We start from the raw sequence: 55,245 nt of genomic DNA, 5'->3' as shown, positions 1-55,245 counted from the left end.
CATATCCTTCGGCGGCAGGTCCTTCTTCGCCACCAGGGTCATCGGCACGTCGGTGATCAGGCCGATCGGCTCGAAGTCGGTGATGGTGTCGTAGGGCAGCTTGCGATACAGCGAGGCGCTGGTCGCGTGGCCGATATGATGCAGCAGCAGCGTGTAGCCATCGGGTGCGGCGCGGGCAACGCGACCGGCGCCCAGCGTGCCGCCGGCGCCGCCAACGTTCTCGATGATGACCTGCTGCTTCAGCGTCGTGCCCATCGACTGGGCCACAAGACGGGCGACCGTATCAGTCGGGCCACCGGCAGCGAACGGCACCACGATGGTGATCGGCTTGGACGGATAGTCCTGCGCCTGAGCAGCGGTGCCCAGAAGCAGCAGGCTGCCAGCGAGCAGCGAAAGAGCCTTTTTCATATCGTCTCCCTGTTTAACAATTCCACGGAACCTGTACGGGACCGGTCGAATAGCCGTTGTATAAAGCATAACTTGGCCGCGCCCTCCAAGCAAAACCCATGGAGGAATTTCGCTTGTGCAGTGCAGCAATGCCGCCGTTTAAGGCAGATCAGTCCTCGGTGATGAGGTTGAGGCCGAGCAGCAGGGCCCGCACCTCCTGACGCGCCGCCGCCTGCGCCATATTGATGCCGCCGGCGCCGCCCGAAAGGCTGGTGCGATCGAGGTCCATCAGTGTCAGGCCGCTGAGGAAAAGTTCGCGGAAAATCACGCGTTCCGACAGGCCCGGCAAAAACCGGAAGCCGATGCGCTTTTCCAGCGCTTCCAGCACATGACCGACATTGCGCTTGTTGCGCGCGTCCAGATGCGAGAGGCGATTGCGGATCACAACCCAGTCAACACTCTGGCGGTCGCGCGCCAGCCGCTGCTTGCGCTGCTCCCAAACCATGACGGCATAACGACTGGGCTTTATCACCTTCAGCGTGTCCGGATCGATTGTGGCCAGCAGATCGATGTCGATGAAGCTGTCATTCACCGGCGTGATCAGCAGATCGGCATGGGAATGACCGATACGGGCCAGGTTGGTATCGCTGCCGGGACAGTCGACCAGGATGAAATCGTGACGGGTGGAAAGACCGGCGACGGCCTCGGCGAAACGCGCCGCTTCCTCGGCCTCGGCTGCCGGACGATGCGGCTGGTCGCTTTCGGTGATCACCACATGCTCGGGCATCGCCAGGCGCAGGTTATGTTTGGCGATAAAAGCCTGCCGGTTTTCCAGATAGCGGGTCAGCGTGCGCTGCTTGCCGTCCAGATCGATGGCGGCGACACGGCCGCCCTCGGTCAGCAGCGCGATCAGGATATGCATCGAGGTGGTCGACTTGCCCGAGCCGCCCTTCTCGTTGCCGACGACAATGATGCGTGCCCGCTGTTGAGCGGTCATGGCGAACTCCGGATACAGATCCTGTTGAAACTATAGCAGCCCGAGCGCGCGCAACTCGGCCAGAAGCTCGGGGGGCATTTCGGCAGCGCCCTTGCCAGCCTTGGAGACGTCCGGCGGTGCGTCTTCGTCTTCCAGATAGCGCCAGCCCTGGTGCGGGCGGCGCGGCTGCGGCAGCACCGGGATCAGCTCGGTCTTCATCACGATGCCGCAATGAGGCCCCTTGTTTTCCAGCACCGCCTCTTCCAGCCGCACGATGGGGCAGCGCACGGCGATATAGCCCTTGACGATCCAGTAGAGCGAGCCGCCGGCCAGCACCTCTTCGGCGCGCTTGGGCATATGCCGCGTGTAATGGGTGAAGGTCTTGCCGGCCTTCCTGCGCATTTTCATGCGTTCCTGGAAGTGATCCATGCTGTCGATGCCGACGGCAATCTTCAGCAGATGAACCGGAACGATGGACGTCTTCGGAGCAGGCTTCTTCACAGGCATTTGGATTTCAGCGCCCTTGCCACGCTGGAGACCGGCGGACGGCCAAGACGGTCGGAAATCCACCAGGCCGTCTGCACCAGTTTCTTCAGGTCGACGCCGGTCTCGATCCCCATGCCGTCCAGCATATAGACCACATCCTCGGTGGCGACATTGCCGGTGGCGCCCGGCGCATAGGGGCAACCGCCCAGGCCGGCGACAGAAGCATCATGCCGTGCGATGCCGCATTCGAGCGCGGCGAGCGTATTAGCCAGGGCCTGGCCATAGGTATCGTGAAAATGCGCGCCGATGGTTTCGAGCGGCACCAGCTTCGCGCAGGCCTCGATCATCGCCTTGACCTTGCCCGGCGTGCCAACACCGATGGTATCGCCCAGGGCAATATCGTCGCAGCCGAGATCGTAGAGCTGCTTGGTTACTTTCGCCGTCTGCTCGGGCGCGATGGCGCCTTCAAAGGGGCAGCCGACCACGACCGAAACAAAGCCGCGCAGCTTCACGCCATCGCGCCGGGCCGCTTCCGCCACCGGGCGCAGGCGTTCGATGCTCTCGTCGATGGTGCAGTTGATATTCTTCTTGGAGAAACTCTCGCTGGCGGCAACGAAAATGCCCACGGCTTCGGCGCCGGCGGCGCGCGCACCTTCGTAGCCCTTCATATTCGGCGTCAGAACCTGATAGGTCACGCCGGCCCGGCGCTTCAGCTGCGCCATCACCGCTTCATGGTCACCCATCTGCGGCACCCATTTCGGCGAGACGAAGCTGGTGGCTTCCACGTGTTTCAGGCCGCAATCGACCAGACGGTCGATCAGCTCCACTTTCACGTCGGTGGATACCACGCCGGGTTCGTTCTGCAGGCCGTCGCGCGGTCCGGCTTCCCACAGGGTGATCCTGGACGGCATGCCCATGATCAGGCCTCGGCTTCCAGATTGAGCAACACAGCGCCCTCGCTGACCTGGTCGCCAGCGCGGAAGTTCACCTTGGCGACAATGCCGCGCGCCGGCGCGCTGATGGTGTGTTCCATCTTCATGGCCTCCAGGATCATCAGCGGCTGGCCCTTCTCGACCTTCGCGCCCTCTTCCACCAGCACCGTCACCACCTTGCCCGGCATCGGTGCGGTGAGATGGCCGCTGCCGCCCTCGTCCAGATCGCTGACCGCCCGCGGATCGACCACCGTCAGACGATGGGTCTCGCCCGGCAGCATCACCACCAGCTCGTCACCCTGGGCATCCTTGCGGCGCACGATGCCCGCACGCAGGCGGCGACCATCGACCACGGCATCCAGGCCGCCATCGCCATCCAAGCTGCCCTGCACGGTCACATGGCCGCCCGGACCGTTCACCCGCAGGGCGCCGCCATCGAGATATTCAATCCGGCAACTGACATCGGTATCGCGTTCGCGGATCACCAGTTCATCCCAGCCCTGGTCGTTCAGGCGCCAGCCGCTGACCTGCGCCCAGGGCGACCAGCGGTCGCCGCTCGACAGGGCCTGCCGCTCGACGGACGCACGCCGCTCCAGGGTGACAGCCAATGCGGCCAGCGCCAGCACCGTGAGCGAGGCCGGCTCCGGCGTCGGGATCAGGTCGGCGCGGAATCGCTCGATGAAGCCGGTGTCCAGGTCGCCGGCAATGAAAGCCTCATGACCAGCCAGCGCGATCAGAAAGGCGGTGTTGGTCCGCACGCCGGCGATCTGGTATTCGGCCAGCGCCTGCTTCATGCGGCGCAAGGCCGACTTGCGGTCCGTGTCCCAGACGATCAGCTTGGCGATCATCGGATCGTAATAGGGCGTGACCGCATCGCCCTCGCGCACGCCGGTATCGACACGCACATGGGCATTCTCGGCTGGCGCCCGCAGGCGATGCAGCGTGCCGACCGAGGGCAGGAAATTCTTCTGCGGGTCTTCCGCGTAGATACGCGCTTCCACGGCGTGGCCGTTGATCGAGAGCTGGTCCTGCGCCAACGGCAGGGTGCCGCCGGCCGCGACATCGAGCTGCCAGGCCACCAGATCCTGCCCGGTGATCATCTCGGTCACCGGATGCTCGACCTGAAGCCGCGTGTTCATCTCCATGAAATAGAAGCGGTCAGGCCGAAGTCCATCGGAGACATCGGCGATGAACTCCACCGTGCCGGCGCCGACATAGCCGATGGCCTTGGCGGCAGCCACCGCAGCATCGCCCATCGCCTTGCGCATGGCCGGCGGCATGTCGGGCGCCGGCGCTTCCTCCAGCACCTTCTGGTGGCGACGCTGCACCGAACAGTCGCGCTCGAACAGATGCACGGCATTGCCATGGCTGTCGGCAAAGACCTGGATTTCGATATGGCGCGGCTTCACCAGATACTTTTCCAGCAGCACCTTGTCGTCGCCGAAGGCATTGGCGCCCTCGCGCTGCGCACCGGCCAGAGCAGTCGCGAACTCCTTGGCGGAATCGACACGACGCATGCCCTTGCCGCCGCCGCCGGCTACGGCTTTGATCAGCACCGGATAGCCGATGCGATCCGCTTCTTTCGCCAGAAGATCGGGGGCTTGGTCGTCGCCGTGATAACCCGGCACCACCGGAACCTTGGCCTTTTCCATCAGCGCTTTTGCCGCGCCCTTCAGGCCCATGGCCTCGATGGCGGAAGCCGGCGGCCCGATGAAGACGATATCGGCGGCCTTGCAGGCCTTGGCGAAGGCGGCATTCTCGGACAGGAAACCGTAGCCCGGATGGATCGCCTGCGCGCCGGTCAGTTTGGCGGCGGCAATGATCCGCTCGGGCAGCAGGTAGCTTTCGCGTACTGCCGCACCGCCGATATGCACGGCCTCATCAGCCATGGCGACATGGCGCGCCTGCGCATCGGCGTCGGAATAGACAGCCACCGTGGCAATGCCGAGCTTTTTTGCCGTGCGGATGACACGGCAGGCGATTTCACCGCGATTGGCGATCAGGATCTTGCGGAACACGGTCTGACGCTCCCCTTACTTCGCCCAGTTCGGCTTGCGCTTGTCGAAGAAGGCTGTCAGGCCCTCCTGCCCTTCCGGACTGGCGCGGCGGTCAGCGATATTCTGCGCCGTGAACTGCATCAGTTCATCATCGACACGTACATGAGCAACACGACCGATCAGCAGCTTGCTGTCACGGATCGCGCCCGGCGCACCCTGCAGCAGGGCCGCAATATAGTCTTCGCCACGCGCAGCCAGCGCTGCCTCGTCAGCAACAACCTCATGCACCAGGCCGATGCGGCAGGCATCCTCGGCGCTGAACCGTTCGGCGGTCAGGAAATAGCGGCGCGCCTGGCGCGGGCCGATGGCGGCCACCACATAGGGCGAGATCGTCGCCGGCGTGAGGCCGAGCCGCACTTCGGTCAGCGCGAATTTCGCATCCGCCGTCGAGACCACCATATCGGCAGCCGAGGCAAGGCCTGTGCCGCCGGCCATGCAGTTTCCGTGTACGAGGGCGAGCGTTGCCTGCGGCAGGTCGTTCAGCTTTTTCAGCATGCGCGCCATGTTCATGGTGCTGGCGCGGTTCTGTTCCGGCGTCGCCTGACCCGACTTGCGCATCCAGTCGAGGTCGCCACCGGCCGAGAAACTCTTGCCCGCGCCTTTCAGCACCACCACGCGCACATCGGTATGGCCGGCGACCTGGTCCCAGATCGCGGTCAGGCGCAGCACCACATCGTCATTGAAGGCGTTGTGGATCTGCGGCCGGTTCAGGGTCACCGTGGCGACGCCGCGGCTGTCGATATCAAGCAGGACGAGTTCGTCAGACATGGTGCATCTCACATCCGGAACACGCCGAACTTCGTCGGCTCGGGCGGCGCGTTATGGGCCGTGCTGAGGCCGAGTGCCAGAACCGTGCGGGTATCGGCCGGATCGATGATGCCATCGTCCCACAGGCGGGCCGAGGCGTAATACGGATGACCCTGGCGGTCATATTGGGCGCGGATCGGGTTCTTGAAGGCCTCTTCCTCGTCCTTCGACCAGGTGCCGCCGCCGGCCTCGATGCCGTCGCGCTTCACGGTGGCCAGCACGCTGGCCGCCTGCTCGCCGCCCATCACCGAGATACGGGCATTCGGCCACATGAACAGCAGCCGCGGACTGTAGGCGCGGCCGCACATGCCGTAATTGCCGGCGCCGTAGGAGCCGCCGATGATGACGGTGAATTTCGGCACGCTGGCGCAGGACACGGCCGTGACCAGCTTGGCGCCATCCTTGGCGATACCGCCGGATTCGTATTTCTTGCCGACCATGAAGCCGGTGATGTTCTGCAGAAACACCAGCGGGATGTTGCGCTGGCAGCACAGCTCGATGAAATGCGCGCCTTTCAGCGAGCTTTCCGAGAACAGGATGCCGTTGTTGGCGATGATGCCGACCGGATAGCCATGGATGCGGGCGAAACCGCAGACCAGCGTGGCGCCGTACAGCTTCTTGAACTCGTCGAATTCGGAATCATCCACGATCCGCGCGATGATCTCGCGCACATCGAAGGGAATACGGCCGTCTTTCGGAATCACGCCGTATAGCTCGGAGACGTCATAGCGTGGCGGCAAAGGTGCACGCACATCGCCGGATACCTGCTTCACGCTGTTGAGATTGCCGACGATGCGACGCGCCAGCCCCAGCGCATGATTGTCGTTCATGGCGTAATGGTCGCTGACGCCCGAGGTGCGCGCATGGACATCGGCGCCGCCGAGGTCTTCGGCCGACACCACCTCGCCGGTCGCCGCCTTCACCAGCGGCGGGCCGGCCAGGAAGATGGTGCCCTGGTTCTTCACGATGATCGATTCATCCGACATGGCCGGCATATAGGCGCCGCCCGCGGTGCAGGAGCCCATGACCACGGCGATCTGCGGAATGCCGGCCGCCGACATATTGGCCTGATTGTAGAAGATGCGGCCGAAATGCTCCTTGTCGGGAAACACCTCGTCCCAGGTCGGCAGGTTGGCACCACCGGAATCAACCATGTAGATGCAGGGCAAACGATTCTGCATGGCGATTTCCTGCGCCCGCAGATGCTTCTTCACCGTCATCGGGAAGTATGTGCCGCCCTTCACGGTGGCATCGTTGCAGATGATGACGCATTCGCGCCCGGCCACCCGGCCGATGCCGGTGATCACGCCGGCCGCATGGATATCACCACCATACATGTCATAGGCGGCGAACTGGCTGAGTTCGAGGAAGGGCGTGCCGGGATCGAGCAGCGTGCGCACGCGGTCGCGCGGCAGCAGCTTTCCGCGTGACAGATGCTTCTCGCGGGCCTTGTCGCCGCCGCCCTGCTTGATCAGGCGGACCTTGGCTTTCAGATCGTCGACCAGCGCCTGCATCTGCGCCGCGTTGTCGCGGAAGGCCGCCGAACGGGTATCGAGTTGGCTGGTAAGAGCGCTCATGGCAGGGCTTCTGCTTCTCGTTCTCGGGCTGTGGTTGTTCCGACCATGCCAGCGCCCCCGATAGCCTGCAAGGGGTGCGGCGGGAAAAGGATGCAGCCCGTGCGGCAAGCTGCTAATTTCGCCTTATCTATTGGCAACATCGATAAAAACTATGGAGGAACCATGGCCGGCAAAGGCTTCGATCTCAGCGGCAAGGTGGCACTGGTCACCGGTGGCAACGGCGGCATCGGCCTGGGCATGGCCGAGGGTCTGGCGCAGGCCGGCTGCGACCTGGTGATCTGGGGCGGCAACCCGTCCAAGAATGCCGCGGCCGAAACCAAACTGAAGGCCCATGGCCATCGCGTGCTGGTGCAGAAGGTGGATGTGTCGGATGAGGCGCAGGTCGAGGCCGCTTTCACCGAAGCCCTGAAGCAGATGGGTCGCGTGGATGGCTGTTTCGCCAATGCCGGTGTCAGCCAGGCGCGCGCCGCCTTCCATGAACTGGCGACGGCGGAATGGCGCCGGGTGCTCTCGGTCAATCTCGATGGCGCCTTCTTCACGCTGCGCGCCGCCGCAAAACATATGGTCGAGCGCAGCAAGGCCGGCGACAAGGCCGGTGGTCGCCTCGTCGGCATGGCCAGCACGGCCGGCGTGCATGGCGCGGCGCGGAATCAATCCTATGCCGCCAGCAAGGGCGCCATGCTGTCGATGATTCGCGCCCTGGCTGTCGAGATGGCGCGCTACGGCATCACCGCCAATTCCATCCTGCCCGGCTGGATCGAGACCGAGATGACGGCGGCCGGCGTCGCCGATCCAAAATTCAGCGGCAACGTGCTGCCGCGCATCCCGGTGCGGCGCTGGGGACAGGGTTCGGATTTCAGCGGCATCGCCACCTACCTGATGAGCGATACCAGCAGCTATCACACCGGCGACAGCTTCGTGATCGACGGCGCCTACACCATCTTCTGACGGGCGGCTTCCCGGGCCGCCTTCATGCCCAGCCACTGCATGCGGACCACGCCGGCGAGGATCAGTATCCCGCCGGCGATCTGCTGCAGGGTGATGGCGCTGCCGAAAAACAGCGCCGAGACCAGCACGGCAAAGACCGGCGCCAGACTGGTATAGAGTGTCGCCACCGGTACGCCGACATGGCTGACGCCGTAATTCCAGAACAGGATCGCCAGGCCGGCGCCGCCAATGCCGACCCAGGCCAGCATGCCGAGTGCTGCAGCAGACGGCACCTCCGACGGCAACCGCGCCGGCGTGATCATCGCCAATACCACGAACAGGCCGCAGATCAGCAGGCCGCCGGCCAGCGAGGTCAGGCAGGTGATGCGCATGTTGCTCCAGCCCAGCGGCGCGAGCCAGGCCTGCACCTTCAGGGAATACAGGCTCCAGCTCGCCATGGCGCCCACCAGCATGATTTCGCCCAGCAGGCTGAACTCGCCGGGGCCGCCGGCCTTTGGGCGCACGGCATCCAGCGCCACCAGCGCCGCGCCGATCACGGCACAGATCGCCGCCGGCCAGAACCCGCGCGCCAGCGGGGCGCGCAGCATCAGCTTGGTCATCAGCGCTGCCACCAGCGGGCCGCAGCTCATGGCAATGGCCGCCCGCACCGGCTCGGACAGCATGATGCCCACCGTGTAGAAGATGGAGAAACAGGCCATGATGACGCCCAGCTTCGCCACCACCGGCCAGGGCACCGGCGCACGGAAGGGCGAGGCCCGATCGAATACCAGCACCATGCCGATCAGCAACGGCGCCGGAATCAGGTAGCGGATCGCCGACATGAAAAACGGATCGATATGCCGGGTCGCCAGCACATGCGTCATCGGGATCATGGCGCCCCAGAGCAGCGCCGTAACGATGAGACCGGTGACGGCCAGCGCGCCGCCGGCAGGTTTGACGCTCATTTGCGCTTGCTGAGCCAGCGGTCGATATGATCGATGCGGTCGGCCCCCCAGAACATCTCGTCATCGACAATGAAGGTGGGCGTGCCGAAGGCCTTGGCCTCGCTGGCCTCGGCGGTGGCATCCAGCACCGCCTGCCGGGCTGCGGCATCTTCGGCCGCCGCGGCGATCTCGGATTCCGGAACGCCCGCCACATGCACCACGGTCTTGAGATGCTCCGGCCGCGCGATGTCCTTGCCCTCGCCCCAGTATTGCCGGAACGCCGCCTTGGCCACCGCCACCGCCTTGGCCGGATTGCGCTCCTTCAGCCGGTAGAACAGCAGGCGCGGCAGCTTGACGTCGGTGGGAAACGGATCGGGCGTGGAGACGATGGGCAGGCCGGCGAGTTTGGCCGAGCGCGTCCAGTCGTGCATCATATGCTCCATCTTCACCTGCGGGATCGGCGCGCGATCCGGGATCGCCTTCCACAGATGGCCGATGGAGACGGCGCGCCAGTCGACGCTGCGGTTGTGCTTCTTCGCCACCGCCTCGATCTGGTTGGCGCCGATATAGGCGTAGGGCGAGGTGAAGTCCCAGTAGAAGATGATCGGGTTGGCCATGGCAGCGTTCCTCTCGGTTTTTATGTTTTATGTTACCAACCGCCGCGCTGCAGCCAGCGGTCGACCTGGTCCAGGCGGTCGGCGCCCCAGAAGGGCTCGCCGTCGACAATGGTGAAAGGCGAACCGAAGACGCCGCGATGCTGGATCGCATCCTCGGTCACGGCGCGCAGCTTGTCCTTGATCGGCTGGCTTTCGATGCCGGCCATGAAGGCCTTGCGGTCGACGCCAAGCCCGGCGGCGATATCGCCCACCGCGTCCGGCGCGGAAATGTCGACGCCATCGACGAAATAGGCCTTGTAGGCCGCCTTGATGAAGGCGACCGCCTTGTCGGGCTGTTCCTGCTGCAGCCAGTAGACGCCGCGTCCGGCGGCCTGGGTCGCCACCGGGAATTTCGGCGGCATGTTGAACTGGATGCCATGTTCGCGCGCGCTGCGCTTGAAGTCATGGGTCGAGTATTTGCCCTTCATCGGATACTGCGTCAGCGGCTGCGTGCCTTCGGACTTGAACACGGCGCCGAGCAGCATCGGATGCCAGTTGACGCTGCGGCCATGCTTCGCCGCGATCTCATCGATACGCTGGGCGCCGATATAGCCGTAGGGCGAGCCGAAATCGAAATAGAAATCCAGTGCAGCCGCCATGCTGCATCCTCCGTCTTTTTTTGTTTAGTCGAAACCAAAAGCACGGCGGAAGCCGCGCAGGATCGGATGCTCCTCGGGTTCCAGCTCAATGCCGATCGAGGTGATGCGGTCGTTGCGGATCTCGCGCACCACCAGCTCCACCGGGCCGAGACGGATACGGTCGCCGACCACGGGACGATGGCGCAGACGACGGCGGACAAAGGCGCCGGCCGGCTCCTTACGGTCCTTCTCGTCGACGGCAATGCCATAGATCACCGACAGCTCGCCCATCAGCGTATCACCGGCCAGCACGAATTCGCCGAACACCTCTTCGCCGCGTTCGCGCTTGCGCTTGGCCTTGTCCTGCTTGCGCGCGGTGAACAGCCGGTCGAGCGCGAAGAACTGCTCCGGCGGCGCCAGCATCAGCAGGTAGTCGCCGGGCTCGATATTTTCCAGCTTGGTACGGTCCATCACCGTGCCATCGCGGATCACCGAGATGATACGGCAGCGTCGCGGCAGCGGCAGCTCGGGGAAACGGTAGCCCAGCGCCGGCGCATCGGCCTCGATGCGATAGCTGGCGATATCGCGATCCAGGGTCGAGCCGAGGTCGATATCGGCAGTACGGGCCGCGGCTTCGGGCTTCGGCGGCAGTTCCAGACCGAACAGCCGGGCAACCGGTGCAATCGTCCAGCCCTGCAGGGTCAGCGAGGCGAGCACACAGACAAAGGCGGCGGTGACATAAAGTTCGGAATTGGGCAGCTTGGCCAGTACCGGGATGGTGGCCAGAAAAATCGGCACCGCGCCGCGCAGGCCGACCCAGGAGATGAAGCCGATTTCACGCATGGTGTAGCGGAACGGCAGCAGGCAGAGCATGACCGCCACGGGACGCGCCACCAGCATCAGCACACCGGCGATGATGCCGCCGCCCACGGCATAGGGCGTCATCTCCTCGGGCGTCATCAGCAGCCCGAGCAGCAGGAACATCACGATCTGTCCAAGCCAGCTCAAGCCGTCATAGAAGCGCAGGATCACCTGCGCGCCGCGATGGCGCCGGTTGCCCAGCACCAGGCCGGCGACATAGACGGCGACGTAACCCGAGGCCTGCACGTAATGCGCGCCCGAGAAGATCAGCAGCGCGCCGGCCATGGCCACGATGGGATAGAGGCCGCCAGCCACCGCCACGCGGTTGAACAGGCCGACCAGCAAAAAGCCGCCGAGGATACCGACCACCAGGCCGCCCGCCATCTGTACCGTGAACAGGCCGAGCAGATTCAGCGTGTCGGGCACCTTGCCCAGCCGCAGCATCTCGACCATCACCAGCGTCAGGAAGATCGCCATCGGATCGTTGATGCCGGATTCGACTTCCAGGGTGCCGCTGACGCGTTTTTGCAGCGCCAGCCCCTTCATGTTGAGCAGGAAGAACACGGCGGCCGCATCGGTGGAGCCGACGATGGCGCCGACCAGGCAGGCTTCCAGCGGCTTCAGGCCGAAGGCGAAATGCGCCGCCACGCCGACCAGCGCCGCCGTCACCAGCACCCCGATGGTGGCGAGCACGAAGGCCGGGCCGATCACCAGCCGCACCGTGGAGAAATGCGTGCGCAGCCCGCCGTCGAACAGGATGATGCCGAGCGCCGCCGAGCCGACGGCATAGGTGAGCTGGTAGTCGCGGAAGACGATGCCGCCCGGCCCGCTTTCGCCGGCAAACAGGCCAAGCCCGAGGAAGACCAGCAGGAAGGGCACGCCGAAGCGGCTGGAGGCCGAGCCGGCAAAGATGCTGACCAGGACCAACAGAGATGCGATGAAAAGGATCTCGTTGGCCTGGTTCAATACCGCTCCTTACAGGGCCCTTGCGGGCGTTTGAGTCTAGCTTCCGGTGAGAGCGCGGCTGATCACCAGCCGCTGCACATCGCTGGTGCCTTCGTAGATCTGACAGACGCGCACGTCCCGGTAGATGCGCTCGACCGGGAAATCGGCGAGATAGCCGTAGCCGCCGTGAATCTGGATGGCATCCGAGCATACGCGCTCGGCCATTTCAGAAGCAAACAGTTTGGCCATGCTGGCTTCTTTCAGGCAGGGCGCGCCGGCATCCTTCAGCCGCGCCGCATTCAGCACCAGCTGCCGCGCCGCCTCGATGCGGGTCGCCATATCGGCCAGCCGGAAGGCCACGGCCTGATGGTTGATGATCGCGGTTCCGAAGGCCTGGCGCTGGCCGGCATAGTCGCGCGCCGCCTCGAAAGCCGCCCGGGCCATGCCGGTGGCCTGGGCGGCAATGCCGATCCGGCCTGATTCGAGGTTGGCGAGTGCAATGCGGTAGCCCTCGCCCTCGGCGCCCAGCAGGGCGTCAGCCCCCACTTTCAGGTCCTCGAAGACAATCTGGCAGGTATCCGAGCATTTCTGGCCCAGCTTCTGTTCCACACTCGCTACGGTGTAGCCCGGCGTGTCGGTGGGCACGACGAAGCAGGACATACCGCGCTTGCCCTGGTCCGGATCGGTGACGGCAAAGACCAGGGCCACCCTGGCGATCGAGCCCGAGGTGATGAACTGCTTCACGCCATTGATCACCCAGCCGTCACCATCGCGCCGCGCCCGGGTCTTGAGCGCAGAAGCGTCCGAACCGGCCTGCGGCTCGGTCAGGCAGAAGGCGCCGATCCACTCGCCGCGCGCCAGCGGCTTGAGGAAGCGTTCCTTCTGCTCAGGGCTGCCATAGCGCAACAGTGCCGCACAAACCGGCGAATTGTTGACAGACATGATGGTGCTGATCGCGCCATCGGCGGCGGCAATCTCTTCCAGTGCCAGCACATAGGATACGAAATCGGCGCCGGCGCCATCCCACTGCTCGGGAACACCCATGCCCAGCAGGCCAAGCCCGCCCATCTCGAGCAGCAGATCCACCGGCGGTTCGGCGCTGCGGTCGCGCGCAGCGGCCCCGGGCAGCAGCTTGTCGCGGGCGAAATCCTGCGCCATGGCGCGGATCATCTGCTGGTCTTGCGTCAGCATCGGCTTGGTCCTCGGCGTCAGATGCGCTTGCGGGCGGTAACCTCGATCTCAAGCTTCATCTTGGGATCGATCAACTGGCAGACCAGGGCGGTGGCCGCCGGCCGCGCTTTGGCGAAGTATTTGCCGCAGACGGGTGCGATCAGTGGAAAATAGCTGGCGTCGGTCAGGTAGTAATGCACCCGCACCACGTCATCCAGCGTGGCATCGGCCTGTTTCAGGGCGGCGATGATGTTCTGGAAAATCTGTTCGGCCTGCGCGGTCACATCGTCGCTGATGGTCATGGCGCTGTAATCGTAGCCGGTGGTGCCCGAGACATGGACCCAGTCGCCATCCACCACAGCCCGGGAATAGCCCATGGCCTTCTCGAAGGGAGACCCGGTGGAGATCAGGCGGCGGTCGTTCATCAGGTCGGTTCCTAGTTTTTCCGTGGGGTGAGCGAGAGACCGCCGGCATAGGCCAGCACCTGTTGCGGCGTCAGCGGCTGGCCGGCAGCGGCGCAGTAGACGCCATCGAGCCGCAGACTGCCCTCGGCCAGCGGCTCTTCCTTCGCGGCTGCTGTCTTGCCTGACGCTGCGGCCTGGGCCTGCGGCTGGGCGTAGAAGCCAAGCGCCACACATTGCCGCGTGCCCAGATCGAAACGCCGGGTCAGCAACGGGCGGGTCGGGGTCGCCATTTTCACATCCTTCGGTTCGCTGGCCTGCGGCTTCGGCGCCTCCAGCCCCTTCAGAACCGTGGTGGCGAATTTTATCAGGTCGACCGGGCCGCTCAGGTAATGGTCTTCCTCACTGAGGTCGCGCAGCACCGCGATGGCGAAACTGCCGGCCGGCTTCTGCGCCTTCCACAGATAGCGGTCGATGCGATAACCCAGCGGCGAGGTGAAGGCTTCGGCCATCTGCGGCGCGGCCGTCAGGCCCTCGGCCTCCCAGCGCACCCGCTGGTCAGCCGCCTTCACATGCTCCCAGCGCGCACCAGAATCTCCAGCCGCCGCCGAGGCGGCAGACAGCAGGATAACGGCGGCAAGGCTGCGGGATACGACCTTCACTTGGTCTCCTCGAAGATTTCACGCCCGATCAGCATGCGCCGGATTTCCGAGGTGCCGGCGCCGATCTCGTAGAGCTTGGCGTCGCGCAGCAGGCGGCCGGTGGCATAATCGTTGATATAGCCGTTGCCGCCGAGAATCTGGATGGCATCCAGCGCCAGCTTGGTCGCCTTCTCGGCCGCGAACAGGATCGCGCCGGCGGCATCCTTGCGCGTGGTCTGGCCACGATCGCAGGCTTTCGCCACCGTGTAGACATAGGCGCGCGAGGCATTCATCTCGGTATACATATCGGCGACCTTGCCCTGAATGAGCTGGAAGGTGCCGATCGACTGGCCGAACTGCTTGCGCTCATGGATATAGGGCAGCACCACGTCCATTGCCGCCTGCATGATCCCCAGCGGACCGGCGGCCAGCACGGCGCGCTCGTAATCCAGGCCACTCATCAGCACGTTGACGCCCTTGCCGACCTGATTGAGCACGTTCTCTTCCGGCACTTCGCAATCCTGGAAGACCAACTCGCCGGTATCCGAGCCGCGCATGCCCAGCTTGTCGAGCTTCTGCGCCGTCGAGAATCCCTTGAAGCCCTTCTCCACCAGAAACGCCGTGATGCCGCGCGGACCGGCGGCGGGATCGGTCTTGGCATAGACCACCAGCACATCGGCGGTCGGGCCATTGGTGATCCACATCTTGTTGCCGTTGAGGATATAACGGTCGCCCTTCTTGTCGGCGCGCAGCTTCATCGACACGACATCGGAGCCGGCATTGGGCTCGCTCATGGCAAGCGCGCCCAGGTGTTCGCCGGAAATCAGCTTGGGCAGGTAGCGCTTCTTCTGCTCCGGGCTGCCGTTGCGACTGATCTGGTTGACGCAGAGATTGGAATGGGCGCCATAGGATAGGCCCACCGAGGCCGAGCCGCGGCTGACCTCTTCCATCGCCACGCAATGCTCCAGATAGCCGAGGCCGGCGCCGCCGTATTCTTCCTCGGCGGTGATGCCATGCAGGCCCAGATCGCCCAGCTTGGTCCACAGGTCGCGCGGAAATTCGTTGGTCTTGTCGATGGCATCGGCGCGCGGCGCCAGCTCGTTATCGACAAAGCCACGCACGGACTGGCGCAGCATATCGGCGGTCTCACCGAGCCCGAAATCGAGCGTCGGATAGCTGTTGGAGATCATGATTATACCCTTCTCGGACGAGACTTCTGAATCGGGTGACGGGACTGTAGCGGATTGCGGCTCAGGATGCAGCCGTGCGGGGCCCATCTGGACGCCCCATAATGCACATCAGCGTCGATAGCCCGGTGGCGCAGTGCACTATCTTGCCGGATTTCTCGGCAAACACATCGAAGCCCGTAATGGTCAGGGTGCGACCATGACGGGTGACCTGCCCGCGTGCCACAAGGCGGTTGCCATCGGCCGGTGCCATGATGTTGATCTTGTATTCCACCGTCAGCACCGTGGCATCGGCCGGAAACAGGCTGAAGGCGGCATACCCTGCAGCGGAATCGGCAATCATGCCGACAATGCCGCCATGCACGAAGCCGTGCTGCTGTGTCAGGTCCGGCTTGCGCACCATCTCGATTTCGCAGAAACCGGGCGTCACGGCAGCGATCGACGCGCCGATCAGATGCATCGCCGGCTGGCGGTTGAAACTGTCGCGCACGCGGGATTCGTAATCCTCGACCTGCGGCTTGAACTGGGGCTGTGAAAACTGGGTCACGCGGCGGCGTCCTTCGGTTCGGGAGGCTGCAGATCGAATGCGGCAACAATACGGTCGATGAAGACCGGCGGAAATGGCCGCGAGCGGCGCTGCTGCAGATCGATGCAGACGCCGGTCAGCCGCGCCGCCATCGCCTGGCGTTCGTCGCCGATGCGGATCAGCCGGTGACGGAACACGATCTTGCGTTCGCCGATGCTCTCCACCGTGCTTTCCATCCGCACCATATCGCCGCCGCGCAGCTCGGCCTGATAATCCACCTCGGCCCTGACGGCGGCGACACCGGCATGCTCCGTCATCATCTGGTCGCGGCCCCAGCCATGAAGGGCGCCCATGGCGAAGGCGGCATCGCCCAGCCAGCCCATGTAGAAACTGACATTCACATGACCCAGATGGTCGCACTGCCAGGCCAGGGTCATCAGGCGCAGGGTTTCGATATAGCGGTCGGCCATAGCCGGGCCTCGTTCAGGGTTTCCTCTGGCTCCCCTGATACCCCGCAAATCGGAATAGAGAAAATCGATTGTATTTATAGTTCGGATAGTTTTTCTCTATCCGGCATGAACCTGACCCAGATCCGTTACTTCATGGCCGTGGCCGAGACCGGCAGCTTCACCCGGGGTGCCGAGCGCGCCAACGTGACCCAGCCGACCCTCTCGGCCGGGATCAAGCGTCTGGAGGAATCGCTGGGCGCCAGCCTGTTCGACCGCGCCCGCGCCGCCCAGCTCACCCCGGCCGGGGCCCGCTTTCTGCCGCGCGCGCGCCTGCTGCTGCAGGAATGGACCGCCGCACGCCGCGAACTGCGCCAGGAAGGCCGGCCGGCGAAACTGCGGCTGCGGCTGGGTTATATTCCCGGCCTGCCGCAGCAGCGCCTGACCGCCCTGCTCGGCAGCTTCGTTGCCGCCCATCCCGATATCGCGCTGGAGACCCTGGAAGCGCCAGCGGCCACGCTGAGCAAGCGCTCCGACATGGGCCGCATCGATGCGGCGATCCTGCCGCTGACCGACGACCGCGACGACCGCAGCCTGACCCTGTTCCGCCAGCGCTACCTGCTGGCCGTGCCGCTGCATCATGCCCTGGCCCATCGCGCCAGCGTGCGGGTTGCCGACCTGCAGGACCAACCCTTCGTGATCCGCCCGCAGGCCGAGATCATGCCGGCTGCCGAAAAGCTGTTCGACACGCTGAATGTACGGCCGCGCATCATCGGCCGCGCCGAAAGCGATGCCGGCCTGCTGGCGCTGGTGGAAGCCGGCCTCGGAGTTGCGATCCTGCCGCACTGGCTGGCGAGCGACGGCATCGCCACGCTCAGCCTGCCAGAGCTGCGCGATGCCCATCGCATCGGCCTGGTCTGGCGCGACGACAGCGACGCGGCGCTGCAGCAGTTGCGGGAGTTCGCCAGCGGCCATGACTGGGATGCCGCCGCGCGGCACCCCGTCATCGGGCATTAGACTTTGGCGGCTGCCGCGTCGGCGTGATCCTGGGCATCAACCACGGCGACCGCGCTCATGTTGACCAGGCCGCGCACGGTGACATTGCGCGACACGATATGCGCCGACTTCGCCGCCCCCATCAGGATCGGGCCGACATAGAAGCCCTGCTCCATCTGGCGCACCAGGTTGGACGAGATATTGGCGGCATCGAGATTGGGCATCACCAGCAGATTGGCGCTGCCCTTCAGGCTGTTGTCGGGCATCAGCTTCTCGCGGATCGCTTCCGAGACGGCGGCATCGGCCTTCATCTCGCCCTCGATCTCCACATCCGGCATCAGCTGATGCAGGCGGCGGGTCGCCTCGCGCATCTTCAGCGCCGTGGGCGACGACGACGTGCCGAAATTGGAATGCGACAGCAGCGCGATCTTCGGTACCACGCCGAAGCGGCGCACTTCATCGGCCGCAAGCTGCGTGATCGCCACGACCTCGTCCGCCGTAGGATCGAGGCTGACATTGGTATCGGTGATGAACAGCATGCCATGGGGCAATACGAGGAGCTGCATGGCCGCCGGCACCAGCACGCCCGAGCGCAGGCCGATCACATCGACAATATGCGGCAGATGCTGGTCATACTGGCCCACGGCGCCGCAGATCATCGCATCGGCCTCACCGCGCTGCACGGCCATCGCCGCGATCACGGTGGTGTTGGTACGGATCACGGTGCGGGCATCGTCGGGTGCCACGCCCTTGCGCTTCATCAGCGTCAGGTAACCGGTCCAGTATTCGTGATAGCGGTCGTCGCGCTCCGGGTCGATCAGCTCGACGGTCTCGCCGATCTTCAGGCGCAGGCCGAGCTTCTCGATGCGGCGTTCGACCACGGCGCGGCGGCCGATCAGGATCGGCTGCGCCACCTTGTCGTCCAGCACGATCTGGGCGGCGCGCAGCACGCGCTCGTCCTCGCCCTCGGCATAGATCAGGCGCAGCGGGCGGCGCTTGGCGCGCTCGAAAGTCGGCCGCATGACAAAGCCGGTGCGGTAGACGAACCGCTCCAGGCTTTCGCGATAGGCCTTCATGTCGGTGATCGGGCGCGTCGCCACGCCGCTGTCCATCGCCGCCTGCGCCACCGCCGGCGCGATCTGCAGGATCAGGCGCGGATCGAAGGGCTTGGGGATGAAGTATTCCGGGCCGAAGCTGAGCGCCTCGTCATTGCCATAGGCGCGCGCCACGACGTCGGAGATTTCCGCCATGGCCAGATCGGCGATGGCGCGGACGGCAGCCAGTTCCATCTCCGTGTTGATCGTGGTGGCGCCGACATCCAGCGCGCCGCGGAACAGGAAGGGGAAACAGAGGACGTTGTTGACCTGGTTCGGGTAATCCGAGCGCCCGGTGGCGATGATCGCATCCGGGCGTACCTTCTTGGCCTCTTCCGGCAGGATTTCCGGCGACGGATTGGCCAGCGCCAGGATGAGCGGCTGCGGCCCCATCTTCTCGACCATCTCCGGCTTCAGCACATTGGCGGCCGAAAGACCGAGGAAGACATCGGCGCCGACGATGGCGTCACCCAGGGTGCGGTGGTTGGTCGGGCGGGCATAGCGCGCCTTGAACTCGTCCATCTGCTCGGTGCGGCCCTCATAGACCACGCCGACGATATCGCTGACGACGATGTTTTCCGACTTCACGCCCAGCGCCACGAGAAGGTCCAGGCAGGCCAGCGCGGCGGCGCCGGCGCCGCTTGCGACCAGGCGCACGTCCTCGATCTTCTTGCCGACCACACGCAGGCCGTTCAGCACGGCGGCCGCCACCGTGATGGCAGTGCCATGCTGGTCGTCGTGGAAGACCGGGATCTTCATCTTCTGGCGCAGCGCGCGCTCGACCACGAAGCATTCCGGCGACTTGATGTCTTCCAGGTTGATGCCGCCGAAGGTGGGCTCCAGCGACGCGATGATGGCGATCAGCTTCTCCGGGTCGGTCTCGTTGATCTCGATATCGAAGACGTCGATGCCGGCGAACTTCTTGAACAGCACCGCCTTGCCTTCCATGACGGGCTTGGAGGCGAGCGGGCCGATATTGCCCAGGCCCAGCACGGCGGTGCCGTTGGAGATCACGCCGATCAGGTTGCCGCGGGCGGTCAGCTCGGCGGCCTGGCCGGGATCCTCGACAATGGCGTTGCAGGCGGCGGCAACGCCGGGGCTGTAGGCCAGCGCCAGGTCGCGCTGGGTGCCGAGCGGCTTGGTGGGGGTAATTTCCAGCTTACCGGGCTTGGGCAGCCGGTGATATTCCAGCGCCGCGCGGTCGAGGTCGGATTTCATCAAATCACTCGTTGGATCAACGATAGGGGCAGCCGGTCAGGCTGATTGCCGCCGGGGCAATCAGGCTTACAACAGCCGCATCACGGATGAAAGTGGGACAGGACGTCGCCGGCTGGGAATATGCCCCTGAGGTGGGGTCAATCGAATGGTGCGGTCGAAAAGACTCGAACTTTCACGGCCTTTCGGCCACAGCCACCTCAAGGCTGCGCGTCTACCAATTCCGCCACGACCGCATTTTCGGGCGACGCGGGGGAATAGCAAATCCCGCCGGGGTATTCAAGGCCGCGCCAGAAGTTAATGGCCGATCAGTCGTCAGACCCAATCTTGCTTAGTCGTCAGACATCGTGTCGGTGATCGACACGGCAACCTTTTCGCCGGAAATGACGATTTCGCCACGGGCGATCAGCTTGTTGTTGGCGAAGATCCAGGCATGGTCGTCGACGCTGGCATCCAGCTCGATCACGGCGCCACGGCCGACCTTCAGCACCTGGTGGATCGGCATGGTCGCCTTGCCCAGCACCACCGAGATCTCGACCGAGACGTCATTGACTGCCGTATTCACCGCCACGGGGTACCTTCCTTCCGGCCACTACAGCCGCTAAGTAACGCATCTTAGGTTAGCACAGAGTTAAGCTCATGTCCGTTCTCCCGCCGCCTTTGAGCCTGATCGACACCCCCGCCGGCCCGGTCGAATGGGCGATCAGCGACGGTCCGGTGCCCTATGAGGCCGCCCTGGCCGCCATGGAGGAGCGCGTCGCCGCCATCCGTGCCGGCACGGCGCCGGAGCTGGTCTGGCTCCTGGAGCATCCGCCGCTCTATACCGCCGGGACTTCGGCCAAAGCCGCCGACCTGCTCGACCCGCGCTTCCCGGTGCATTCCACAGGCCGCGGCGGGCAATACACCTATCATGGCCCCGGCCAGCGTGTGGTTTACCTGATGCTGGACCTCAACCGCCGGGGCAAGGACGTGCGCGCCTTCGTCTGCCGGATGGAGGACTGGGTGATCGCCACGCTCGCCCGCTTCAACGTCAAGGGCGAAATCCGTCCCGGCCGGGTGGGCGTCTGGGTCGACCGTTCGGCCGAGCAGGGTCCGGGCCGGGAGGACAAGATCGCCGCCATCGGCGTGCGGGTCCGGCACTGGGTCACCTTCCACGGCCTGAGCCTGAATGTCGACCCGGCGCTGGAGCACTACCAGGGCATCATCGCCTGCGGCATCCAGAACACGGCGGCCGAACCCTTCGGCGTCACCTCGCTGGTCGACCTGGGCCTGACCGCCGCCCTGCCCGATGTGGATCTGGCCCTGCGCGACACCCTGGAAACTGCCCTGCTGGATCGCCTGGGCGCAATCTGCGCTACCTGATTAAGTAAATATAATAAAATACTGAACAGTATTATTTATTCCGGCGTTCATGAGCGCGGCGCTGCTGTCGGCTCATGCCTTCGGTCGAGATCACTTTCGGTGCCTCTGAAGCGGCCTTTGACTTCACGAACAGGACGTAAACCGCCGTGAAGATGACCACCACCCCGAAGCCGACCCACTGGTTCTGCGTCACCCACCAGGCGAGGCCGCCAAAGCCGAGCGATCCGGCATAGCAGATCGCCCAATCCTTCAGGCCCATAACCAGTTTTCTTTTCTCTGCCATAATCTTACCGGTACTATATTATTAAGAATGCGAACTTGAGCCCGTACAAGTCGGGTTTGTGTTGTAGCATCCCGCCGCACGCCTGTCCCCGCTTGGGGATGCTTCGCCAGGCTTCCCTCTGGCTTCCCTGATCTTCGTTCCGCTTCGATCTGCTTCCTTTGGCTTCGCTGTCGTTCGCTCGGCTTCGTTTGCCTTCCCTTGACCTTCGTTTCGCTTCGTTTGCATTCGTTTCTGCTTAGACGGATATCAGCCCCGGCGGGTTGCAATCACAGGAACATATAGCGTACGCTTTAGCGGCTTCAAGGCCTCCCGCTCACGGGTCTTGACCTTTCCGGCAGACCGCTTTACGTTATTCGTCGAATAACGAATAGAGTGTCATGTCAACCAAATCCGAGACCATTGCCAAGATCGACGACGCCTGCTGCACGGATGGCGCGGTGGAGGCTGTGGTGCTGGCCGAACCGCTGCGGGCCGAGGACGAGGAACTGGCGCTGCTGGCGAAGGCGATCGGCCATCCGGTCCGCGTGCTGATCCTGCGCAACCTGCTGCGGATCGGCGCCTGCTATTTCGGCCGACTGGCCGACCTGCTGCCCGTCGCCCCCTCCACCGCCTCCCAGCATCTGACCATCCTGAAAGACGTTGGGCTGGTGAAAGGCGAGATCGAGGGCGAGCGTCCCTGCTACTGCGTCGATATCGAGAAGCTCCGCCGCGTGCAGCAGCTGATCGGAAACCTGTAAAAAATTTGCCCTGATATTCGTATTTCGACGAATGACGAAGGAACGCCGATGAACGCCACGACACAGATCCACCGCCCCGCCCTGCCGGTCATTGTCATCGGTGCTGGTCCTGTCGGCTTGGCGGCGGCCGCCCATCTTCTGGCGCGCGACATCCCGGTGACGCTGCTCGAAGCCGGCGAGACCGTGGCCACCAATGTGCAACGCTGGGGTCATGTCCAGCTTTTCTCGCCCTGGTCCTACAACATCGACAAGGCCGCCCGCGCCCTGCTGGAAAAAACCGGCTGGCAGGCGCCGAAGCGCAGCGCGCATCCGACGGGTGCGGAACTGTACGAGCAATACCTGAAGCCGCTGGCCGCCACGCCGGAGATCGCCAGAATCCTGGAGCGCAATGCCCGCGTCACCGGCGTCAGCCGGCTCGGCTTCGACAAGATGAAATCAGCCGGACGGGACAGCGCACCCTTCTCGGTTATCGTGCGCGGTCAGGACGGCAGCGAACGAGAACTGCTGGGCGCCGCCGTCATTGACACCTCCGGAACCTGGACGCAGCCCAACCCGCTGGGGACCAATGGCCTGCCGGTGCCGGGCGAGACGGCCGCGGGCGATGCCATCGCCTATGGCGTGCCGGATGTCGCCGGTGCGCAGGCCAGCCACTATGCCGGCAAGCGCGTGCTGGTTCTCGGGGCAGGTCACTCGGCAGCCAATGTGCTGCTCGATCTCGCCCGGCTGAAAGACCGCGCACCGGACACCGCCATTCTCTGGGCCGTGCGCGGCGACAGCCTCGCCCGCCTGTTCGGCGGCGGCGAGAATGACAAGCTGGCCGCCCGCGGCGCCCTCGGGCAGGCGCTGGAACGGCTGGTGCAATCGGGTGGTATCGCGCTGCATATGCAGAGCAGCATCAGCCGGGTCGACGCCGGCAAATCCCTGACGGTCAGCCTGACGCAGCCGAACGGACAGACCGCCGTGCTGGCGGTGGATCGCATCATTGCGGCGACCGGTCAGCGGCCCGACCTGCACATGCTGCGGGAAATCCGCCTCGATCTCGATCCCGCCACCGAGAGCCCGCGCGTGCTGGCACCGCTGATCGATCCCAACCTGCATTCCTGCGGCACCGTGCGCCCCCATGGGCATCGCGAACTCGCCCAGCCCGATGCCGGTTTCTATATCGCCGGCATCAAGAGCTATGGCCGCGCGCCGACCTTCCTGCTGGCGACCGGCTATGAGCAGGTGCGCTCCATCGTCGCCGCCATCGCCGGCGACAGGACGGCGGCCGACGATGTGCAGCTCGACCTGCCGGAAACCGGCGTTTGCAGCACCAGCCGACCGGCGGCAGCAGAGACAACAGGTTACAGTACGGCCTCGTCGTCCTGCGGTGCGCCCAAGCCGGCCGTCGTCGCCACGGCCGCCAAGACCTGCTGCTGAAGCCCCATGCCGATCGCTAAAGACCGCCGCACCACCATCGTTCTGGCACTCGGCACCGCGCAGACGCTGGCCTGGGGCTCGACCTATTACCTGCCAGCCATTCTCGCCACCCCGATGGCGGAAGCGTTCGGCGTGTCCACCGGCTGGATTTTCGGCGCCTTCTCCGGCGCCATGCTGCTGACGGCTTTCATCGGTCCCACCGTGGGCCACCGCATTGACCGTTTCGGCGGTCGCAACATGCTGACGGTATCGAGTCTTGTCTTTGCCGCAGGACTTGCCCTGCTGGGCGCCGCCCCAAACCTGGCAACCTATGTGTTGGCCTGGCTGATCATCGGCACCGGCATGGGCATGGGCCTCTATGAGGCGGCCTTCGCCTCGCTGACTGCGATCTATGGCAAGGATGCCCGCAGCGCCATCACCGGCATCACCCTGCTGGCGGGTTTCGCCAGCACGGTCTGCTGGCCCATCTCCGCGCTGGTCGATGCCGAATGGGGCTGGCGGACCACCTGCTTCGTCTGGGCCGCAGCCCATCTGCTGATCGGCCTGCCGATCAACCGCTTTCTGATCCCGGTCGAACTTGGCGAACATGCCGCGCCAAAGGCGCAGGCCGCCGCCCCGCCCGAAGATCTGTTCAGCCGGCCGATGCTGCTGCTGGCCTTTGCCTTCGCCGTCACCTGGTTCACCAGCACGGCCATGGCGGCGCATCTGCCGCGCATTCTGGAAAGCGCCGGCGCCAGCAAGACCGTCGCCATTGCCGCGGCCGCGCTGGTCGGCCCGGCACAGGTCGCCGCCCGCCTGCTGGAATACAGCGTGCTGCAGAAGCTGCATCCGCTGCTATCCGCCCGCGTCTCCGCCATCACGCATCCGCTGGGGGCCGCCATGGTGCTGCTGTTCGGCCCGGCCGCCGCTTATCTCTTCACCATCCTGCATGGCGCCGGCAACGGCGTGATGACGATTGCCAAGGGCACGCTGCCGCTGGTGATCTTCGGTGCGGCGGGCTATGGCCGCCGCCAGGGCTGGCTGGTAGCGCCGGCGCGCTTCGGCCAGGCCGCAGCCCCCTTCGTGTTCGCCGTGCTGCTGGAACGTTATGGCGCCTATGTCCTGCTGTTCTCCAGCGGCCTCTGCCTCATGGGCTTCGTCGCCATGATGCTGCTGCGCACGACCGCGTCCTCCGAAACCATCGCCAAAGCCTGAGACCCCACAATGGATACCGGCAAGACCTACAACATCCTCTTCCTCTGCACCGGCAATTCGGCCCGCAGCATCCTCGCCGAAGCGATCATGAACGAGATTGGCGGTGGCCGGTTCAAGGCCTTCAGCGCCGGCAGTTTTCCCAGGGGCGAGGTGCATCCGGTGGCGCTCGACCTGCTGCGGAAAAGCGGTCACGACATCGGCGGCCTGCGCTCGAAATCCTGGGATGAATTCGCCGGGCCGGATGCGCCGCCGATCGATTTCATCTTCACCGTCTGCGACAACGCCGCCAACGAGGTCTGCCCGATCTGGCCCGGCAAGCCGATGACGGCCCATTGGGGCCTGCCCGATCCGGCTGCCGTGCTGGATAACGAAGTGGAGCAGCGGCTGGCCTTCGCCGACACCTATCGCATGCTGACCAACCGCATCCGCGCCTTCGCCAGCCTGCCGATTGCGGCGCTGGACGATCTGACGCTGCAAGGCCGCCTGCGCGACATTGGCAAGGACAGGGCCGCGGCCTCGTGACGACCGCTGCCGCCCCGCCCGCCGCTCCGGCCATCGGTTTCTTCGAGCGTTACCTCACGCTCTGGGTCGCCCTGTGCATTGTCGCCGGCATCGCCGCCGGCCACTGGATGCCCGGTGTTTTCCAGGCGGTTGCCGCCCTGGAAATCGCCCGCGTCAATCTGCCGGTGGCGCTGCTGGTCTGGCTGATGATCGTTCCGATGCTGCTGAAGATCGACTTCGGCGCGCTGGGCGAGGTGAAACAGCACTGGCGTGGCATCGGCGTGACGCTGTTCATCAACTGGGCCGTCAAACCGTTTTCGATGGCGCTGTTGGGCTGGCTATTCGTCGGCTGGCTGTTTCGCCCCTGGCTGCCGGCCGACCAGATCGAGTCCTACATCGCCGGCCTGATCCTGCTGGCGGCGGCGCCCTGCACGGCGATGGTGTTCGTGTGGAGCAACCTGGTCGACGGCGAACCGCATTTCACGCTGAGCCAGGTGGCGCTGAACGACGCCATCATGGTGGTGGCCTTCGCGCCCCTCGTGGGGCTGCTGCTCGGCATGTCCGCCATCGCCATCCCGTGGGAGACGCTGCTGCTGTCGGTCGGACTGTATATCGTGATCCCGGTTGCGGTGGCGCAGTTCTGGCGCCGGGCACTGCTGGCCGCCGGCGGCGATACATTCGCCCGCGTCCAGCGCAGGCTCGGCCCGGTGTCGCTGGTGGCGCTGCTGGCCACGCTGGTCCTGCTGTTCGCCTTCCAGGGCGAACAGATCGTCGCGCATCCGCTGGTCATCGCCCTGCTGGCCGTGCCGATCCTGATCCAGGTCTATTTCAATTCCGGGCTGGCCTACTGGCTCAATCGCCAGTGCGGCGTCGCCCATTGCGTCGCCGGCCCTTCCGCCCTGATCGGCGCCAGCAACTTCTTCGAACTGGCCGTGGCCGCCGCCATCAGCATCTTCGGCCTGCAATCCGGCGCGGCGCTGGCCACCGTGGTCGGCGTGCTGATCGAGGTGCCGGTGATGCTGTCGGTGGTGCATATCGTCAATCGCAGCCGCGGCTGGTACGGCGCGCGCTGACCGGCCGTACCGGACTGTGACGGCCGCCCTGTCCTTTCGCCGCGATCCCGGTCAGGATGACGACTTCATCCGCGATGGAGTCCCGCCATGAACGTCCTGATCTTCGGCGCCACCGGCATGGTCGGCCAGGGCGTGCTGCGCGAATGCCTGGCCGATCCCGGCGTCACCCGGGTGGTGTCGGTCGGCCGCAGCCCGGCGCGCGACACGCCGATGGGCCGGATGCATCCCAAGCTGGAAGACCTGATCCATGGCGACCTTTACGACTACAGCGCCATTGCGGACCGGCTGGCCGGCTTCGATGCCTGCTTCTTCTGTCTCGGCGTCTCGGCCGCCGGCATGACGGAGGCAGCCTATACGCGGGTGACCCATGACCTGACACTGGTGGCAGCGACCACGCTGGCCCGGCTGAACCCGCAGATGGTGTTTACCTATATCACCGGGCGCGGCACCGACAGCTCCGAACAGGGCAGCATCATGTGGGCCCGGGTGAAGGGCCGCACCGAGAATGACCTGCTGCGCCTGCCCTTCCGGGCCGCTTACATGTTCCGTCCCGGCGCCATCGAGCCGCTGCACGGCATCAAGCCGAAAAGCCGGGTCTACCGCGCGGCCTATATCCTGCTGATGCCCTTTATGCCGCTGGTGAAAAAGCTGTGGCCGGAATCGCTCACCACCACCGAACAAGTGGGCAAGGCGATGATCGCGGTGGTGCGGACTGTGCCGGAGAAGCGCGTGCTGGAAGTGCGGGATATCAACGCGCTCTGATTACAGCGTCTTGGTCTGGGAAAACCCGGTCGCGCCGGCGGCCAGCTCGGCCTCTTCCGGCGTCACCGGGGCATCCTGCACCGCCTCGACATGGGCGGCGTCCGGGCCCTGATGCAGCTCCTGCTCCAGGCTGTCGAGATCGGACTTCTCGCCATAGGCCAGCACTTCCACCCTTCCGTCGCGCCGGTTGCGCACCCAGCCGACCAGGTTCAGATGCTTGGCCCGGCCCGAGGTCCAGTAGCGGAATCCCACCCCCTGGACCTGGCCGGAAACGAAATAGCGGCGTGCCATCTTGCTCATGGGGGAAGCTTAACCTGCGGCGGTTGGGGGGAAAAGCAGTGGTATGAACGTAACCATGGCGTCCGGCCGGCCATGGCCTAATATGCCGGACACGGAACGAGTCCGTAGAGAAACGGCAAGACACGAGAGGAATTCCATGCGCTTCACCCGGCTTCTGGCCGCCGGCCTCCTGGCCGCCGCCCTGCCCCTGACCGCCACCCTGACTGCCACCCTGACCGCCACTGGCGCTCTGGCCCAGGCCTATCCCACCAAACCGGTGAAGGTGGTCGTGCCCTTCCCGGCCGGTGGCACCACCGACATCCTGGCCCGCCATGTGGCCGCCAAGCTGGGCGACCGCCTGGGCCAGCAGTTCATCATCGACAACAAGGCCGGCGCCGGCGGCAACATCGGCACCGAATCCGTGGCGAAGGCCGATCCCGATGGCTACACCATCATGATGGGCACCATCGGCACCCATTCGATCAACATCAGCCTGTACAACAAGCTGGGCTACGATCCGGTGAAGGATTTCGCGCCGCTGTCGCTGATCGCCATGGTGGCCAATGTGCTGGTGGTGCATCCGAGCGTGCCGGCCAAAAATGTGCAGGAGTTCATCGCGCTGGCGAAGTCGCAGCCGGGCAAGCTCAACTTCGGCACGCCGGGCAACGGCACGTCGGGCCATCTCTCGGCCGAGCTGTTCAAGACCATGACCGGCACGGACCTGGTGCATGTGCCGTATCGCGGTTCGGGCCCGATGCTGACCGACCTGCTCGGCGGCAATGTGCAGTTCACCTTCGACAACCTGCCCTCGGCCCTGCCGCATATCCGCTCGGGCGCGCTGCGGGCGCTGGGCGTCACCACGCCGAAGCGCTGGCCGTCGACGCCGGATATCCCGACCATCGCCGAACAGGGCCTGCCGGATTACAGCGCCACCGCCTGGTTCGCCATGTATGCCCCGGCCAAGACCCCGGCGCCGATCGTGGCCAAGCTGAATGCCGAGATCGACGCGATCCTGAAGACGCCGGAGATGAAGGCGCAGTTCGACCAGCAGGGCGCCGAGCCCGTGGGCGGTTCGCCGCAGGTGCTGGCCGACCTGATGAAGACCGAGATCGAGAAATGGGCCAAGGCCGTGAAGGCCTCGGGCGCCAAGATCGACTGAGGCTGATCGAAGTCTGAAACCGGAAACGGGGTGCCCGCGAAAGCCGGCGCCCCGTTTTTTTACATCTCCATGCCGGACGGCAGATGCCGGAACGGCAGCAGGGCCAGATCGAGCGCCGCCGGGCCCGGCGTGTCGACATCGACGATGATGGCGGCGCGATCCGCAAAGGCGGCGCGGAAATGGTTCTTGGCCTTGGCGGCGATCAGCCGCGTGATGCGCAGGTCGATGCCATGCAGGGCGAAATAGGCCGGATCGATGCCGGCCTGGCTGCTGCTGGTGACGATGATCCGCACCTTGTTGACGCGCAGCACCGCCGTCGGACCCAGATTCACCGTCATGCCGGTCTCGAACGGGCCTTCGTTGACGAACTGCCCGTCGGTCAGCGTGACAACCTCCGCCGCAGTCTGTACCGGCGCGCCGAAATGCGGCGCAATCCGCCCGCCGAGTTTCACTTCTATCGTTGCGCCGATGCCGGCGGCCGTCGCCGCCTGCACCAGACCGGGATCGCAGAGGAAGGCGAAGACCGCCTCGCCATCCAGCGCGGTCTCCAGCAGCGCGCGCAGCAAGGCCGTGGTGTCGCCGATACCGCCGGACAGCGGGTTGTCGCTCGGCTCCACCACGCAGACCAGACCCGGCGTGGCCAGCGCGGTGGCCAGGCCCTGGGCCGGCGTCGGCAGGCTGGTGCGGAAATCGGCGCGCCGCAGATACAGCGCATCGGCGATGGTATCGGCGGCGTCCTCGGCCTGCTCGGCCGTCTCGGCGTAAGCCAGCACGCAGGCGCCCGCCGTGGGACTGTCGCCCCAGACGAAACCGCCGAACACGCTGATGTCCTTCACGCCGCCGGTGGTGAGCGCCGTCGCCTCGTTCACCGTGTCCGCCATCGGGCCGGCAGCCGTGCGCATGTTGAAGCTGTGCAGCAGCACCGGCAGCTTGTTCACCGCAGCCTGCAGCTTCACACCACCCTGCGCCAGCCGCTCAAGCTCGGCCAGCACGCGGGCCGCCGTCTCCTTCATGTCGATATGCGGATGGGTTTTGTAGCCCGAGGCGAAATCCACCAGCGGCAGCAGCGCCGGCGCAATATTGGCATGCAGGTCGAAGCTGACGCCCAGCGGCGCAGCGCCGATGGCGGCCCGCACGCGACAGATCAGCTTCAGATCGGCCTCGGGCTCCGACACCGCGACCAGCGCGCCATGCAGCGACAGATAGACGGCGTCCCATGCCTGATTTTTCAGGCCATCCAGGATATCGGTGACGATGCGCTCATACAGCGCGTCCTCCACCGGCCCGCCCGGCGGAGCCGAGGCACAGCGCAGCACCGTGACGTCCCAGCCCGGATGCGTGTCGATGAAGGCGGCCACCGCGCCCAGCTCGGTGCCGGTGCCGCGATAGCCCGCGATAGGCTCTGCGCCCTCGAACCATTCGCGGCGTTCGAAATCGGCAGCGACCGTGGGCAGCGGGGTGAAGCTGTTGCCCTCATGCCAGAGGCGAGCGACGGCGAGACGTTTTTTCTGATTCATCATGAACGCAGTTTACCGCTCAGGGCGTGAAGTTGCCGTCGCCGTTATCGGGTTTCGCGGTGCCGTTTGCCGCACCAGCGGGTTTCGCCGCCGCGATGCTGTGCGGCACGATCACGCCGCAGGAGATGATCAGCTTCATCGCCTCGTCCACCGTCATCGACAGGATCTGGATGTCGCGGCGGCGGTAGAAGGTCATGTAGCCGCCGGTCGGGTTCGGCGTGGTCGGCACATAGACGGTGACCAGATCCTCGCCCAGATTGGCGCTGACTTCCGGACCCTGCACATAGTTGGTGACGAAGGCGATGGTCCAGGAGCCGGTCGACGGCCAGGGCACCAGCGCCACCTGCCGGAAGGAATTGCCCGACTGGCTGAACATGGTTTCGAAAATCTGCTTGAGCGCCGAATACACGCCGCGCACCACCGGCATGCGGTTGACCAGCGCCTCGCCGATGCGCAGCAGGGTGCGGCCCATCAGGTTGGTGGCGAGGAAGCCGATCAGCGTCAGCAGCACAAAGGCGGCAATCAGTCCAAGGCCCGGAATGCCGAAGGGCAACTCGTAGGGGATGAAGCGTTCCGGCTGGTAGCCCTGCGGCACCAGGCTGCGCACGTTGCGGTCGATGGCCTCGATGGTGATGAAGACCAGGTAAATGGTCAGGCCGATGGGCGCCGTGACGATGATGCCGGCGAGGAAATAGTTGCGCAGCCGGGTGAACAGGCTGAGCCGCGGCGGTGGCGCAGCGGCCACCACGGTGGGGATGATCGGCGGCAGGTTGTCAGGCGATGGCGTGTTGGTCATCTCAGCTCACGACGTGAAAAACTTGTGCAGCGCCTGATAGGTTTCGTCCGGCGCTTCCTCGGGCAGGAAATGCCCGCTGTTGACCGGATGACCGCTGAGCGGCCCGCTCACCCGGTCGCGCCAGGTGTCCAGCACGTCATAGGCCTTGTCCATCAGGCCCTTCGAGCCCCAGAGGATCAGCGCCGGGCAGGTCACCCGTTTGCCGGCCGCGCGGTCGGCGCGGTCATGCACCAGATCGATGCTGGCCGCCGCACGGTAATCCTCGCAGGAGGCATGGATCGTGTCGGGGTTGGAGAAGCAGCGCAGGTATTCCCGCATGGCTTCCTCATCGAACTTGAAGCTGGCGCCCGACCAGTGACCGGTCTTCTTGCGCAGATAGAATTCCGGATCGGACCCGATCATCTTCTCGGGGAACGGCGCCGGCTGGATCAGCCAGAACCAGTGGTAATAGCCGGTGGCGACCTGCTGGTTCACATTCTCGTACAGATGCAGGGTCGGCACGATGTCGAGCGTCGCCACCTTCTTCACGCGCGGCTGGTGATCCAGCGTCAGGCGATGCGAGACGCGACCGCCGCGGTCATGGCCGGCGAGGAAGAACTGCTCATGGCCGAGCGCTGTCATCACGGCCGCCATGTCGGCGGCCATGGCACGGAAGGAATAGCTGGCATGGTCGGGTTCGGTGGCCGGCTTGGCACTGTCGCCATAGCCGCGCAGGTCGGGGCAGACGACCGTGAATTCTTCCGCCAGCCGGGGCGCGATCCGGTGCCACATGGCGTGGGTCTGCGGGTAGCCGTGCAGCAGCAGCAGCGCCGGCCCCTTGCCGCCGACACGCAGGTTGATCTCCGCGCCCGCACCAGCCACGCGCTTTTGCTCAAATCCCGGGAACAGCACGGCTCACTCCTTTGCCCAGCTCGCACAATCCGGGCAGTCTAGCAGGGGAATCAGGCGCTTGCATGCCCCAGCCGGGCGGCTAGAGTGCTGGCTAACAGATTTTCCGGGAGGCTTGGATTATGCGTTTGGCAGGCAAGGTGGCGATTGTGACCGGCGGCGGCTCGGGCTTCGGCGAGGGCATCGCCAAGCGGTTTGCGCTGGAGGGCGCCGCGGTGGTGATCGGCGACCTCAATCTCGCCGCAGCAGAAAAAGTGGCGGCCGAGATCAACAAGGCCGGGCACAAGGCCCTGCCGGTGGCCGCCGATGTCAGCCAGAACGTACAGATGAAGGATCTGGTGGCCAAGGCGGTGGATACCTTCGGCGGGCTGGACATCATGGTCAACAATGCCGGCATGCCGCAGCGCAACGCGCCGCTGCTGCAGACTGACGAAGCCACGTTCGACAAGATCTTCGCCGTCAACGTCAAGAGCATCTATCTCTCGGCGATGCATGCGGTGCCCGAAATGCGCAAGCGCAAGGCCGGCGCCTTCATCAACATCGCCTCCACTGCCGGCGTGCGGCCCCGCCCCGGCCTGGTGTGGTATAACGGCTCCAAGGGCGCGGTGATCACGCTGACCAAGGCGCTGGCCGTGGAACTGGCGCCCGAGCAGATCCGGGTCAACGCGCTGAACCCGGTGGCGGGCCTGACCCCGATGCTGAAGGAATTCATGGGCGGCACGGAAACCGACGAGATGAAGGCGAAATTCGTCAGCACGATTCCGATCGGGCGTTTTTCCACGCCGCAGGATATCGCCAATGCCGCGCTGTACTTCGCCTCCGACGAGGCGAATTTCATCACCGGTGTCTGCATGGAGGTCGATGGCGGCAGATGTATCTGAAATCCCTGCTCCTGCTCTCCTGCTGCGCGCTGCTGGCCCTGCCGGCGGCCGCCCAGCAGGCTCCGGCACCCGCGCCAGCCCAGCAGCCGGGTGCGCAGACCACGCCGCCGACACCGACGATGACCGATCCGCGCGCGGCGGCCGAGCCGGAAAACCAGCCGATCAAACCGAAGGCTGCGACAAAGCCGGCGGCGAAGAACAGCACACCGCCGCCGCGCAACCAGACCATGGCCTTCACCCTGCCCGACCTGGTGCCGATCGCCGAGATTCCACGTGGCAAGGCGGTGATGATCCAGGGCGTGGTGCTGTCGCCGCAGGCCACCACCTTCGTGCTGAACGACGGCAATTCCAGCCAGGTGATCAACCTGGGTTCGACCTGGCGCGACCTCACCAAGGTGAAGGCCGGCGACCGCGTGCGCGTGATCGGCCAGATGGATCCCTATGGCACGCCGGTCTTCCGCGCCGGCTCCGTCCTGCTGGAAAACAACCGCGTCGTCGTGGTGCCGCCGAACAGCTAGGCGTTCGGGCATAACCCGGGGTTAAGGCCGGCGGTCAAAAAGGCACGCGACAGCGGGAAGCCGGGCGGCAAGGATAGCCTCAGCGACAATCCTGCCCCGGAGTCCTTCCATGAGCGACATCCTGATCCTGCGCGGACGGCATCTGCTGACCGATCCCCGCCTGAAGGCCGGGGGCCTGATCGCCGATGGCGCGGTGGCGATCCAGGACGGCACGGTGCTGGAAACCGGCGTCTTTACCGCACTCTCCGCCAAATATCCGCAGGCCCGCGTGCTGGGCGATGGCACGCAACTGCTGCTGCCCGGCCTGATCGACGCCCATAGCCATGGCCGCGGCCTGTCTCCTATCCAGAAGGGCGTGCGCAACGACTTCCTGGAAAACGCGCTGTTCGACTGGGCCTATATGCCGGTGCTGCCACCGGAACTGACCTCCGGCCTGTGCGCCTGGCGGCATCTGCGCAGCGGCTGCACGACGCTGCATCACAATGGCTTCGACGATGACGGCGCGGAGGGCGCGCGCCGCGCCCGCATCGCCATCCGCACCTATCTCGACAGCGGCATCCGCCTCGCCTTCAGCCCGGGCTTCCGCGACGAGAGCAAGCTGGCGATGGGCGGCACGGAATTCCTGGAGACCCTGCCCGCCGATCTGCGCGGCAAGGCGCAGGCGCTGGTCGCCTTCGACCGCGAAGCGCTGATGGACAGCTATTTCAGCCTGTTCGACGAGCTGCATGCCACCTTCAACAGCAGCGACACCAGCATCCTGCTGGCGCCCTGCTGGGCGCATGGCGCCAGCGAGGAATTCCTCAACCGCGTGCGCGAAGCCAGCGACAGCCATGGCGAGGCCATGATTCACATGCATCTGCTGCAGAGCCCGGTGCAGAAGGAATGGGGCCTGCGCCGCAACAACAAGCCGACCGTGCAGTGGCTGCACGACCTCGGCCTGATGAGCAAACGCACGGCGTTTGGCCATGCCATCTGGGTGACCGAGGAAGATATCGCGCTGATGGGCAAACAAGGCGCGACGGTGACCACGCATCCGAGCTGCAATTTCCATATGCGCAACGGCATCACGCCGGTGATGGCTATGCGGGCCGCCGGCGTCAACATCGCCATGGGCATGGACGACAAGACCATCAACGACGACGAAGACGCGGTGATGGAGCTGCGCATGATGCACAAGGTGCATCGCCTCAGCACCTTCGACCTGAAGTCGCCACCAATGGATGCCTATGAGGCGCTGGAGACCGCCACGGTCAATGCTGCGCAGGCCTGCGGTTTCGACAAGGTCGGTGCACTGCTGCCCGGCTGGAAGGGCGATGCGATCCTGGTCGACATGAAACGGGTGAATGACGATCCCTGGATCGATCCCGTCTTCGATCCGGTGGAGGCCTTCATCGAGCGCGCCATGGGCGTCGACGTGCATACGGTGGTGGTTGGCGGCAAGGTCTGCGTCGAAGATCACGTCGTGACATCCATCGACGTCAAGGCGCTGCATGCCGAAACGCGCGCCTTCTGCGCCAAAGGCCTGACGCCCGAGCATCGCGCCCGCGCCGACCTGCTGTCGCAGATCAAGCCCTATGTGCAGGACTGGTATGCCGGCTGGGAAGACGGCCTGATCGACAAGCCCTTCTACGCGGTCAACAGCCGCATATAGACAGCCGATCGTTCAGAACCCGCGCGCGCCGCGCTTGCCCTTCGGGCAGGTCTTGTAGGTGTTTTTCACCTGGCCGAGTTCGGTACTGCGCACATGGCGCATATAGTCGTCCCACGTCTGCAGTTTTTCCACCAGCTCGCCCAGCACCGTGCATTCCTCCGGCGCGAAATCGGCGATCTGGCGCGAGGCGACAACAGCATTGTTGGCGCGCTGCTCGGCGTAGGGATCGCCGGGCCAGTTGCGCTTGTAGGCTTCCGCGCGCGTGGTCACGGCATCGCGGAACTGCTGGGCATTCTCTTCGTCGAATTTGCCCCAGATCGGCAGGATGGTGCCATCCAGACCGCGACGGGCGCAGGCGCGGGCGAAATCGCGGATCACCATGCCGCCGCGCACGACGGCTTCGGCTTCCAGTTCGGCGACATTGAAACAGATATCGGGACGCTTGGGCCGGCGGCCCGGCCCCAGCCCGTCCTGCGCGAGGGCCGGCAGCGCCACGGCCGCCAGTATCACGCCCGCAACGATGCGGCGCAGCGGCTTAGCGTTTATGGGCAACGGCGGCGACAAAGGTGGCCGCGGCATCGGCGGCCATATCCGCCTGCGAGGCGGCCACGTTGGGGGTCTGCTCCAGCGCCTGGCGCACGGCCTGAGCCTCCTGCGGCGGCAGGCGCTTCAGGATTTCGATCGTCCGCTCATTCCCTGCAACGCGCAGGAAAGCCACCAGCTTGTCCCGGCTCATGCCTTGCTACTCCAAACCAACCCCGAGGGGCATTCTACCGCAGTTCCGCGGCAATACCATAGAATCGCTATAACAGCCCGCCGTTAAGGCGGCGTTAGCGGCCTAGCCCTTGGGCTTGGGCGCCGCCTTCACCATGGCCAGATAGATCGGCATGACGACGTTGGTGAACTTGTTCTGGCCGTATTGCAGCTCGTCCATCGCCGCCTTGACCATCTGGACGGTCGGGTAATACGGCACGATCACATAGCCATGCTTGCGCAGCGCGGCGACCACCGCATTGGCCTGCTTGGTGTAATTCTCGAAGAAGTAGCTGTTGTCGGCGTCCTTGATCGCGTCGGAGATCACTTCCACCGCGGCAATCGGCTTGATGGCCTGCGGCCGCCAGTTATAGCCCTCCGGCGGGCCATTGGGATTGTTGCGATCGTCCGAAGAGGCCATGACGCGAGGCGATCAGCCGGCCGGCCGGCGGGTGCCCGTGGGCCACTGGCGCGCGGTTTCCTTCAATTCGGGATTCTGCACGCTCGGGACGCGCTTGGCATCCAGTTCGCGCACTGCATGGGCGACACGATGCTCCACCGCCATCTCGGACGGCTGGCGCAGGCGCATTTTCACATAGGCCTCGCGGAAGGCTTCGGCCACGCGGCGTTCCAGCACGCTGCCCGGGCCGGTGATGCGGCGACGGATGATGATGCCCAGCGCGTCGATGTTGAGGCCGATGATCGCATGCAGGCGCGGCGTCGGCTGCGACAGGCCGGCGCATAGATTTTTCAGGCTGTCGGCATAGAGCGTGACCAGCGGATAATTGAACAGGCCGCCCTGGCCTTTCAGCTCCAGCGCCAGATCGTGGATCCACTCGTAATAGCGCGCGCGACTGATGGAATTGAATGCGGCCGAGCCCCAGGCCTCTTTCAGGGTCTGCAGGGTATCGACAGCGCTGGTTTCAAAATCGGCCTGGTTTTCCACGATGATCTTCTCGATCTGACCCCGCAATTCGGCACTCAGGCGCACCTCTTGGCCGCGCTTGAAATTTACCGCCTTGCGTTTCAGGTCGCCCCGGTTGGCGATCAGCCGTCCGGCGGCGTATGGATCGAACATCGCTGCCCTCGTTCATACCGTCACGGTTTTTGCCATGACTTAGCCGAATCGGCCGGCCCGCCACGAAATCATCGTGGCAGTTGAACCGGTTAGCAACAGGGAAAGCGCAGCCTCGGCGGGCTGGCGCGGCGCATCATGCGTCGCGCTGAATCACCCGCAGGCGGTGATTGCAGATATCGATCTTGTCAGCCATGCGGGCGCGCCAGATCTGGTCGGCTTCCTTCTCGGTCTGGAACGGGCCGTAGCGCTCCTCGGTTCCGCCGATCGGTGCCGGATCCGCCAAGTCCTTGAAAATGCCGCCTTCAACGTAAAACTGGGTCATGATCCTCATCCTCCGGTTCGCCCGGATCAGGGCCGCTATTATCCCGCAACTGCGAAGGGATGTGTAGCCCCTTAAAGGTTGTAAGTTGGTAACCGACGCTACGTTTTCAACGGGAAACGCGCGTCCAGGGCGGCGGCAACCTGCCCCACCGGCCCGGACCAGCCTTCGGTGCCGGCGCTCTGCCGGAAGCAGCGGACGCCCGGATAGAACGGGCTGTCGGCGCGGTCGAGCTGCCAGTACCAGAGCAGGCCGAGACCCGGCGCCGGCAGCAGCAGCCAGGTGGGCAGGCCGAGTGCGCCGGCCAGATGGGCGGCCGTGTTGCTGGCGGTGATCACCAGGTCGAGGCCGGCATACTGACCGGCGGCGGCCTCCAGATCGGTCAGCGGATCGACCTGCGGGTCGCGCCAGAGCGTCAGGCCGGCGGCGGCCACGGCCGCCCGTTCGTCCCCGGTATCGCCATATTGCAGATCGACCCAGAACAGGTCCTGCCGGCGCAGCAGCGGCGCGAGATCGGACAGGGCCAGCGATTTCTCCGCCCCGTATTGGGTGTTGCGGCTGCGCCATGACAGGCCGATGCAGGGCCGGCCGGCGGACACGGCGGCAAGACGCTGCCGGGACACAGCGACAGCGGCAGGATCGGCCTGGAGGAAACCGGCAAGCATTGCAGCAGATTACGGGGCAGACCATGCTGGCGCCAGCATGACGACTCCCGCCACCGCGAGCCTGATCCAGGCCGGCCTCGCCAGCCTGCAGACCGGCGACCTTGACGGCGCCCTGCAGCGCTTTGCCCGGGCGCGTGTCGAAGACCCCGCCAATATCGGCCTGCTGCGCATTGCTGCCGCGCTGTATCACCGCGCCGGACGCTGGGCCGAAAGCTGGTCGGCAGCCGAAACCGGCCTTGCCCTGCTGCCCGATGATGCCGGCTTCACCGATACGCGGCTGGCCGCCATGGCTGATGCCGGATTTGCCGCCGCCGCGCTGACGCTGGCGCGCCATCACGCAGCAGCCCTGCCGCAGGATGCGCAGGCGCAGGCGCGGCTGGCCGACCTGCTGCTGAAATGCGGCGCGACTGTCGCCGCGCTGGCGGCAGCGAAAGCCGCGTTGGCGCTGGCGCCCGATCATCCCCAGGCCCTGCTCGCCGGCGCCGAGGCGGCTTTCCGGAGCGGCGATGTCACGGCGGCGCGCGGCTGGCTGGATCATGCCGTGACGCTGGAGCCGGAGAACCGCAGCATCCGCATGGCACGCGCCACCATGCTGCTCAGCCTGGGCCACTGGGATCCAGGGCTGCAGGATTATGAATACCGCCTGCAGCCTGGCGGTGCAGACACCGTGCAGCGCGTCGGCCTGACCCTGCCGCGCTGGCAGCAGCAGGACCTGCGCAACGGCGGCCTGCTGGTGATCGCCGAACAGGGGGTGGGCGACCAGATGCGGTTCCTGCGCGACATCCTGGCGGTGCAGCCGTTCTGCCAGCGGCTGATCGTCGAATGCGCCGCCCGGCTGGTGCCGCTGTTCCGCCGCAGCCTGCCGGCCGACGTCATCGTGCAGGCCGCCGACGAATCGCGCAGCGGCGCGGTCCACCGCTTTGGTTATGGCTGGCTCGGCGGCGATATGGCGGCGGTGGACGCCTATATCGAGATGGGCAGCCTGATGCTGCGCCTGTTCGAACGTGGCATCGCCCCGGATCGGCCCCTATGAGCCTGTTTTTTCACAATATCCAGTTGGTTGACGGGGGCCGCTGCGCGACCTATGGTCGCCGCGATTTTCAGGGGCTGCGGCCCGGAAAATGACCTCTGTGAGCCCGTAGCTCAGCTGGTAGAGCAAGCGACTTTTAATCGAGAGGTCCCGGGTTCGAATCCCGGCGGGCTCACCACTTCCCTTGATCCAGATGCGAAACTAAATCCCCGGCCAGTTGTTCCCGGTATATGATCCCGCCAAAAGCGGAGAAATTCCCTGAACCGGCAGATTGTCGATACCAGGCTCCGGCTGGATCCGGACCTGAATTTTGTCCGTTCCGAGCTGACCCATCTGGTGATGCTGTGGCAGCAGCAACGCGCCGGGCGCGCCCTGCCCGACCGCAATGACTTCTCACCTTTTGTGCTGCGCCCGTATCTGCCGCGCGTGCTGATCTACGAGGTGGTGGGCATGCCGCCCGAACGCCGCTTCCGCATCCGCCTCTACGGCACGCTGGTCAGCCAGCAGTCCGGCCGCAACCCGACAGGCAAATTCGTTGACGAGGTGATGGATGCCGCGGCCTATGCCGATTTCAATCGCGGCCTCTCCTGGGCCACCGACGAGCAGAAACCGCTGCGGGCCAGCGGCACCTATTACTTCATCGACCGCAGCTTCGTGCATTTCGAATCTGTTACCCTGCCGGTGACGGTGGGCGGTCACGGCACGGCCGCGCAACTGATCAATATCAGCTATTACGGCGACGAGGACTGAGCATGACCACCGACAAGACTCCGCAACCGGCCCCGGCCGATGTGCAGCTCACCCGTGCGCTGCGGCGCTGGGAAGGCGAAGGCGGCGCGGTCGAGGATCATCACTTCGCGGTTTCGGAAAGCAATATCCTGAAATGCCTGGGCGCTGCCGTGGTACTGACCTGGAACGACCTGCCGCAGCCGCTGCAGCGCGAACTGTTCCTGCATGCGCTGAAGGTCAACGACTCCTACGATCCGGAAACGCTGAAAGTCCAGATCGGCCGCTTCCTGCACCTGCACAAGGATGACGACGCCTTCAGCGTTTAGGATTGGCAGCGTCTAGAACGCTGTCACCAATGGTGAATGATGCGAAAGAGCAGATGCGCCAGGCCATAGGCGACGGCGGCGAAGCAGGCAGCAATACCGAAGACCTTCAGATGCCGCAGCAGCATGGCTACCGCGGCTCCCCACCACCCAGCGCTTCAACATCGCCCATGGAAATATCTCCCTGCGCCTGTCCGGCATGGAAATCGGCGGCGAAAGCATCAAGGCGCTGTTCGCCAATAGCCGCGCGCATGCCGATCATCAGATCCTGATAATAGGTCAGGTTATGCTGGGTCATCAGCATCGAGCCAAGGATTTCATCCGAGCGGACCAGATGATGCAGATAGGCGCGGCTGTAGCTGCGGCAGGCCGGGCAGCGGCATCGCTCGTCCAGCGGCCGCGGATCCTCGGCATGGCGGGCGTTGCGGATATTGATCGTGCCGCGCCGGGTGAAGGCCTGGCCGTTGCGGCCGGAGCGCGTCGGCATCACGCAATCGAACATATCGATGCCGCGCTGCACCGCGCCCACGAGATCCGATGGCTTGCCCACGCCCATCAGGTAGCGTGGCCGATCCTGCGGCAGATGCGGCACGGTCACATCCAGCGTGCCGAACATTTCTGCCTGCGTCTCGCCCACCGCCAGGCCGCCGACGGCATAGCCGTCGAAGCCGGTTTTGATCAGGCCCTTGGCCGACTCTTCGCGCAAGCTCCCGTTGGTGCCGCCCTGCACGATGCCGAACAGGCCATAGCCCGCGCGCTGCCGGAACGCCGTCTTGCAGCGTTCGGCCCAGCGCAGGCTAAGCTGCATGGCTTCAGAGACGCGCCTGTCGTCGGCCGGCAGCTTGACGCATTCATCGAGCTGCATGGTGATGGTCGCATCCAGCAGGTCCTGGATTTCGATCGAGCGTTCCGGCGTCAGTTCGTAGCGCGCACCGTCGATATGCGACTGGAAGGCGACGCCCTGTTCCGTGACCTTGTTGAGCTGTGACAGCGACATCACCTGGAAGCCGCCGGAATCGGTCAGAATCGGGCCGGCCCAGTTCATGAATTTGTGCAGGCCGCCCATCTTGGCGACGCGCTCGGCCGTCGGCCGCAGCATCAGGTGATAGGTATTGCCCAGAATGATCTGCGCGCCGGTCTCGGCCACCGCCTCGGGCGTCATCGCCTTCACGGTCGCCGCCGTGCCCACCGGCATGAAGGTCGGCGTATCGATGGCGCCATGGGCGGTTTCGAGCCGGCCCTGGCGGGCGGCGCCATCGCGGGCGGATACGGAGAAACGAAGGGTCATGTGGGCTGGGCCTGTCTGAACAGCAGGCTTGTATCGCCGTAAGAGTAGAAACGGAAGCCCTTCTCCACGGCTTCCCGGTAGATCGCCCGCTGCAGCCCCTGCCCCACAAAGGCCGCGACCAGCATCAGCAGGGTGGATTTGGGCAGATGGAAGTTGGTCATCAGGCCATCCGCCGCCCGGAACCGGAAGCCCGGCGTGATGAAGATATCGGTCTCGCCGGCAAAAGGCTTCAAGGCTCCGTCACGGGCGGCGCTTTCCAGCAGCCGCAGCGACGTCGTGCCGATGGCGATCACCCGGCCGCCGCGCGCCTTCGTCTCCGCGATGGCCGCCACGGTCTCGGCCGTCACCTCGCCCCATTCGGCATGCATTTTATGGTCTTCCACCCGGTCGACCTTGACCGGCAGGAAGGTGCCGGCGCCGACATGCAGCGTCACGCGGGCAAAGCCGATGTCGGCGGCTTTCAGCGTCTCGATCAGGGCGGGCGTGAAATGCAGGCCGGCCGTGGGCGCGGCAATCGCGCCGGTCTTTTCGGCGAACACCGTCTGGTAGTCGGTCTTGTCCTGCGCATCGGCCCTGCGCTGGGCCACGATATAGGGCGGCAGCGGCATGGCGCCGGACTCGTTCAGGGCCAGCAGCAACGCCGTATCGTCGCGGTCGAAGCGCAGCACCAGTTGATCGTCGCGGCGCTCGACCATCTCGGCGGTGATGCCGCCGTCGAACAGCGCGCGGTCACCCTCCTTCAGGCGCTTGGCCGGTTTGGCCATCACGGTCCAGCAGCGGTCGCCGAGCGATTTCAGCAGCAGGGCTTCCAGACGGACCTCGGGATCGCGTTCGCGCCGGCCATAGAGCCGCGCCGGGATTACCCGGGTATCATTGAAGACCAGCAGGTCGCCGGCCTTCAGCAGCCGCGGCAGGTCGGCCACCGTATAGGCCGCAGGGTCGATGCCGCCAGCCACATGCAGCAGCCGCGCGGCTTCCCGCGGCACGGCCGGCCGCTCGGCGATCAGATGCGCCGGCAGGTCGAAGTCGAAATCGGAAACCAGCATGTCTCTGCCCTCACCCCCCGGAAATCCGGGGCGGGCCGCGATCAGTCGGCGTCGGTGGCGACGCGCATCGTGATGATCTTGTCGGGATCGGTCACGCTGCCATTGCGGGCCTGGTTGCCGCGCTTGATGGCGTCGACATGCTCCATACCCTCGGTCACCTCGCCCCAGACGGTATACTGGCCATCGAGGAAGCGGGCGTCGGCGAAGCAGATGAAGAACTGGCTGTCGGCGCTGTTCGGATTCTGGGCGCGCGCCATCGAGCAGGTGCCGCGCACATGCGGCTCCTTGGAGAATTCCGCCTTCAGGTTCTCGCCCGAACCGCCGGTGCCATCGCCCCGCGGATCGCCGGTCTGCGCCATGAAGCCTTCGATCACGCGATGGAACTTGAGGCCATCGTAGAAATGCTGGCTCGCCAGCTCCTTGATGCGCTTCACATGGTTCGGCGCCAGATCGGGGCGCAGCTTGATGGTGACGCGACCGTCCTTCAGCTCGAGATAGAGGGTGTTGTCCAGGTCGTCGCTCATGGGAAGTCCTTTTACTTGGCGTCGGCTGCAACGCGCAGGCGAACAATCTTGTCAGGGTCGTCGACGGCGCCGCTGCCCGGCGCGCCCTTCTTGATGCGGTCGACGAATTCCATGCCGCTGACCACGCGGCCCCAGACGGTGTACTGGCCGTCCAGATGCGGGGCGTCGTCGAGGCAGATGAAGAACTGGCTGTCGGCGCTGTTCGGCTGGTTGGAACGCGCCATCGATACGGTGCCGCGCTTGTGCGGTTCGCGGCTGAATTCGGCATTCAGCTTCTGGCCGGAACCGCCGGCACCGGTGCCGGTCGGATCGCCGCCCTGCGCCATGAAGCCGCGGATCACGCGATGGAAGACCGTACCGTCATAGAAATTCTTGCGCACCAGTTCCTTGATGCGCTTCACGTGGTTCGGCGCCAGGTCGGGGCGCATCGCGATCACCACCTGACCGAACTGCAGGTCGAGAAGCAGGGTGTTTTCCGGATCGGTCCGGCCCTGCGCTCGGGCGGCGAATGGCAACGAGAGCGCGGCGGCCAGACCCAGACCGAGCGTGATGAACTGACGCCGCAGAAGACGATTGGAAATCATGCTTCGCCTTTTTCCTTGAGGGCCGCGATGCTCACCCGCATGCGTTCGGCCACGCGCGGCGATACGAACGGCGCGATGTCGCCACCCAGCATGGCGATTTCCTTGACCAGGCGGGATGCGATGAACTGATGATTGTCAGAGGCCATCAGGAAAACAGTCTCGATCTCGGAATTCAGCCGGGCATTCATGCCGACCATCTGGAATTCGTATTCGAAATCCGACACGGCGCGCAGGCCGCGGATGATCATCACTGCGCCCAGGTCCATGGCGAAATGCATCAGCAGGTTGGAAAACGGCTTGACCTCGAACTCGGTGGCGCCGGGCATCAGCGGGCCGATTTCCTCGCGCACCATATCGACGCGCTCTTCCATCGAGAACAGCGGACCCTTGCCGACATTGACAGCGACGCCGACCACCAGCTTGTCGACCAGCTTGGCCGCGCGCTTGATGATGTCGTAATGACCCTTGGTAACCGGATCGAAAGTGCCCGGGTACAATCCGATCCGCTGCTTGGTCATTCGCTCTCCCCAGATTACTCCGGCGTATCACCCGCCGTGTCGCCCGTTTCCTCGGCCGGACCTTCGTCCTGGCCGGCTTCATTCGGGCCACTTTCCGGCAAATGGGCGACCGACGCAACCTTCTCGCCGTCGCCCAGCTTGAAGATGATAACGCCCTGGGTGCTGCGGCCGGCAATGCGGATATCGTCGACCGGGCAACGGATCACCTGGCCGCCATCGGTGACCAGCATGATCTGGTCGTCATGCTCCACCGGGAAGGCGGCGGCAACATTGCCGTTCTTCGGCGTGGTCTCGATGTTGATGATGCCCGAACCGCCGCGGCTGGTGATGCGATATTCGTAAGCCGAACTGCGCTTGCCGTAGCCCTTTTCGGTGGCGGTCAGGATGAACTGCTCGGCGGCCTGCAATTCGGTTATGCGCTGCATGGGCAGGTCGGACGCCAGCTCGACGCCGGTTTCGCCTTCGCGGATACGGCGCTGGGCCGTGGCATATTTGAGATAGGCCTCGCGCTCTTCGGCCGAGGTCTCGATATGGCGCAGCACCGACATCGAGATCACATGATCCTCGTCGGCCAGCTTCATGCCGCGCACGCCGGTGGAAGCACGGCTCTGGAAGGTGCGGACATCATCGACCGGGAAGCGCACGCATTTGCCGGCATAGGAGGCCAGCACGATATCGTCCTGCTCGGTGCAGGGCAGCACGCCGATCAGACGGTCGTCGGCATCCTCGCCCTCGAACTTCATGGCGATCTTGCCATTGGCATTGATCGAGACGAAATCGCTCAGGTCGTTGCGGCGGACATAACCCTTGGCGGTGGCGAACATGACATGCAGTTCGCCCCACTTCGCCTCGTCCTCGGGCAGCGGCAGCACCTGGGTGATCTTTTCGCCGTCGGCCAGCGGCAGCAGGTTCACAAAGGCCTTGCCGCGCGACTGCGGCGTGCCTTCCGGCAGGCGATAGACCTTCAGCTTGTAGACGCGGCCGATATTGGAGAAGAACAGCACCGGCGTATGGGTGCTGGCGACCAGCACGCGGGTGACGAAATCCTCGTCCTTGGTGCTCATGCCGGTGCGGCCCTTGCCGCCACGCTTCTGCAGGCGGTAGGTCGACAGCGGCGTGCGTTTGACATAGCCGCCGAAGCTGACCGTCAGCACCATGTCTTCGCGCTGGATCAGGTCTTCGTCATCCTGCTCGAACTCCATCTCGGCGATCTGGGTCCGGCGCGGCACGGCAAAGCGCTCGCGCACCGAAACCAGCTCGGCGCGCAGGATGCCCATCAGCTTATCGCGGTTGCCGAGAATGGAGAGATACTCGTTGATCTCGACGGCAAGCGTCTTCATCTCGTCGACGATCTCGTCGCGGCCGAGCGCCGTCAGGCGCTGCAGGCGCAGGTCGAGGATGGCGCGGGCCTGGGTTTCCGACAGCTTGTACTTGCCGTCGATCACCTTGTGGCTCAGATCGTCGATCAGGCTAATCATGTCGGCCACGTCGGAGGCCGGCCATTCGCGGGTCATCAGCTGTTCGCGCGCGGTCTGCGGATCGGGCGCGGCGCGGATGGTCTTGATCACCTCGTCGATATTGGCCACCGCAATGGCCAGGCCAACGAGGACATGGGCGCGGTCGCGCGCTTTGTTCAGCAGGAATCGGGTACGACGCAGGATCACTTCCTCGCGGAAGTTCACAAAAGCGCCGATCAGCTGCTTGATGTTCAGCAGTTCCGGCTTGCCGGCATTCAGGGCCAGCATGTTGACGCCGAAGCTGCTCTGCAGCGGGGTGAAGCGGTAGAGCTGGTTCAGCACCACGTCGGCCATGGCGTCGCGCTTGATCTCGACCACCACGCGCACGCCATCACGGTCGGACTCGTCGCGCAGGTCGGAGATGCCTTCGATCTTCTTGGCGCGCACCAGTTCGGCCATCTTCTCGATCATCGAGGCCTTGTTCACCTGGAACGGGATCTCGGTGATGATGATGGCTTCGCGGTCCTTGCGGATTTCCTCGAAATGTACCTTGCCGCGCACGATCACCGAGCCGCGGCCGGTCCACATGGCCGACTTGGCGCCGGCCCGGCCCAGAATAATACCGCCGGTGGGGAAATCGGGCGCCGGCAGGATTTCCAGCAGCTGCTCCAGCGTGATTTCCGGATTGTCGACATAGGCGCAGCAGGCGTCGATCACCTCGCCCATGTTATGGGGCGGGATGTTGGTGGCCATGCCGACGGCAATGCCGTTGGCGCCATTCACCAGCAGATTGGGAAACTGGGCTGGCAACACCGTGGGTTCGCGGGTGCTGTCGTCGTAGTTCGACTGGTAATCGATGGTGTCCTTGTCGATATCCGTCAGCAGCGCTTCCGCCGCCTTTTCCAGACGGATTTCGGTGTAACGCATCGCGGCAGCCTTATCGCCGTCCATCGAGCCGAAGTTGCCCTGGCCGTCGAGCAGCAGCTGACTCATCGAAAACGGCTGCGCCATGCGCACCATGGCGTCGTAAATCGACTGGTCGCCATGGGGATGATATTTACCCATCACGTCACCGACCACGCGGGCCGATTTACGATAGGCCTTGTCGGAGGTGTAGCCGTTCTCGTGCATCGAGAACAGGATGCGCCGGTGCACCGGTTTCAGGCCATCGCGCGCATCGGGCAGCGCGCGCGACACGATCACGCTCATGGCGTAACCGAGGTATGAGCGCTGCATCTCCTCTTCGATGGAGATCGGCTGGATGTCCTGCGTCTTGGTCTGATCGGTCACGAAACGGGCGTCCGGAAATGAGAGTGCTGCGGGCGATTTTGCGGGCGAATCACACGGCCCGCACGGGCCGGATTCGGCCCTGGAATCAGGCCGGAAAAACTACCATGTCGGAGGGCGTTGCAGCAATGCCGCGGGGCCTGTTTCAGACCCCAAAATCAGGGGTCGAAAATACCGGTTTTCAGCCACATCCACTGGTCTTCGCCGCAGGCGGCCACCAGCGGGCTGATGAAGGGCTTGTCGGCAGCGCGATAGAGGCTGCCATCGAGCCGTTTGGCGATGCCGCCGGCCTCTGAAATCAGCAGGCAGCCGGCGGTGTGATCCCAGGGCATGGCGCGGTTGTAGACCGCGTAATGGAAATGGCCGTCCAGCATGGCGAGGTATTCCTGACCGGCGCAGCGCAGGATCATCACGCCGGCGGTCTTGTCCATGCGATGGGCAATGCGCGCGGCAAAGTCGCGGTCGCCGTAACGCAGATTGGGCGCGCCCGAGAGATGCGCCAGCGATGGCGGTTTCGGCATGCTGATCTTGCGCAGCGTGCCATCGGCCTCGCGGATCACGGTGCCCTTGCCCTTCTCGGCCATGGCGCAGATGTTGCGGATCGGATCATAGATCCAGGCGGCGACCGCATCGCCATCCTTCACCAGCGCCACCATCACGGCGAACAGCTGGCTGCCGACGGCGAAATTGGCGGTGCCGTCGATGGGATCGATCAGCCAGGCATATCCAGGGCGCCGCAAGGCATCCATGATGCCCTCGTCGGCGCTGCTGGCCTCCTCGCCCACCACGGTGGATCCGGGCACCAGGGCCTGCAGGCGCGGCGTGAGAAACGCTTCCGAGGCCTTGTCGGCCACGGTCACCACGTCATGGGGCCCGGCCTTCTGGTCGATATCGCCGGCCTTGAGCTTGCGGAAATGCGGCAGGATGGTGGTGCGCGCCGCCTCTTCCATCAGCAGCCGAACGGCGTCCATGTCGATCTGTACAGCCATTACACGGCTTTCCCTTCCTGGCGCTTGAGCCATTTGCCCGCTTCCGCCTGGCTCAGGGCGACCGAGAGCTTTAGATGGCCATCGGCCTCCTGCATGTCCAGCACCTCGCCATGGCGATGCAGCCAGGCGATGGCCGCGCCGTCGCCGGCATTCAGCGTGACATCCAGTTCGACCCGGTCGCTGCCCAACATGTCATCGATGCGTTGCAGCAGTGTGTCGCAGCCAGACCCGTCCAGCGCCGAGATCAGCACCACATCCTCCTGGCGGTCGGCCTGGTTCTGCAGGGTCTCGCGTTCATCCATCGGCAGCAGATCGGCCTTGTTCCAGGCTTCCAGCCGGCGATGGCCGCTGGTTTCGCCGATGCCCAGCGAGGTCAGCACATCCTGTACATCGGCGGCCTGGGCCTCCGTGTCAGGGTGCGACAGGTCGCGCACATGCAGCACCACGTCGGCCGAGATCACCTCTTCCAGGGTGGCGCGGAAGGCGGCGACCAGATGGGTGGGCAGTTCGGAAATGAAACCGACTGTGTCGCTCAGGATGATGTTGCGCCCGGACGGCAGGCGCAGGTCGCGCATGGTGGGGTCCAGGGTGGCGAACAGCAGGTCCTTGGCAAAGACTTCGGATTGCGTCAGCCGGTTGAACAGCGTCGACTTGCCGGCATTGGTGTAGCCGACCAGCGCCACCACCGGATACGGGATTTTCTGGCGCGCGCGTCGGTGCAGCGAGCGGGTGTTCACCACCTGCGCCAGGTCTTCCTTGATACGGATGATACGGTCGCCGATCAGGCGACGGTCGATTTCGAGCTGGCTTTCACCGGGACCGCCGAGGAAGCCGAAACCGCCGCGCTGGCGTTCAAGGTGGGTCCACGACCGCACCAGGCGCGAGCGCTGGTAATTCAGATGCGCCAGTTCGACCTGCAGGCGGCCTTCCTTGGTGCGGGCGCGGGCGCCAAAGATTTCCAGGATCAGCCCGGTGCGATCGATCACCTTGGCCTTCAGGCCGCGTTCCAGGTTGCGCTGCTGCACCGGCGTAACCGCTGCATCGACGATCACCACATCGACCGGGTTCTCGACGATCCAGGCGGCCAGCTCTTCCACCTTGCCCGGCCCCATCAGGGTGCCCGGACGCCAGTTGGACAGCGGCACGGCATCGCTGCGCACAACATCCAGGTTGATGGCGGCGGCCAGGCCAACGGCCTCGTCCAGACGCGCCTCCGGGCGGCGGCGCTGGCTGGGGGCCACGGCCTTGGCATGGGCGGACTTCAGAAATGGATGAAGGACGAGCGCGCGGCGGGCGCGCTCGTCTTCCAGAGTGTCATGATCAGACATGAGCCAAACTTACACGATGCACCGGCCTCAATGCACTAAGCTGGGGCACCGTCCCGGGGGATAAAACCCGCGTGGGTCAGCCCTGTTCCCCGGCACTGGTCTTTTCGCCGGCTGCGGCCGGGTCGAAGAGCTGGATCGGGCCCGACGGCATCACGGTCGAGATGGCATGCTTGTAGACCAGCTGCATGTGACCGTCGCGGCGCAGCAGCACCGAGAAGTTGTCGAACCAGCTGATGATGCCCTGCAGCTTGACGCCGTTGACGAGGAAGACGGTCACCGGGGTCTTGGTCTTGCGGATGTGATTGAGGAAAACGTCCTGGACGTTCTGAGGCTTGTCGGCGGCCATTGTTATGGACCTTTCTTTTCTTATGTTGTTGTATTTATTTTATTTTTTTACCAGTCGGCCTATACGCACCGAACCGGTCCTGCGGGGGCGGCGGCCGCTGCCCCTCACGCAGGAATTAAAGCACTATTCGGCGAAAGTGGCAAAAGAATGGCGTGCACTGCGGCATCGGGTCACGCCAGCCATGGATGGGCTGCGCGCCACTGATACGGCCAATCTGCGGAGCAGAATTCAGGGGGCCAGGAAGGGTGCGTCCCAGTCGGCCTTGCCGCCGCCATGGCTCTCGGCATGAGCCTCGTAAAGGCTGCGCAGCTTCGATGCCACCACGCCCGGACCGCCATTGCCGATCGGCTTGCCGTCCAGTGTCACGATGGGCATGACATAGGACGTGGTCGAGGACACGAACGCCTCTTTGGCATCCAGAGCCTCGGCCACCGTAAAGGCGCGTTCCTCGAATTTCAGCCCCTCGCGCTTCGCCAGTTCGATCACCGCGTTGCGGGTGATGCCGCCCAGGATGTTGGTGCCGAGCTTGCGGGTGACCAGCACATTGTCCTTGGTCACGATCCAGGCATTCGACGAACTGCCTTCGGTGACAAAGCCGTCGCGGTCAACCAACCAGGCCTCATAGGCGCCGGCCTCTTTCGCGGCCTGCTTGGCCAGAGCCGCCGGCAGCAGCCCGACCGTCTTGATGTCGCAGCGGCCCCAGCGGATATCGGGCCGCGTGATCGCCGCAACGCCCCTGGCAGCCTTCTCCCCGGCTTTTTTCATATCGGCGTGGCGGCCGATGGCGATCAGGCTGGGCGGGGTGTCGACGGGGAAGCTGAATTCGCGCCGCGCCGCACCGCGGGTGACCTGCAGATAGATGCTGCCCTCGCGCACGCGATTGCGCCGAACGGTTTCGTTCAGCACCACCTTCAGCGGGCCGCGCGCCATCGGCCGGTCGATGCGCAATTCATCCAGGCTGCGATCGAGCCGATCCAGATGACCGGCAAGATCGACCAGACGGCCGTTGATCACGGCAATCACTTCATACACGCCGTCGGCGAACTGGAACCCGCGGTCTTCCACATGAACGGCGGCCTGCCCGTAGGGCACATACTGGCCATTGACATAGACGACACGCGACATCCGTTGCTGCCTTTCGAAATCAGTTAGCGTTGCGATCCAGATTGACGACGCCAAGAGCCTTCAGCTTGCGATGCAGCGCCGAACGCTCCATGCCGATGAAACTCGCCGTGCGCGAGACATTGCCGCCGAAGCGGGTGATCTGTGCCAGCAGGTATTCGCGCTCGAACATCTCGCGCGCTTCGCGCAGCGGCAGCGCCATCACTTCCGTGGTGGTTTCCGGGCGCAGCGCCACCGGCGGCGTGGCGCCCAGATCGGCCGGCAGCATGTCGGCATGGATCATGCCCTTCTGCTCGGCCGGCAACATTATCAGCAGGCGCGCCACGGCATTGCGCAGTTCGCGCACATTGCCGGGCCATTCCGCCGACTGCATGGCCAGCAGCGCATCTTCCGCCAGCTCACGCGGCGGCACGCCCTGGCGCTGCGCCTCGACCTGAGTGAAATGCCGGACCAGCAGCGGGATATCCTCGCGGCGGTCGCGCAGGGCCGGCACTTTCAGCGGCACGACATTCAGGCGATGGAACAGATCCTGCCGGAACTGGCCCTGCCCCACCCGCGCGGTCAGGTCATGGGCCGTGCCCGACACGATACGCACATCGACCTGCACGCGGGTGCGGCCGCCAACGCGCTCGAAACTCTGTTCGGTCAACACGCGCAGCAGCTTGGCCTGCGCCTCGCCCGACATTTCGGCGACCTCGTCCAGGAACAGCGTGCCGCCATGGGCCTCTTCCAGCACACCGATCTTGTGCTGCCGCTGGCCGTTCACCTGCTCCTCGATGCCGAACAGCTCCTGCTCCAGGCGGTCTGGCGTCACGGTGGCAACATTGAAGACCACGAAAGCGGCCCCGGCCCGGCGCGAACGCTGGTGCAGCTGGCGGGCGATCATTTCCTTGCCGGCGCCCGGGGGACCGGAGATCAGCACGCGGCTGTTGGTCGGCGCCACGCGGTCGACGGCCTGGCGCAGCGCGGTAATCGCCGGCGAGGCGCCGATCAGGTCGATGGCCGTACCCGAACGCTGGCGCAGGTCCAGATTCTCGCGCTTCAGCCGCGCCTGTTCCAGCGCACGCTCGACCAGCAGCAGCAGCCGGTCGCTCTTGAACGGCTTCTCGATGTAGTCGTAAGCGCCGCGCTTGATGGCGGAAACCGCGGTTTCGATATTGCCATGGCCGGAAATCATCACCACCGGCACGGTGCTGTGATCGCGGATGATGCGGTCGAGAATCTCCAGGCCGTCCAGCTTGCTGCCCTGCAGCCAGATATCCAGGATCACCGCATTGGGCCGGCGTGCCTCGATCTCGCGCAGGGCGCCGTCTGAATCGCCGGCCATGCGCACTTCATAGCCTTCATCCTGCAGGATGCCGCCGACCAGATTGCGGATATCCGCCTCGTCATCAACAATAAGAATGTCACGCGCCATGACGATCCGAACCCAACAATCTGCGTAGCGTTTCCTGGCTCTTCAGCGGCCCGCCATTCTGACCGGCGCCATCGGCCTCTGCGGTATCGCCGATAATGACGCCCGGCAGCCTGATGCGCGCCAAGCTACCATTTTTGGCCGCCGGATCAAACAGGGCGGCATCGCTGAGCGAAATGGTGCCGCCATGCTCCTCGATGATCTTCTTGACGATGGCGAGGCCCAGGCCCGTGCCCTTGGTGCGCGTGGTGACATAGGGCTCGAACAGACGGTCGCGGTTTTCGCTGGGCAGGCCGCGGCCATTGTCAATCACCGTGATATCGGCCGCCGTCTCATTGATCCGCAGACCGATTGAAATATGGCCCTGCGGCATTGTCACGCCAGCCGGCCGTTCGCGGCCATCGATCGCGTCGACGGCATTCTGCAGGATATTGGTCAGCACCTGCGCCACCTGCCGCGCATCACAGTTGATGCGCACCGGCGTGACCGGCAGATCGGTCTCGAAGCGGATATCGGGTCGCGCCACCTGCTGCAGGAAGACGCCCTGGCGCACCAGCTGTCCCAGGTCTTCCTCGCGATAGACCGGACGCGGCATGCGGGCGAAGGTGGAGAACTCATCAACCATGCGGCCGATATCGCCAACCTGACGGATGATGGTGTCGGTGCACTGGGCAAAGATCTCCGGATCGGTCTGCACTTCCTTCATGTATTTGCGCTTGAGCCGCTCGGCCGACAGCTGGATCGGCGTCAGCGGATTCTTGATTTCATGGGCGATGCGGCGGGCGATATCAGCCCAGGCCGCATTGCGCTGCGCCGCGACCAGTTCGCTGACATCGTCGAAGGTGACGACATAGCCCAGCAGCTCGTTGCCGGTGACCTCGCGGGCAATACGCACCAGCAGCGTGCGGGCGCCATCGGCACGCTGCACCACTACCTGGCCGCGCTCGACCGCCTCGGCCGGGCGATCGCTCAACTGCTGAAACAACTCGGCCATCTCGGGCGCGGCCTCAGCAAAGGGACGGCCCACCATGTCATCGAAGCTCTTCTGCAGCATCGCCTGGGCCGACGGATTGGGCAGCGTCACCAGTCCCTGCGGATCGACGCCGATCACGCCGGCCGAAACGCCCGCCAGCACGGTTTCGGTGAAACGGCGGCGTTCATCGAGCTGGCGATTGGCCGCGATCAGTTCGGACTGCTGGGCGGCAAGCTGGCTGGTCATGCGGTTGAAGGTGCGGCCCAGCGTCGCCAGTTCGTCATCATCGGCGCGTTCAGTGACGCGCGCGGTCAGGTCGCCGCTGCGGATGCGCTCGGCCGCCGTCACCACCTCGCCAATCGGCGCGATCAGGCGGTTGGCGATCAGCAGACCGAACCAGATCGCGGCCAGCAACAGCAGCAGCGACACCAGCATGAACAGGATGGCGAAATTGATCTCCAGCGCCGAACGCGCCTGTTCCAGCCGGCTGTACTGGATCGCCGCGTTGCGGGCGCGCTCCAGATCGCTCAGCACCTTCGCATCGAGGAAGCGGCCGACATAGAGATAGGCATCCAGATAGCCATCCAGCCGCACCAGGGCGCGCACCCGGTCATCGGTCTCGGCCGTGATGATGACCACCTGGCCTTCATTGGCATCCTGGATCGCCCGCGTCGGGATACGGTCGAACTCCATCAGCAGGCTGAGCTCGTTGCGCGCCAGCAGCTCGCCGGTGGAGGTGAAGACAATAGCCTCGCCCAGGCCGCGCAGGCGCGAGAGCTGGCGCACCGCCTGCTGGAAGGCGAAGGGATTGCGGGTCAGGCGCGGCGCTTCGCGATTGAGGTCGACCGCCATGGCCAGCACATCGGCGCGGATGGTCTTGCGATGCTCCTGGATGTAGGCTTCGGCCACCGCGACCGAAGCCGTCACGGCTGTGTTCACGCGCTCGCTGAACCAGGTCTGCAGGCCGAGATTGAAGAACAGCACGGCAAACACCGTCATCATTACGGTGGGCAGCGCCGTAACCGCGGCGAACATCATCACCATGCGCGCATGCAGCCGCGAGCCGGCGACGCCACGCCGGCGCTGCATCCACAGCACCACCAGGCGGCGGGCAACCAAGCTGGTCAGGCTGAGCAGCACGATCAGGTCGCTGAGCAGCAGGACCTGCACCTCGCGCGGCGTCAGGTCGCGGTTGGCGCCCGGCGTCATCGCCAGATAGGTCAGGGTGCCGGCCACCACGGCGGCGACCGCCAGGGTGATTTCCAGATGCCGGATCAGGTTATGGCGCCGGAACCAGTCCTGGGCGCGCCGCCACAGCCGTACGCCCGGGGCAACGGGAGTTTCCGGGATCGTATCGTCGGTCATGGGGCGTGAATCGGTGCTGAGCCGGCCATCGGCCGATCATAGCTCAGCCGGCCCTCCGGGGCACCCCTCGGGGGCCGCCCGATTGGCCGGTCAAAGCCGGCCGGCCGCGCGCCGCAGTCTACTTCAGACCCCGGATGACCTGGATATTATGGTCGCGGATCTTTTTGCGCAGCGTGTTGCGGTTCAGGCCCAGCATATGCGCGGCCTTGATCTGGTTGCCGCGCGTGGCCGCCAGGCTGAGCGAGATCAGCGGGATTTCCAGCTCGCGCAGCATGCGGTCATACAGGCCGGGCGGCGGCAGGTCGTCGCCCTGGGCGGAGAAATACTTGGTCAGGTGCCGCTCGATGGCGCCGGTCAGCGTCTCTTCTTCGCTGGGCTCGGCGCTGCGCGGCGCCTGCGGCGGCTCGGCCAGCTCATTGTCGATCACTTCGACGCCGATGACGTCATCGGCATACAGGGCCGCCAGGCGGCGCACCAGGTTTTCCAGCTCGCGCACGTTGCCCGGCCAGCGGTAGCGGCGCAGACGGTCCATCGCCTCCGAGGACACGGTCTTGAGCGGCAAGCCCTGCACGGAGGCCTGGTTGAGGAAGTGGCGGACAAGGTCCTGGATATCGTCGCTGCGTTCGCGCAGCGGCGGCAGCCGCAACGGCACGACGTTCAGACGATAGAACAGATCTTCGCGGAACAGACCCTGGTTCACGGCCTGGCGCAGATCGCGATTGGTGGCGGCGACAATCCGCACATCGGTACGGATCGGCGTCCGGCCGCCGACGGTGGTGTATTCGCCCTGCTGCAGGACGCGCAACAGACGCGTCTGCGCCTCGATCGGCATGTCGCCGATCTCGTCGAGGAACAGTGTGCCGCCTTCAGCCTGCTCGAAGCGGCCCGCATAGCGGCTGGCGGCGCCGGTGAAGGCGCCCTTCTCATGGCCGAACAGCTCGCTTTCGATCAGTTCGCGCGGAATGGCGGCCATGTTCAGCGCCACGAACGGTCCGTTGCGACGCTTGCCATAATCGTGCAGCGCGCGCGCCACCAGTTCCTTGCCGGTACCGGACTCGCCATAGATCAGCACGGTGAGATCCGTACCCATCAGACGCGCCATCACGCGGTAGATTTCCTGCATCGCCGGCGAGCGGCCGATCAGCGGCAGCTTTTCCTCGTCGGCGGCCTGCTCCTCGGCTTCCGACGGCATCGCCTTAGGCTGGCTCAGTGCACGTTCGACAACGCGCAGCAGTTCTTTCAGGTCAAACGGCTTGGGCAGGTAGTCATAGGCACCGC

Annotated in this window: 59 protein-coding genes and 2 tRNA genes (2 of these 61 only partly in view); 17 read left to right on the top strand and 44 right to left on the bottom strand. The window is 65.0% G+C overall.

What is annotated here, in order from left to right; translation table 11 throughout:
• From AC1ROT_RS19975 to AC1ROT_RS19945, 7 genes are all read right to left on the bottom strand, one after another.
• Window positions 1–408 carry the start of a tripartite tricarboxylate transporter substrate binding protein BugD gene (locus tag AC1ROT_RS19975; RefSeq protein ID WP_493001112.1) on the bottom strand. The gene continues 564 nt to the left of window position 1, outside the view, so 408 of the gene's 972 nt are visible here — the first part of the coding sequence; its start codon is at window positions 406–408; its stop codon lies beyond the left edge, outside the window.
• 148 nt (window positions 409–556) lie between these two features.
• The gene (locus tag AC1ROT_RS19970; protein ID WP_492970784.1) at window positions 557–1,384 is read right to left on the bottom strand and encodes a division plane positioning ATPase MipZ; all 828 of its coding nucleotides are present in this window, start codon (window positions 1,382–1,384) and stop codon (window positions 557–559) included.
• A 30-nt stretch (window positions 1,385–1,414) separates the two neighbouring features.
• A complete protein-coding gene (locus AC1ROT_RS19965) occupies window positions 1,415–1,870 on the bottom strand; it encodes a DUF1489 family protein (RefSeq protein ID WP_493001110.1) in 456 nt (151 codons plus the stop codon).
• A complete protein-coding gene (locus tag AC1ROT_RS19960) occupies window positions 1,861–2,766 on the bottom strand; it encodes a hydroxymethylglutaryl-CoA lyase (RefSeq protein ID WP_493001108.1) in 906 nt (301 codons plus the stop codon). Before AC1ROT_RS19960 ends, AC1ROT_RS19965 begins: the two co-directional genes overlap by 10 nt.
• Window positions 2,767–2,768: 2 nt before the next feature.
• Window positions 2,769–4,799, bottom strand: coding sequence for an acetyl/propionyl/methylcrotonyl-CoA carboxylase subunit alpha (locus AC1ROT_RS19955; RefSeq protein ID WP_493001106.1), 2,031 nt, complete (start codon window positions 4,797–4,799; stop codon window positions 2,769–2,771).
• A 15-nt stretch (window positions 4,800–4,814) separates the two neighbouring features.
• Window positions 4,815–5,606 (bottom strand): enoyl-CoA hydratase-related protein, encoded by a 792-nt coding sequence (locus AC1ROT_RS19950; RefSeq protein ID WP_493001104.1) that lies wholly within the window; start codon window positions 5,604–5,606, stop codon window positions 4,815–4,817.
• An 8-nt stretch (window positions 5,607–5,614) separates the two neighbouring features.
• Window positions 5,615–7,222 carry a carboxyl transferase domain-containing protein gene (locus tag AC1ROT_RS19945; protein ID WP_493001102.1) on the bottom strand — a complete coding sequence of 536 codons (1,608 nt, stop codon included), beginning with the start codon at window positions 7,220–7,222 and terminating at the stop codon, window positions 5,615–5,617.
• 162 nt (window positions 7,223–7,384) lie between these two features.
• On the opposite strand from AC1ROT_RS19945, the gene AC1ROT_RS19940 reads away from it, so the two are divergent.
• The gene (locus AC1ROT_RS19940) at window positions 7,385–8,170 is read left to right on the top strand and encodes an SDR family NAD(P)-dependent oxidoreductase (RefSeq protein ID WP_493001101.1); all 786 of its coding nucleotides are present in this window, start codon (window positions 7,385–7,387) and stop codon (window positions 8,168–8,170) included.
• Here AC1ROT_RS19940 and AC1ROT_RS19935 read toward each other — a convergent pair.
• From AC1ROT_RS19935 to AC1ROT_RS19890, 10 genes are all read right to left on the bottom strand, one after another.
• Window positions 8,155–9,114, bottom strand: a complete 960-nt coding sequence (locus AC1ROT_RS19935) for a DMT family transporter (protein WP_492970791.1) — start codon at window positions 9,112–9,114, stop codon at window positions 8,155–8,157. The genes AC1ROT_RS19940 and AC1ROT_RS19935 overlap by 16 nt on opposite strands.
• The gene (locus AC1ROT_RS19930; RefSeq protein ID WP_492970792.1) at window positions 9,111–9,710 is read right to left on the bottom strand and encodes a 2-hydroxychromene-2-carboxylate isomerase; all 600 of its coding nucleotides are present in this window, start codon (window positions 9,708–9,710) and stop codon (window positions 9,111–9,113) included. Before AC1ROT_RS19930 ends, AC1ROT_RS19935 begins: the two co-directional genes overlap by 4 nt.
• Before the next feature lie 32 nt (window positions 9,711–9,742).
• Window positions 9,743–10,348: a 2-hydroxychromene-2-carboxylate isomerase gene (locus AC1ROT_RS19925; RefSeq protein ID WP_493001099.1), complete on the bottom strand. Its 606-nt coding sequence runs from the start codon at window positions 10,346–10,348 to the stop codon at window positions 9,743–9,745.
• A gap of 24 nt (window positions 10,349–10,372) precedes the next feature.
• Entirely contained in the window at window positions 10,373–12,154 is a 1,782-nt protein-coding gene (locus tag AC1ROT_RS19920; protein WP_492970794.1) for a potassium/proton antiporter, read from the bottom strand.
• Between the two features lie 36 nt (window positions 12,155–12,190).
• Window positions 12,191–13,324, bottom strand: a complete 1,134-nt coding sequence (locus tag AC1ROT_RS19915; RefSeq protein WP_492970795.1) for an acyl-CoA dehydrogenase family protein — start codon at window positions 13,322–13,324, stop codon at window positions 12,191–12,193.
• 17 nt (window positions 13,325–13,341) lie between these two features.
• Window positions 13,342–13,728 carry a RidA family protein gene (locus AC1ROT_RS19910; RefSeq protein ID WP_492970796.1) on the bottom strand — a complete coding sequence of 129 codons (387 nt, stop codon included), beginning with the start codon at window positions 13,726–13,728 and terminating at the stop codon, window positions 13,342–13,344.
• Window positions 13,729–13,739: 11 nt separating this feature from the next.
• Window positions 13,740–14,366 (bottom strand): hypothetical protein, encoded by a 627-nt coding sequence (locus tag AC1ROT_RS19905; protein ID WP_493001097.1) that lies wholly within the window; start codon window positions 14,364–14,366, stop codon window positions 13,740–13,742.
• Window positions 14,363–15,535: an isovaleryl-CoA dehydrogenase gene (locus AC1ROT_RS19900; RefSeq protein ID WP_492970798.1), complete on the bottom strand. Its 1,173-nt coding sequence runs from the start codon at window positions 15,533–15,535 to the stop codon at window positions 14,363–14,365. The genes AC1ROT_RS19905 and AC1ROT_RS19900 overlap by 4 nt, the downstream gene beginning before the upstream one ends.
• A gap of 61 nt (window positions 15,536–15,596) precedes the next feature.
• Entirely contained in the window at window positions 15,597–16,079 is a 483-nt protein-coding gene (locus AC1ROT_RS19895; protein ID WP_493001096.1) for a PaaI family thioesterase, read from the bottom strand.
• Window positions 16,076–16,528 (bottom strand): acyl-CoA thioesterase, encoded by a 453-nt coding sequence (locus AC1ROT_RS19890; protein WP_493001094.1) that lies wholly within the window; start codon window positions 16,526–16,528, stop codon window positions 16,076–16,078. Before AC1ROT_RS19890 ends, AC1ROT_RS19895 begins: the two co-directional genes overlap by 4 nt.
• Before the next feature lie 105 nt (window positions 16,529–16,633).
• Between AC1ROT_RS19890 and AC1ROT_RS19885 the strand changes: the two genes are divergently transcribed.
• A complete protein-coding gene (locus AC1ROT_RS19885) occupies window positions 16,634–17,521 on the top strand; it encodes a LysR family transcriptional regulator (RefSeq protein ID WP_493001092.1) in 888 nt (295 codons plus the stop codon).
• Here the strand turns inward: AC1ROT_RS19885 and AC1ROT_RS19880 are convergent.
• The 3 genes from AC1ROT_RS19880 to AC1ROT_RS19870 all read right to left on the bottom strand — a co-directional run bounded on the left by AC1ROT_RS19880 (window position 17,518) and on the right by AC1ROT_RS19870 (window position 20,380).
• Entirely contained in the window at window positions 17,518–19,812 is a 2,295-nt protein-coding gene (locus AC1ROT_RS19880; protein ID WP_492970802.1) for an NADP-dependent malic enzyme, read from the bottom strand. The genes AC1ROT_RS19885 and AC1ROT_RS19880 overlap by 4 nt on opposite strands.
• A gap of 146 nt (window positions 19,813–19,958) precedes the next feature.
• Window positions 19,959–20,045, bottom strand: a tRNA-Leu gene (locus AC1ROT_RS19875).
• A gap of 95 nt (window positions 20,046–20,140) precedes the next feature.
• On the bottom strand, window positions 20,141–20,380 hold the full coding sequence (locus AC1ROT_RS19870; RefSeq protein ID WP_492970803.1) for a FliM/FliN family flagellar motor switch protein: 240 nt from the start codon (window positions 20,378–20,380) through the stop codon (window positions 20,141–20,143).
• A gap of 68 nt (window positions 20,381–20,448) precedes the next feature.
• On the opposite strand from AC1ROT_RS19870, the gene lipB reads away from it, so the two are divergent.
• Window positions 20,449–21,171: a lipoyl(octanoyl) transferase LipB gene (gene lipB, locus AC1ROT_RS19865; protein WP_493001090.1), complete on the top strand. Its 723-nt coding sequence runs from the start codon at window positions 20,449–20,451 to the stop codon at window positions 21,169–21,171.
• A gap of 31 nt (window positions 21,172–21,202) precedes the next feature.
• Here lipB and AC1ROT_RS19860 read toward each other — a convergent pair whose 3' ends face one another.
• Window positions 21,203–21,430, bottom strand: a complete 228-nt coding sequence (locus AC1ROT_RS19860; RefSeq protein WP_493001088.1) for a hypothetical protein — start codon at window positions 21,428–21,430, stop codon at window positions 21,203–21,205.
• A gap of 401 nt (window positions 21,431–21,831) precedes the next feature.
• Between AC1ROT_RS19860 and AC1ROT_RS19855 the strand changes: the two genes are divergently transcribed.
• The 6 genes from AC1ROT_RS19855 (at window position 21,832) to AC1ROT_RS19830 (ending at window position 27,140) form a co-directional block, all read left to right on the top strand.
• Complete coding sequence (locus AC1ROT_RS19855; protein ID WP_493001086.1) at window positions 21,832–22,191, top strand: ArsR/SmtB family transcription factor; 360 nt, start codon at window positions 21,832–21,834, stop codon at window positions 22,189–22,191.
• Window positions 22,192–22,239: 48 nt separating this feature from the next.
• Complete coding sequence (locus AC1ROT_RS19850) at window positions 22,240–23,610, top strand: FAD-dependent oxidoreductase (RefSeq protein ID WP_493001085.1); 1,371 nt, start codon at window positions 22,240–22,242, stop codon at window positions 23,608–23,610.
• Between the two features lie 6 nt (window positions 23,611–23,616).
• Window positions 23,617–24,804 (top strand): MFS transporter, encoded by a 1,188-nt coding sequence (locus AC1ROT_RS19845; protein ID WP_493001083.1) that lies wholly within the window; start codon window positions 23,617–23,619, stop codon window positions 24,802–24,804.
• 9 nt (window positions 24,805–24,813) lie between these two features.
• Entirely contained in the window at window positions 24,814–25,326 is a 513-nt protein-coding gene (locus AC1ROT_RS19840; protein ID WP_493001081.1) for an arsenate reductase ArsC, read from the top strand.
• 32 nt (window positions 25,327–25,358) lie between these two features.
• On the top strand, window positions 25,359–26,378 hold the full coding sequence (gene arsB / locus AC1ROT_RS19835) for an ACR3 family arsenite efflux transporter (RefSeq protein WP_493001184.1): 1,020 nt from the start codon (window positions 25,359–25,361) through the stop codon (window positions 26,376–26,378).
• Window positions 26,379–26,465: 87 nt separating this feature from the next.
• On the top strand, window positions 26,466–27,140 hold the full coding sequence (locus tag AC1ROT_RS19830; protein WP_493001079.1) for an NAD(P)H-binding protein: 675 nt from the start codon (window positions 26,466–26,468) through the stop codon (window positions 27,138–27,140).
• On the opposite strand, the gene AC1ROT_RS19825 is transcribed toward AC1ROT_RS19830, so the two are convergent.
• Complete coding sequence (locus tag AC1ROT_RS19825) at window positions 27,141–27,440, bottom strand: acylphosphatase (protein WP_492970811.1); 300 nt, start codon at window positions 27,438–27,440, stop codon at window positions 27,141–27,143.
• A gap of 136 nt (window positions 27,441–27,576) precedes the next feature.
• Here AC1ROT_RS19825 and AC1ROT_RS19820 point away from each other — a divergent pair, with 136 nt between their 5' ends.
• Window positions 27,577–28,578 carry a Bug family tripartite tricarboxylate transporter substrate binding protein gene (locus tag AC1ROT_RS19820; RefSeq protein WP_492970812.1) on the top strand — a complete coding sequence of 334 codons (1,002 nt, stop codon included), beginning with the start codon at window positions 27,577–27,579 and terminating at the stop codon, window positions 28,576–28,578.
• Window positions 28,579–28,637: 59 nt separating this feature from the next.
• Here AC1ROT_RS19820 and AC1ROT_RS19815 read toward each other — a convergent pair whose 3' ends face one another.
• Genes AC1ROT_RS19815 through AC1ROT_RS19805 form a run of 3 tightly spaced genes read right to left on the bottom strand, consistent with a single transcriptional unit; the run spans window position 28,638 to window position 31,782 of the window.
• Entirely contained in the window at window positions 28,638–30,098 is a 1,461-nt protein-coding gene (locus AC1ROT_RS19815; protein ID WP_493001077.1) for a M81 family metallopeptidase, read from the bottom strand.
• Between the two features lie 16 nt (window positions 30,099–30,114).
• Window positions 30,115–30,891: a DUF502 domain-containing protein gene (locus tag AC1ROT_RS19810; RefSeq protein WP_492970814.1), complete on the bottom strand. Its 777-nt coding sequence runs from the start codon at window positions 30,889–30,891 to the stop codon at window positions 30,115–30,117.
• Window positions 30,892–30,897: 6 nt separating this feature from the next.
• On the bottom strand, window positions 30,898–31,782 hold the full coding sequence (locus tag AC1ROT_RS19805; protein WP_493001075.1) for an alpha/beta fold hydrolase: 885 nt from the start codon (window positions 31,780–31,782) through the stop codon (window positions 30,898–30,900).
• Window positions 31,783–31,901: 119 nt separating this feature from the next.
• On the opposite strand from AC1ROT_RS19805, the gene AC1ROT_RS19800 reads away from it, so the two are divergent.
• The 3 genes from AC1ROT_RS19800 to AC1ROT_RS19790 all read left to right on the top strand — a co-directional run bounded on the left by AC1ROT_RS19800 (window position 31,902) and on the right by AC1ROT_RS19790 (window position 34,829).
• Complete coding sequence (locus AC1ROT_RS19800; protein WP_492970816.1) at window positions 31,902–32,660, top strand: SDR family oxidoreductase; 759 nt, start codon at window positions 31,902–31,904, stop codon at window positions 32,658–32,660.
• A complete protein-coding gene (locus AC1ROT_RS19795) occupies window positions 32,651–33,178 on the top strand; it encodes a hypothetical protein (protein WP_493001073.1) in 528 nt (175 codons plus the stop codon). The genes AC1ROT_RS19800 and AC1ROT_RS19795 overlap by 10 nt, the downstream gene beginning before the upstream one ends.
• A 109-nt stretch (window positions 33,179–33,287) precedes the next feature.
• Window positions 33,288–34,829, top strand: coding sequence for an amidohydrolase family protein (locus AC1ROT_RS19790; protein ID WP_493001071.1), 1,542 nt, complete (start codon window positions 33,288–33,290; stop codon window positions 34,827–34,829).
• A 12-nt stretch (window positions 34,830–34,841) separates the two neighbouring features.
• Here the strand turns inward: AC1ROT_RS19790 and AC1ROT_RS19785 are convergent, their stop codons facing one another.
• The 6 genes from AC1ROT_RS19785 to AC1ROT_RS19760 all read right to left on the bottom strand — a co-directional run bounded on the left by AC1ROT_RS19785 (window position 34,842) and on the right by AC1ROT_RS19760 (window position 37,644).
• Window positions 34,842–35,324: a hypothetical protein gene (locus AC1ROT_RS19785; protein WP_493001069.1), complete on the bottom strand. Its 483-nt coding sequence runs from the start codon at window positions 35,322–35,324 to the stop codon at window positions 34,842–34,844.
• A gap of 40 nt (window positions 35,325–35,364) precedes the next feature.
• Entirely contained in the window at window positions 35,365–35,565 is a 201-nt protein-coding gene (locus AC1ROT_RS19780; protein WP_492970822.1) for a magnesium and cobalt transport protein CorA, read from the bottom strand.
• Between the two features lie 102 nt (window positions 35,566–35,667).
• Window positions 35,668–36,003: a hypothetical protein gene (locus AC1ROT_RS19775; RefSeq protein ID WP_492970823.1), complete on the bottom strand. Its 336-nt coding sequence runs from the start codon at window positions 36,001–36,003 to the stop codon at window positions 35,668–35,670.
• A gap of 12 nt (window positions 36,004–36,015) precedes the next feature.
• The gene (locus AC1ROT_RS19770; RefSeq protein ID WP_492970824.1) at window positions 36,016–36,660 is read right to left on the bottom strand and encodes a hypothetical protein; all 645 of its coding nucleotides are present in this window, start codon (window positions 36,658–36,660) and stop codon (window positions 36,016–36,018) included.
• Between the two features lie 133 nt (window positions 36,661–36,793).
• Window positions 36,794–36,982 carry a DUF4170 domain-containing protein gene (locus tag AC1ROT_RS19765; RefSeq protein ID WP_492970825.1) on the bottom strand — a complete coding sequence of 63 codons (189 nt, stop codon included), beginning with the start codon at window positions 36,980–36,982 and terminating at the stop codon, window positions 36,794–36,796.
• Between the two features lie 98 nt (window positions 36,983–37,080).
• Window positions 37,081–37,644, bottom strand: coding sequence for a hypothetical protein (locus tag AC1ROT_RS19760; protein ID WP_493001067.1), 564 nt, complete (start codon window positions 37,642–37,644; stop codon window positions 37,081–37,083).
• Between the two features lie 37 nt (window positions 37,645–37,681).
• Between AC1ROT_RS19760 and AC1ROT_RS19755 the strand changes: the two genes are divergently transcribed.
• The 4 genes from AC1ROT_RS19755 (at window position 37,682) to AC1ROT_RS19740 (ending at window position 39,729) form a co-directional block, all read left to right on the top strand.
• Entirely contained in the window at window positions 37,682–38,677 is a 996-nt protein-coding gene (locus tag AC1ROT_RS19755) for a hypothetical protein (RefSeq protein ID WP_493001065.1), read from the top strand.
• Between the two features lie 99 nt (window positions 38,678–38,776).
• A tRNA-Lys gene (locus AC1ROT_RS19750) sits at window positions 38,777–38,852 on the top strand.
• Window positions 38,853–39,013: 161 nt separating this feature from the next.
• A complete protein-coding gene (locus AC1ROT_RS19745) occupies window positions 39,014–39,424 on the top strand; it encodes a PAS domain-containing protein (RefSeq protein WP_493001063.1) in 411 nt (136 codons plus the stop codon).
• A gap of 2 nt (window positions 39,425–39,426) precedes the next feature.
• Window positions 39,427–39,729 (top strand): hypothetical protein, encoded by a 303-nt coding sequence (locus AC1ROT_RS19740; RefSeq protein WP_492970828.1) that lies wholly within the window; start codon window positions 39,427–39,429, stop codon window positions 39,727–39,729.
• Window positions 39,730–39,856: 127 nt separating this feature from the next.
• Here the strand turns inward: AC1ROT_RS19740 and tgt are convergent, their stop codons facing one another.
• From tgt to ntrC, 13 genes are all read right to left on the bottom strand, one after another.
• Window positions 39,857–41,014, bottom strand: a complete 1,158-nt coding sequence (gene tgt, locus AC1ROT_RS19735; RefSeq protein WP_493001061.1) for a tRNA guanosine(34) transglycosylase Tgt — start codon at window positions 41,012–41,014, stop codon at window positions 39,857–39,859.
• Window positions 41,011–42,060 (bottom strand): tRNA preQ1(34) S-adenosylmethionine ribosyltransferase-isomerase QueA, encoded by a 1,050-nt coding sequence (gene queA, locus AC1ROT_RS19730; RefSeq protein WP_493001059.1) that lies wholly within the window; start codon window positions 42,058–42,060, stop codon window positions 41,011–41,013. The genes tgt and queA overlap by 4 nt, the downstream gene beginning before the upstream one ends.
• A 41-nt stretch (window positions 42,061–42,101) precedes the next feature.
• Window positions 42,102–42,584 (bottom strand): peptidylprolyl isomerase, encoded by a 483-nt coding sequence (locus AC1ROT_RS19725; protein WP_492970831.1) that lies wholly within the window; start codon window positions 42,582–42,584, stop codon window positions 42,102–42,104.
• Between the two features lie 11 nt (window positions 42,585–42,595).
• A complete protein-coding gene (locus AC1ROT_RS19720; RefSeq protein ID WP_493001057.1) occupies window positions 42,596–43,168 on the bottom strand; it encodes a peptidylprolyl isomerase in 573 nt (190 codons plus the stop codon).
• Complete coding sequence (gene coaD, locus AC1ROT_RS19715) at window positions 43,165–43,686, bottom strand: pantetheine-phosphate adenylyltransferase (protein ID WP_492970833.1); 522 nt, start codon at window positions 43,684–43,686, stop codon at window positions 43,165–43,167. The genes AC1ROT_RS19720 and coaD overlap by 4 nt, the downstream gene beginning before the upstream one ends.
• Window positions 43,687–43,700: 14 nt before the next feature.
• Complete coding sequence (gyrA, locus tag AC1ROT_RS19710; RefSeq protein ID WP_493001055.1) at window positions 43,701–46,433, bottom strand: DNA gyrase subunit A; 2,733 nt, start codon at window positions 46,431–46,433, stop codon at window positions 43,701–43,703.
• 155 nt (window positions 46,434–46,588) lie between these two features.
• Complete coding sequence (locus AC1ROT_RS19705) at window positions 46,589–47,419, bottom strand: inositol monophosphatase family protein (protein WP_493001053.1); 831 nt, start codon at window positions 47,417–47,419, stop codon at window positions 46,589–46,591.
• Entirely contained in the window at window positions 47,419–48,747 is a 1,329-nt protein-coding gene (hflX, locus tag AC1ROT_RS19700; protein ID WP_493001051.1) for a GTPase HflX, read from the bottom strand. Before hflX ends, AC1ROT_RS19705 begins: the two co-directional genes overlap by 1 nt.
• A gap of 76 nt (window positions 48,748–48,823) precedes the next feature.
• Window positions 48,824–49,093 carry an RNA chaperone Hfq gene (hfq, locus tag AC1ROT_RS19695; RefSeq protein ID WP_492970838.1) on the bottom strand — a complete coding sequence of 90 codons (270 nt, stop codon included), beginning with the start codon at window positions 49,091–49,093 and terminating at the stop codon, window positions 48,824–48,826.
• Between the two features lie 228 nt (window positions 49,094–49,321).
• Complete coding sequence (locus AC1ROT_RS19690) at window positions 49,322–50,218, bottom strand: D-amino-acid transaminase (protein ID WP_493001049.1); 897 nt, start codon at window positions 50,216–50,218, stop codon at window positions 49,322–49,324.
• Between the two features lie 19 nt (window positions 50,219–50,237).
• The gene (gene ntrX / locus AC1ROT_RS19685) at window positions 50,238–51,632 is read right to left on the bottom strand and encodes a nitrogen assimilation response regulator NtrX (protein WP_492970840.1); all 1,395 of its coding nucleotides are present in this window, start codon (window positions 51,630–51,632) and stop codon (window positions 50,238–50,240) included.
• Window positions 51,622–53,967 (bottom strand): sensor histidine kinase NtrY-like, encoded by a 2,346-nt coding sequence (locus tag AC1ROT_RS19680; protein ID WP_493001047.1) that lies wholly within the window; start codon window positions 53,965–53,967, stop codon window positions 51,622–51,624. Before AC1ROT_RS19680 ends, ntrX begins: the two co-directional genes overlap by 11 nt.
• Window positions 53,968–54,085: 118 nt before the next feature.
• A protein-coding gene (gene ntrC / locus AC1ROT_RS19675) for a nitrogen regulation protein NR(I) (protein ID WP_492970842.1) crosses the window boundary here: on the bottom strand, window positions 54,086–55,245 show its 3' portion. Its footprint extends 289 nt past the window's final position; the window shows 1,160 of its 1,449 coding nt (coding positions 290–1,449); the start codon falls outside the window, past its right edge; it ends in the stop codon at window positions 54,086–54,088.

The sequence above is a fragment of the Ferrovibrio sp. GW821-FHT12E11 genome (assembly GCF_058806975.1).
The sequence above is the reverse complement of the archived record's forward strand: the minus strand, read 5'-3'. Positions and strand labels throughout refer to the sequence as shown.

Bases quoted from the DNA above. Each gene is read 5' to 3' on its own strand.
- AC1ROT_RS19900 (WP_492970798.1), bottom strand. From the start codon at position 15,535: ATGATCTCCAACAGCTATCCGACGCTCGATTTCGGGCTCGGTGAGACC.
- AC1ROT_RS19890 (WP_493001094.1), bottom strand. From the start codon at position 16,528: ATGGCCGACCGCTATATCGAAACCCTGCGCCTGATGACCCTGGCCTGG.
- AC1ROT_RS19850 (WP_493001085.1), top strand. From the start codon at position 22,240: ATGAACGCCACGACACAGATCCACCGCCCCGCCCTGCCGGTCATTGTC.
- hfq (WP_492970838.1), bottom strand. From the start codon at position 49,093: ATGGCCGCCGACAAGCCTCAGAACGTCCAGGACGTTTTCCTCAATCAC.
- AC1ROT_RS19705 (WP_493001053.1), bottom strand. From the start codon at position 47,419: ATGGCTGTACAGATCGACATGGACGCCGTTCGGCTGCTGATGGAAGAG.
- AC1ROT_RS19845 (WP_493001083.1), top strand. From the start codon at position 23,617: ATGCCGATCGCTAAAGACCGCCGCACCACCATCGTTCTGGCACTCGGC.
- AC1ROT_RS19720 (WP_493001057.1), bottom strand. From the start codon at position 43,168: ATGATTTCCAATCGTCTTCTGCGGCGTCAGTTCATCACGCTCGGTCTG.
- AC1ROT_RS19825 (WP_492970811.1), bottom strand. From the start codon at position 27,440: ATGAGCAAGATGGCACGCCGCTATTTCGTTTCCGGCCAGGTCCAGGGG.
- AC1ROT_RS19790 (WP_493001071.1), top strand. From the start codon at position 33,288: ATGAGCGACATCCTGATCCTGCGCGGACGGCATCTGCTGACCGATCCC.
- AC1ROT_RS19950 (WP_493001104.1), bottom strand. From the start codon at position 5,606: ATGTCTGACGAACTCGTCCTGCTTGATATCGACAGCCGCGGCGTCGCC.
- AC1ROT_RS19680 (WP_493001047.1), bottom strand. From the start codon at position 53,967: ATGACCGACGATACGATCCCGGAAACTCCCGTTGCCCCGGGCGTACGG.
- AC1ROT_RS19945 (WP_493001102.1), bottom strand. From the start codon at position 7,222: ATGAGCGCTCTTACCAGCCAACTCGATACCCGTTCGGCGGCCTTCCGC.
- AC1ROT_RS19740 (WP_492970828.1), top strand. From the start codon at position 39,427: ATGACCACCGACAAGACTCCGCAACCGGCCCCGGCCGATGTGCAGCTC.
- AC1ROT_RS19880 (WP_492970802.1), bottom strand. From the start codon at position 19,812: ATGAAATCCGACCTCGACCGCGCGGCGCTGGAATATCACCGGCTGCCC.
- AC1ROT_RS19780 (WP_492970822.1), bottom strand. From the start codon at position 35,565: ATGAGCCGGGACAAGCTGGTGGCTTTCCTGCGCGTTGCAGGGAATGAG.
- AC1ROT_RS19745 (WP_493001063.1), top strand. From the start codon at position 39,014: ATGCTGTGGCAGCAGCAACGCGCCGGGCGCGCCCTGCCCGACCGCAAT.
- AC1ROT_RS19965 (WP_493001110.1), bottom strand. From the start codon at position 1,870: ATGCCTGTGAAGAAGCCTGCTCCGAAGACGTCCATCGTTCCGGTTCAT.
- AC1ROT_RS19910 (WP_492970796.1), bottom strand. From the start codon at position 13,728: ATGAACGACCGCCGCCTGATCTCCACCGGGTCTCCCTTCGAGAAGGCC.
- AC1ROT_RS19940 (WP_493001101.1), top strand. From the start codon at position 7,385: ATGGCCGGCAAAGGCTTCGATCTCAGCGGCAAGGTGGCACTGGTCACC.
- lipB (WP_493001090.1), top strand. From the start codon at position 20,449: ATGTCCGTTCTCCCGCCGCCTTTGAGCCTGATCGACACCCCCGCCGGC.
- AC1ROT_RS19760 (WP_493001067.1), bottom strand. From the start codon at position 37,644: ATGCTTGCCGGTTTCCTCCAGGCCGATCCTGCCGCTGTCGCTGTGTCC.
- AC1ROT_RS19725 (WP_492970831.1), bottom strand. From the start codon at position 42,584: ATGAGCGACGACCTGGACAACACCCTCTATCTCGAGCTGAAGGACGGT.
- AC1ROT_RS19885 (WP_493001092.1), top strand. From the start codon at position 16,634: ATGAACCTGACCCAGATCCGTTACTTCATGGCCGTGGCCGAGACCGGC.
- AC1ROT_RS19915 (WP_492970795.1), bottom strand. From the start codon at position 13,324: ATGCTGACGCAAGACCAGCAGATGATCCGCGCCATGGCGCAGGATTTC.
- AC1ROT_RS19840 (WP_493001081.1), top strand. From the start codon at position 24,814: ATGGATACCGGCAAGACCTACAACATCCTCTTCCTCTGCACCGGCAAT.
- AC1ROT_RS19830 (WP_493001079.1), top strand. From the start codon at position 26,466: ATGAACGTCCTGATCTTCGGCGCCACCGGCATGGTCGGCCAGGGCGTG.
- hflX (WP_493001051.1), bottom strand. From the start codon at position 48,747: ATGTCTGATCATGACACTCTGGAAGACGAGCGCGCCCGCCGCGCGCTC.
- ntrX (WP_492970840.1), bottom strand. From the start codon at position 51,632: ATGGCGCGTGACATTCTTATTGTTGATGACGAGGCGGATATCCGCAAT.
- AC1ROT_RS19690 (WP_493001049.1), bottom strand. From the start codon at position 50,218: ATGTCGCGTGTCGTCTATGTCAATGGCCAGTATGTGCCCTACGGGCAG.
- queA (WP_493001059.1), bottom strand. From the start codon at position 42,060: ATGCTGGTTTCCGATTTCGACTTCGACCTGCCGGCGCATCTGATCGCC.
- AC1ROT_RS19820 (WP_492970812.1), top strand. From the start codon at position 27,577: ATGCGCTTCACCCGGCTTCTGGCCGCCGGCCTCCTGGCCGCCGCCCTG.
- AC1ROT_RS19930 (WP_492970792.1), bottom strand. From the start codon at position 9,710: ATGGCCAACCCGATCATCTTCTACTGGGACTTCACCTCGCCCTACGCC.
- AC1ROT_RS19755 (WP_493001065.1), top strand. From the start codon at position 37,682: ATGACGACTCCCGCCACCGCGAGCCTGATCCAGGCCGGCCTCGCCAGC.
- AC1ROT_RS19765 (WP_492970825.1), bottom strand. From the start codon at position 36,982: ATGACCCAGTTTTACGTTGAAGGCGGCATTTTCAAGGACTTGGCGGAT.
- AC1ROT_RS19815 (WP_493001077.1), bottom strand. From the start codon at position 30,098: ATGATGAATCAGAAAAAACGTCTCGCCGTCGCTCGCCTCTGGCATGAG.
- AC1ROT_RS19800 (WP_492970816.1), top strand. From the start codon at position 31,902: ATGCGTTTGGCAGGCAAGGTGGCGATTGTGACCGGCGGCGGCTCGGGC.
- AC1ROT_RS19775 (WP_492970823.1), bottom strand. From the start codon at position 36,003: ATGGCCTCTTCGGACGATCGCAACAATCCCAATGGCCCGCCGGAGGGC.
- AC1ROT_RS19960 (WP_493001108.1), bottom strand. From the start codon at position 2,766: ATGGGCATGCCGTCCAGGATCACCCTGTGGGAAGCCGGACCGCGCGAC.
- AC1ROT_RS19860 (WP_493001088.1), bottom strand. From the start codon at position 21,430: ATGGGCCTGAAGGATTGGGCGATCTGCTATGCCGGATCGCTCGGCTTT.
- AC1ROT_RS19925 (WP_493001099.1), bottom strand. From the start codon at position 10,348: ATGGCGGCTGCACTGGATTTCTATTTCGATTTCGGCTCGCCCTACGGC.
- AC1ROT_RS19795 (WP_493001073.1), top strand. From the start codon at position 32,651: ATGTATCTGAAATCCCTGCTCCTGCTCTCCTGCTGCGCGCTGCTGGCC.
- AC1ROT_RS19810 (WP_492970814.1), bottom strand. From the start codon at position 30,891: ATGACCAACACGCCATCGCCTGACAACCTGCCGCCGATCATCCCCACC.
- tgt (WP_493001061.1), bottom strand. From the start codon at position 41,014: ATGACCCTTCGTTTCTCCGTATCCGCCCGCGATGGCGCCGCCCGCCAG.
- AC1ROT_RS19970 (WP_492970784.1), bottom strand. From the start codon at position 1,384: ATGACCGCTCAACAGCGGGCACGCATCATTGTCGTCGGCAACGAGAAG.
- AC1ROT_RS19855 (WP_493001086.1), top strand. From the start codon at position 21,832: ATGTCAACCAAATCCGAGACCATTGCCAAGATCGACGACGCCTGCTGC.
- AC1ROT_RS19770 (WP_492970824.1), bottom strand. From the start codon at position 36,660: ATGTTCGATCCATACGCCGCCGGACGGCTGATCGCCAACCGGGGCGAC.
- coaD (WP_492970833.1), bottom strand. From the start codon at position 43,686: ATGACCAAGCAGCGGATCGGATTGTACCCGGGCACTTTCGATCCGGTT.
- AC1ROT_RS19935 (WP_492970791.1), bottom strand. From the start codon at position 9,114: ATGAGCGTCAAACCTGCCGGCGGCGCGCTGGCCGTCACCGGTCTCATC.